This window comes from Citrobacter sp. Cu096, assembly GCF_030332285.1.
Taxonomy (GTDB): Bacteria; Pseudomonadota; Gammaproteobacteria; order Enterobacterales; family Enterobacteriaceae; genus Citrobacter; species Citrobacter meridianamericanus.
On sequence record NZ_JAOWID010000030.1, the window covers coordinates 1 to 57,671 of the forward strand.

The 57,671-nt window shown below is 53.6% G+C and carries 52 protein-coding genes (1 of these 52 running past the window's edge); 32 read left to right on the top strand and 20 right to left on the bottom strand.

Features of this window, described 5'->3' with window-relative positions; all coding sequences use genetic code 11:
• The first annotated feature begins 292 nt into the window (after positions 1-292).
• A complete protein-coding gene (locus OGX99_RS14360) occupies positions 293-1,591 on the top strand; it encodes an MFS transporter (RefSeq protein ID WP_210904466.1) in 1,299 nt (432 codons plus the stop codon).
• On the opposite strand, the gene OGX99_RS14365 is transcribed toward OGX99_RS14360, so the two are convergent.
• From OGX99_RS14365 to trxC, 5 genes are all read right to left on the bottom strand, one after another.
• A complete protein-coding gene (locus tag OGX99_RS14365; RefSeq protein WP_151224106.1) occupies positions 1,588-1,911 on the bottom strand; it encodes a YfiM family lipoprotein in 324 nt (107 codons plus the stop codon). The genes OGX99_RS14360 and OGX99_RS14365 overlap by 4 nt on opposite strands.
• Positions 1,912-1,955: 44 nt before the next feature.
• Positions 1,956-3,311 (bottom strand): CDP-diacylglycerol--serine O-phosphatidyltransferase, encoded by a 1,356-nt coding sequence (gene pssA / locus OGX99_RS14370; protein ID WP_003835350.1) that lies wholly within the window; start codon positions 3,309-3,311, stop codon positions 1,956-1,958.
• 114 nt (positions 3,312-3,425) lie between these two features.
• Entirely contained in the window at positions 3,426-6,086 is a 2,661-nt protein-coding gene (locus OGX99_RS14380; RefSeq protein ID WP_286538849.1) for a bifunctional acetate--CoA ligase family protein/GNAT family N-acetyltransferase, read from the bottom strand.
• Positions 6,087-6,122: 36 nt separating this feature from the next.
• Positions 6,123-6,821 (bottom strand): tRNA-uridine aminocarboxypropyltransferase, encoded by a 699-nt coding sequence (gene tapT / locus OGX99_RS14385; protein WP_151217695.1) that lies wholly within the window; start codon positions 6,819-6,821, stop codon positions 6,123-6,125.
• 69 nt (positions 6,822-6,890) lie between these two features.
• Positions 6,891-7,310, bottom strand: coding sequence for a thioredoxin TrxC (gene trxC / locus OGX99_RS14390; RefSeq protein ID WP_003037559.1), 420 nt, complete (start codon positions 7,308-7,310; stop codon positions 6,891-6,893).
• A 207-nt stretch (positions 7,311-7,517) separates the two neighbouring features.
• Between trxC and OGX99_RS14395 the strand changes: the two genes are divergently transcribed.
• Complete coding sequence (locus OGX99_RS14395; protein ID WP_151217694.1) at positions 7,518-8,597, top strand: tRNA/rRNA methyltransferase; 1,080 nt, start codon at positions 7,518-7,520, stop codon at positions 8,595-8,597.
• 33 nt (positions 8,598-8,630) lie between these two features.
• Here OGX99_RS14395 and ung read toward each other — a convergent pair whose 3' ends face one another.
• Positions 8,631-9,320: a uracil-DNA glycosylase gene (gene ung / locus OGX99_RS14400; protein WP_151224102.1), complete on the bottom strand. Its 690-nt coding sequence runs from the start codon at positions 9,318-9,320 to the stop codon at positions 8,631-8,633.
• A gap of 317 nt (positions 9,321-9,637) precedes the next feature.
• On the opposite strand from ung, the gene grcA reads away from it, so the two are divergent.
• Positions 9,638-10,021 (top strand): autonomous glycyl radical cofactor GrcA, encoded by a 384-nt coding sequence (gene grcA / locus OGX99_RS14405; protein WP_003037563.1) that lies wholly within the window; start codon positions 9,638-9,640, stop codon positions 10,019-10,021.
• 79 nt (positions 10,022-10,100) lie between these two features.
• Here the strand turns inward: grcA and eamB are convergent, their stop codons facing one another.
• The gene (eamB, locus tag OGX99_RS14410) at positions 10,101-10,688 is read right to left on the bottom strand and encodes a cysteine/O-acetylserine transporter (RefSeq protein ID WP_151217692.1); all 588 of its coding nucleotides are present in this window, start codon (positions 10,686-10,688) and stop codon (positions 10,101-10,103) included.
• Between the two features lie 102 nt (positions 10,689-10,790).
• On the opposite strand from eamB, the gene OGX99_RS14415 reads away from it, so the two are divergent.
• Positions 10,791-11,687, top strand: a complete 897-nt coding sequence (locus tag OGX99_RS14415; protein ID WP_286543993.1) for a LysR family transcriptional regulator — start codon at positions 10,791-10,793, stop codon at positions 11,685-11,687.
• 16 nt (positions 11,688-11,703) lie between these two features.
• Here OGX99_RS14415 and srmB read toward each other — a convergent pair whose 3' ends face one another.
• Complete coding sequence (srmB, locus tag OGX99_RS14420; RefSeq protein ID WP_187253575.1) at positions 11,704-13,032, bottom strand: ATP-dependent RNA helicase SrmB; 1,329 nt, start codon at positions 13,030-13,032, stop codon at positions 11,704-11,706.
• A gap of 130 nt (positions 13,033-13,162) precedes the next feature.
• Between srmB and trmN the strand changes: the two genes are divergently transcribed.
• Positions 13,163-13,900 (top strand): tRNA(1)(Val) (adenine(37)-N(6))-methyltransferase TrmN, encoded by a 738-nt coding sequence (gene trmN, locus OGX99_RS14425; protein ID WP_210904469.1) that lies wholly within the window; start codon positions 13,163-13,165, stop codon positions 13,898-13,900.
• Here the strand turns inward: trmN and nadB are convergent.
• Positions 13,885-15,507, bottom strand: a complete 1,623-nt coding sequence (gene nadB / locus OGX99_RS14430; RefSeq protein ID WP_151217690.1) for an L-aspartate oxidase — start codon at positions 15,505-15,507, stop codon at positions 13,885-13,887. The two genes, trmN and nadB, sit on opposite strands and share 16 nt — an antisense overlap.
• Positions 15,508-15,769: 262 nt before the next feature.
• On the opposite strand from nadB, the gene rseD reads away from it, so the two are divergent.
• The 12 genes from rseD (at position 15,770) to acpS (ending at position 25,339) form a co-directional block, all read left to right on the top strand.
• Positions 15,770-15,934 (top strand): rpoE leader peptide RseD, encoded by a 165-nt coding sequence (gene rseD, locus OGX99_RS14435; protein WP_151217689.1) that lies wholly within the window; start codon positions 15,770-15,772, stop codon positions 15,932-15,934.
• Positions 15,931-16,506 (top strand): RNA polymerase sigma factor RpoE, encoded by a 576-nt coding sequence (gene rpoE, locus OGX99_RS14440; protein ID WP_003037573.1) that lies wholly within the window; start codon positions 15,931-15,933, stop codon positions 16,504-16,506. Before rseD ends, rpoE begins: the two co-directional genes overlap by 4 nt.
• 31 nt (positions 16,507-16,537) lie before the next feature.
• The gene (gene rseA / locus OGX99_RS14445; protein WP_047501529.1) at positions 16,538-17,188 is read left to right on the top strand and encodes an anti-sigma-E factor RseA; all 651 of its coding nucleotides are present in this window, start codon (positions 16,538-16,540) and stop codon (positions 17,186-17,188) included.
• Positions 17,188-18,144, top strand: coding sequence for a sigma-E factor regulatory protein RseB (rseB, locus tag OGX99_RS14450; protein WP_151217688.1), 957 nt, complete (start codon positions 17,188-17,190; stop codon positions 18,142-18,144). The genes rseA and rseB overlap by 1 nt, the downstream gene beginning before the upstream one ends.
• Positions 18,141-18,605, top strand: a complete 465-nt coding sequence (gene rseC / locus OGX99_RS14455) for a SoxR-reducing system protein RseC (RefSeq protein WP_187253573.1) — start codon at positions 18,141-18,143, stop codon at positions 18,603-18,605. The genes rseB and rseC overlap by 4 nt, the downstream gene beginning before the upstream one ends.
• A 213-nt stretch (positions 18,606-18,818) precedes the next feature.
• Positions 18,819-20,618, top strand: coding sequence for a translation elongation factor 4 (gene lepA / locus OGX99_RS14460; protein WP_003037577.1), 1,800 nt, complete (start codon positions 18,819-18,821; stop codon positions 20,616-20,618).
• A 15-nt stretch (positions 20,619-20,633) separates the two neighbouring features.
• Positions 20,634-21,608, top strand: a complete 975-nt coding sequence (gene lepB, locus OGX99_RS14465) for a signal peptidase I (RefSeq protein ID WP_042306654.1) — start codon at positions 20,634-20,636, stop codon at positions 21,606-21,608.
• Positions 21,609-21,877: 269 nt separating this feature from the next.
• On the top strand, positions 21,878-22,558 hold the full coding sequence (gene rnc, locus OGX99_RS14470) for a ribonuclease III (protein ID WP_003037579.1): 681 nt from the start codon (positions 21,878-21,880) through the stop codon (positions 22,556-22,558).
• Positions 22,555-23,460: a GTPase Era gene (gene era / locus OGX99_RS14475; RefSeq protein WP_151217686.1), complete on the top strand. Its 906-nt coding sequence runs from the start codon at positions 22,555-22,557 to the stop codon at positions 23,458-23,460. The genes rnc and era overlap by 4 nt, the downstream gene beginning before the upstream one ends.
• A 27-nt stretch (positions 23,461-23,487) precedes the next feature.
• Positions 23,488-24,216 carry a DNA repair protein RecO gene (gene recO, locus OGX99_RS14480; RefSeq protein WP_286543999.1) on the top strand — a complete coding sequence of 243 codons (729 nt, stop codon included), beginning with the start codon at positions 23,488-23,490 and terminating at the stop codon, positions 24,214-24,216.
• A gap of 11 nt (positions 24,217-24,227) precedes the next feature.
• On the top strand, positions 24,228-24,959 hold the full coding sequence (gene pdxJ, locus OGX99_RS14485; RefSeq protein WP_151217685.1) for a pyridoxine 5'-phosphate synthase: 732 nt from the start codon (positions 24,228-24,230) through the stop codon (positions 24,957-24,959).
• Entirely contained in the window at positions 24,959-25,339 is a 381-nt protein-coding gene (gene acpS / locus OGX99_RS14490; RefSeq protein ID WP_003037588.1) for a holo-ACP synthase, read from the top strand. The genes pdxJ and acpS overlap by 1 nt, the downstream gene beginning before the upstream one ends.
• Here acpS and OGX99_RS14495 read toward each other — a convergent pair.
• On the bottom strand, positions 25,336-25,596 hold the full coding sequence (locus tag OGX99_RS14495) for a YfhL family 4Fe-4S dicluster ferredoxin (protein WP_096756130.1): 261 nt from the start codon (positions 25,594-25,596) through the stop codon (positions 25,336-25,338). The genes acpS and OGX99_RS14495 overlap by 4 nt on opposite strands.
• Positions 25,597-25,651: 55 nt before the next feature.
• On the bottom strand, positions 25,652-26,500 hold the full coding sequence (locus OGX99_RS14500; RefSeq protein ID WP_151217684.1) for a MurR/RpiR family transcriptional regulator: 849 nt from the start codon (positions 26,498-26,500) through the stop codon (positions 25,652-25,654).
• 117 nt (positions 26,501-26,617) lie between these two features.
• Between OGX99_RS14500 and murQ the strand changes: the two genes are divergently transcribed.
• From murQ to tadA, 4 genes are read left to right on the top strand one after another with little or no spacing between them, the layout of a single operon-like run.
• The gene (gene murQ, locus OGX99_RS14505) at positions 26,618-27,511 is read left to right on the top strand and encodes an N-acetylmuramic acid 6-phosphate etherase (RefSeq protein ID WP_151217683.1); all 894 of its coding nucleotides are present in this window, start codon (positions 26,618-26,620) and stop codon (positions 27,509-27,511) included.
• A gap of 9 nt (positions 27,512-27,520) precedes the next feature.
• The gene (locus OGX99_RS14510) at positions 27,521-28,885 is read left to right on the top strand and encodes a PTS transporter subunit EIIC (protein ID WP_210904471.1); all 1,365 of its coding nucleotides are present in this window, start codon (positions 27,521-27,523) and stop codon (positions 28,883-28,885) included.
• A gap of 3 nt (positions 28,886-28,888) precedes the next feature.
• Positions 28,889-29,524, top strand: a complete 636-nt coding sequence (gene yfhb, locus OGX99_RS14515) for a phosphatidylglycerophosphatase C (protein WP_187253571.1) — start codon at positions 28,889-28,891, stop codon at positions 29,522-29,524.
• 17 nt (positions 29,525-29,541) lie between these two features.
• On the top strand, positions 29,542-30,078 hold the full coding sequence (gene tadA, locus OGX99_RS14520; protein WP_072041501.1) for a tRNA adenosine(34) deaminase TadA: 537 nt from the start codon (positions 29,542-29,544) through the stop codon (positions 30,076-30,078).
• Positions 30,079-30,090: 12 nt separating this feature from the next.
• Here the strand turns inward: tadA and mltF are convergent, their stop codons facing one another.
• Positions 30,091-31,641: a membrane-bound lytic murein transglycosylase MltF gene (mltF, locus tag OGX99_RS14525; RefSeq protein ID WP_151217681.1), complete on the bottom strand. Its 1,551-nt coding sequence runs from the start codon at positions 31,639-31,641 to the stop codon at positions 30,091-30,093.
• A gap of 257 nt (positions 31,642-31,898) precedes the next feature.
• Between mltF and purL the strand changes: the two genes are divergently transcribed.
• From purL to glnB, 5 genes are all read left to right on the top strand, one after another.
• Positions 31,899-35,786: a phosphoribosylformylglycinamidine synthase gene (gene purL / locus OGX99_RS14530; RefSeq protein ID WP_286544004.1), complete on the top strand. Its 3,888-nt coding sequence runs from the start codon at positions 31,899-31,901 to the stop codon at positions 35,784-35,786.
• 588 nt (positions 35,787-36,374) lie between these two features.
• A complete protein-coding gene (gene qseE, locus OGX99_RS14535; protein ID WP_151224096.1) occupies positions 36,375-37,805 on the top strand; it encodes a two component system sensor histidine kinase QseE/GlrK in 1,431 nt (476 codons plus the stop codon).
• 22 nt (positions 37,806-37,827) lie between these two features.
• Entirely contained in the window at positions 37,828-38,571 is a 744-nt protein-coding gene (gene qseG, locus OGX99_RS14540; protein WP_286544007.1) for a two-component system QseEF-associated lipoprotein QseG, read from the top strand.
• A complete protein-coding gene (gene glrR, locus OGX99_RS14545; protein WP_304502307.1) occupies positions 38,571-39,905 on the top strand; it encodes a two-component system response regulator GlrR in 1,335 nt (444 codons plus the stop codon). The genes qseG and glrR overlap by 1 nt, the downstream gene beginning before the upstream one ends.
• Positions 39,906-39,965: 60 nt before the next feature.
• Positions 39,966-40,304, top strand: a complete 339-nt coding sequence (gene glnB, locus OGX99_RS14550; protein ID WP_002914032.1) for a nitrogen regulatory protein P-II — start codon at positions 39,966-39,968, stop codon at positions 40,302-40,304.
• 96 nt (positions 40,305-40,400) lie between these two features.
• Here glnB and hmpA read toward each other — a convergent pair whose 3' ends face one another.
• Positions 40,401-41,591: an NO-inducible flavohemoprotein gene (gene hmpA, locus OGX99_RS14555; RefSeq protein ID WP_187258590.1), complete on the bottom strand. Its 1,191-nt coding sequence runs from the start codon at positions 41,589-41,591 to the stop codon at positions 40,401-40,403.
• A gap of 326 nt (positions 41,592-41,917) precedes the next feature.
• Between hmpA and glyA the strand changes: the two genes are divergently transcribed.
• Entirely contained in the window at positions 41,918-43,171 is a 1,254-nt protein-coding gene (gene glyA, locus OGX99_RS14560) for a serine hydroxymethyltransferase (protein WP_187253566.1), read from the top strand.
• A gap of 67 nt (positions 43,172-43,238) precedes the next feature.
• Here the strand turns inward: glyA and hcaD are convergent, their stop codons facing one another.
• The 5 genes from hcaD to hcaE are packed head-to-tail and all read right to left on the bottom strand — an operon-like array spanning position 43,239 to position 47,456.
• Positions 43,239-44,441, bottom strand: a complete 1,203-nt coding sequence (hcaD, locus tag OGX99_RS14565) for a phenylpropionate dioxygenase ferredoxin reductase subunit (protein ID WP_286544016.1) — start codon at positions 44,439-44,441, stop codon at positions 43,239-43,241.
• A gap of 9 nt (positions 44,442-44,450) precedes the next feature.
• Positions 44,451-45,263: a 3-phenylpropionate-dihydrodiol/cinnamic acid-dihydrodiol dehydrogenase gene (gene hcaB / locus OGX99_RS14570; RefSeq protein WP_151217676.1), complete on the bottom strand. Its 813-nt coding sequence runs from the start codon at positions 45,261-45,263 to the stop codon at positions 44,451-44,453.
• Entirely contained in the window at positions 45,260-45,580 is a 321-nt protein-coding gene (hcaC, locus tag OGX99_RS14575) for a 3-phenylpropionate/cinnamic acid dioxygenase ferredoxin subunit (protein WP_151217675.1), read from the bottom strand. The genes hcaB and hcaC overlap by 4 nt, the downstream gene beginning before the upstream one ends.
• Positions 45,580-46,098 (bottom strand): 3-phenylpropionate/cinnamic acid dioxygenase subunit beta, encoded by a 519-nt coding sequence (gene hcaF / locus OGX99_RS14580; protein ID WP_151217674.1) that lies wholly within the window; start codon positions 46,096-46,098, stop codon positions 45,580-45,582. The genes hcaC and hcaF overlap by 1 nt, the downstream gene beginning before the upstream one ends.
• Positions 46,095-47,456: a 3-phenylpropionate/cinnamic acid dioxygenase subunit alpha gene (gene hcaE / locus OGX99_RS14585; RefSeq protein WP_286544021.1), complete on the bottom strand. Its 1,362-nt coding sequence runs from the start codon at positions 47,454-47,456 to the stop codon at positions 46,095-46,097. The genes hcaF and hcaE overlap by 4 nt, the downstream gene beginning before the upstream one ends.
• Positions 47,457-47,591: 135 nt before the next feature.
• Here hcaE and hcaR point away from each other — a divergent pair, with 135 nt between their 5' ends.
• Positions 47,592-48,485 carry a DNA-binding transcriptional regulator HcaR gene (gene hcaR, locus OGX99_RS14590; RefSeq protein WP_286544024.1) on the top strand — a complete coding sequence of 298 codons (894 nt, stop codon included), beginning with the start codon at positions 47,592-47,594 and terminating at the stop codon, positions 48,483-48,485.
• A 3-nt stretch (positions 48,486-48,488) separates the two neighbouring features.
• Here the strand turns inward: hcaR and OGX99_RS14595 are convergent, their stop codons facing one another.
• On the bottom strand, positions 48,489-49,682 hold the full coding sequence (locus OGX99_RS14595) for an ROK family transcriptional regulator (protein WP_286544026.1): 1,194 nt from the start codon (positions 49,680-49,682) through the stop codon (positions 48,489-48,491).
• 114 nt (positions 49,683-49,796) lie between these two features.
• On the opposite strand from OGX99_RS14595, the gene OGX99_RS14600 reads away from it, so the two are divergent.
• The 4 genes from OGX99_RS14600 to OGX99_RS14615 all read left to right on the top strand — a co-directional run bounded on the left by OGX99_RS14600 (position 49,797) and on the right by OGX99_RS14615 (position 56,654).
• A complete protein-coding gene (locus OGX99_RS14600; protein WP_151217671.1) occupies positions 49,797-53,063 on the top strand; it encodes a DUF5107 domain-containing protein in 3,267 nt (1,088 codons plus the stop codon).
• Between the two features lie 72 nt (positions 53,064-53,135).
• Entirely contained in the window at positions 53,136-54,575 is a 1,440-nt protein-coding gene (locus tag OGX99_RS14605) for a sugar porter family MFS transporter (protein WP_151217670.1), read from the top strand.
• Positions 54,575-55,417: an aldose 1-epimerase gene (locus OGX99_RS14610; RefSeq protein ID WP_187253561.1), complete on the top strand. Its 843-nt coding sequence runs from the start codon at positions 54,575-54,577 to the stop codon at positions 55,415-55,417. Before OGX99_RS14605 ends, OGX99_RS14610 begins: the two co-directional genes overlap by 1 nt.
• 88 nt (positions 55,418-55,505) lie before the next feature.
• A complete protein-coding gene (locus OGX99_RS14615) occupies positions 55,506-56,654 on the top strand; it encodes a 3-phenylpropionate MFS transporter (protein ID WP_151217668.1) in 1,149 nt (382 codons plus the stop codon).
• Here OGX99_RS14615 and csiE read toward each other — a convergent pair.
• A protein-coding gene (csiE, locus tag OGX99_RS14620; protein ID WP_151224090.1) for a stationary phase inducible protein CsiE crosses the window boundary here: on the bottom strand, positions 56,649-57,671 show its 3' portion. Its footprint extends 255 nt past the window's final position; the window shows 1,023 of its 1,278 coding nt (coding positions 256-1,278); its start codon lies beyond the right edge, outside the window — the gene reads right to left on this strand; its stop codon occupies positions 56,649-56,651. The genes OGX99_RS14615 and csiE overlap by 6 nt on opposite strands.

Sequence of the window (57,671 nt, forward strand, 5' to 3'; positions counted from 1 at the left end):
CATCAAATAAAGTGAAGAAGCCCATCCTGCCGGATGGGCTTTTTTGCGTCTGTGCGCAGTGAAATCCGCCGGCTGCGGCGTGCCTGCCTTATCCGGCCCACAAAAGTCCGCACTATATCTGATCGATAACTCGGATCTATTCCTCGAACATATCTGAATCCTTTCTCTGCTAATTAAAACCGTGATCTTTCTCGCACAATAAAGCATAACAAATGTATAACATTTGATTCACCAAAAAATACACAACCATCATTGATAAATTCATGCGATTGTTGGCAGGGGTACAATTTTAATGGCTGATAGCAGTGTAACTGATAACGGGGCGCTGACAGACGGCGATACCCGTCGCCGTATATGGGCGATTGTCGGAGCATCATCAGGGAATCTGGTCGAATGGTTTGATTTCTATATTTATTCTTTCTGCTCTCTCTACTTTGCTCATATCTTTTTTCCATCTGGAAACACCACAACGCAACTCTTACAAACCGCCGGCGTTTTTGCTGCAGGTTTTCTGATGCGACCGATTGGCGGTTGGCTGTTTGGCCGCATCGCAGATAAGCATGGGCGTAAAAAATCTATGCTACTGTCCGTTTGTATGATGTGTATGGGATCGTTGGTGATCGCTTGTCTTCCGGGATATGAAACCATCGGCACATGGGCTCCTGCGCTATTGCTGCTGGCAAGACTCTTTCAGGGGCTGTCTGTCGGGGGGGAATACGGAACCAGTGCAACTTATATGAGTGAAGTGGCCGTTGAAGGTAAGAAAGGTTTTTATGCTTCATTCCAGTATGTGACGTTAATTGGCGGGCAGTTACTGGCATTGCTGGTTGTGGTCATATTACAGCAAACGTTAGAAGATTCAGCCCTAAGAGCGTGGGGGTGGCGTATTCCCTTTGCGCTGGGAGCCGTGCTGGCTATTGTTGCGCTATGGTTGCGTCGCCAGTTGGATGAAACCTCGAAACAGGATGTTCGCGCGCTGAAAGAAGCGGGATCTCTGAAAGGTCTGTGGCGTAATCGTAAAGCGTTTATCATGGTGCTTGGCTTTACCGCTGCTGGCTCGCTGTGTTTTTACACGTTCACAACCTACATGCAAAAATATTTGGTTAACACCGCCGGCATGCATGCCAACGTAGCCAGTGGGATTATGACAGCCGCGCTGTGCGTGTTTATGCTGGTGCAACCGCTGTTTGGTGCTCTGTCAGATAAGATTGGCAGACGTACTTCAATGCTGTGCTTCGGCGCGTTGGCCGCGATTTTTACTGTTCCCATTCTGACAGCATTGCAAAGCGTGACGTCCCCGTACATGGCGTTTACTCTGGTGATGTGTGCCTTGTTGATCGTGAGCTTCTATACATCAATCAGCGGTATTCTGAAGGCTGAAATGTTCCCAGCGCAGGTGCGCGCTCTGGGGGTTGGGTTATCTTATGCGGTGGCTAATGCCCTGTTTGGTGGTTCAGCCGAATATGTTGCGTTATCCCTGAAGTCTGTCGGTATGGAAACGACATTCTTCTGGTACGTTACAGCGCTGGCAGTCGTCGCATTTTTGGTATCATTGATGCTGCATGGGAAGGGGAAAGGTCTGCGCCTCTAGTAATGTGCCAATTGCCAGACCGCATAGCCGGTAGACGCGCCAGCAACATCCCAGGCGAAGTCCTTCCAGCTCCAGCCACTCCCAGCGGGGCGGCTGTCCCACAGCTCTTTTGACGCGCCCAGGCTGACTGAAAACATCAGGCCGATAGCCGCACTGCGATCGCGGCCGTTGCCCTGATGTTGGGCATATTCGTTTCCGGCTGCGGCAAGCATGGCGGAGGCGATAAAGTGTTGAGCCTTGTCTTGCCCACTCCAGCGGTCGTTAGCCATGTGGCTGCAGCCAGAAATGACCAGGATACTGGTAAGAATCAACAGACGCACCGTGGCCTCCATAGGAAAAACCCCGTCACTGGACGGGGTCTTGGTTACAGAATACGGCTAATTAATCTGTCGATACGAATACGGCGTAGTCGACGGATGAGCTTACGTACTTTGACTGGATAGTCGGCAATGCTCTGCAGGTCGCGATAGTGCTTAACGACGGTGGTATGCGTGCGGATGAGCTCCAGCTCTTTATCGCGCTGGGGAGTCAGCTCTTGCTTAGGATCGTGGATAAGAATGGCGTTTTCCAGATCCAGACGCCAGGCGCGAGGGTTAAGGTTGTTGCCAGTCAGCAGCATCCATTTATCATCAACCCACATGCCTTTCAGATGATAAGTGTTGTCATCATCTTTCCATAAGCGCACGACCAGCTGGTCGGTATTCACGTAATACTGCAGTCTGCTCAGGAAACGGCGTAGGTTAATTTCATACAGATAAGGTAGCGCGCCGATGATCTTAAATGGCTCATCTTCGGGAATGAAAAAGTCGTTGGCGGTTTTATCACCGACAATAATTTCGACCTTTTTCCCTTCACGCAGCAGCTGAATGATATTGCGCACCAGTATAGCTGGCAGGTTGAAATAAGGGGTACAGATTGTCAGCTTGTGCTCCGCGCAGGGCATAAGGTGGAAAATGGTCTTATTTAACAGACTGGATTTTCCAAGGCCCACCAGAGGCGTAACCGAAAGCTGTTCATTATCCGCATCCCCCTGAAAATGGAATGACGCATCACGCAGTTCCTGACGGTACAGGCGGATGTCATTTTTAATTTCCGGGCTTTTAGGGCGATTGATATCATCAAGGCGATTAACGCCACGACCGTTCATCAGGTTCTGCGTAACCCAATCGAACATAATATCGGCCATTTGTGCGTTGCGAATCAACTGATAACGGTCATAGCGATATTTATCATGCTGATGCAGATAAACATCGTTCAGACTGGCCCCGCTGTACAGGACGCTATCATCGATGATAAAGCCTTTGAAATGCAGGACGCCAAGCGCTTCGCGGGTGTTAATCGGAACGCCGTAGACAGGGATATCAATACCCGGATTTTCCTGCGCCATTCGGCAATACCAGTCAGCGTTGGTATTCGATGCCGCGGCACCAATACGTCCACGCTGGGCTCGGTGCCAGTCGACAAGCACCCGTACATCCAGCTCTGGACGCTGCCGTTTTGCCGCATAGAGCGCGTCGAGAATGCCTTTGCCACCGTCATCCTGTTCCAGGTACAGCGCAATAATGCAGATCCGTCGCGTCGCGCTGGCTATTTTTTCCAGCAGAGTCTCCCTGAAATTAGCGGGAGCATAAAAGAAATCTACATCATCAACTGACTGAGAAATCTTGGGTAGTTGGGCAAGGTGTTGTTGATGTTTATTACGCTTAAATTTTGACAACATCACAGTGCATTTCTTCTCTGTTCATTGGAGGGTCCTCTGTGCTATGCAGACGACATAAGCGGGCAATGATACCACCAGTACCCATTAATGTGGTCAACATTTCCAGTACCTTACTCACGATTCCTCGAATTGGGCCAGATCAAGCGTTAGCCCAACAATTCCCTCTTCGAGTTGGACGTCAACGACAAACCCGAGTTTTCGGGCCAGGGCGACCATCCCACGATTGTTTGGCATCGTAATACCATTCAAACGTATAAGTCCGTGATCTCGGGTATATGAAATTAACTTTTCCATCAACCGACGACCCAGCCCGAGCCCTTTGAGATCTGAACGTACCAGCACGGCAAACTCGGCGTCAACGTTATCAGGATCCGAGATTGCCCTCGTTACGCCGAGGATCTCTTGCTGATTATCTTTACAGCGTACTGCAACGAAGGCCATTTCCCGATCGTAGTCGATCTGCGTCATATTGGCTAAATCTTCATGGGTAAATTCGTTGATCTCACTGAAATAGCGATAATAAAGATCTTCTTTGGTTACCTGAGATATGAACTGCTGCAGATGAGGTTCGTCCTCCGGTAAAATGGGACGGAACAGGCAGCGTTCCCCGTTTTTCAACTCCACCCATTCTTCAAGCTGATGGGGGTAGGGACGGACAGCCAGTCGGCTTTCGTTGTCCCCCGTAAAAGGGGCAATGTCCAGTGTGACATCCAGGGCGGTAAATTCACCGGCGGAGGCCAGCAGCGGATGAATATCCAGCCGCTGAATTTCCGGACAATCGACGATCAGGTTGGAGACCTGCACCAGAAGCTGGCTTAACCCGGCGATATCCAGCGGGCGTAGTGCGCTGCGAGCGCGGATCTTTTTATTTTTGATTCCCTGGATAACCAGATAACGTGCCAGATTCATGTTCAATGGCGGCAAGGCCACCACGGCTTGCTCTTCTGGTCGCCACTCAACTCCGCCTTCGCCCAGCATAATCAACGGGCCAAATACCGGGTCGTGTTCAACGACAACGCGTAGCTCCTGAGCGCCAGCGCGATTTGCCATACTTTGTACTAATAAACCGTGAATGCGTGCCTGCGGCCAGGCCATTTTCACCCGATCAAAAATCGCATTGGCTGCCTGCTGCACCTCTGTTGCTGTACGCAGGTAGAGCATTACCCCCTGAACTTCCGATTTATGCGGGATATCAGGAGAACGCAGCTTGAGCGCCACTGGGTAGCCGATTTGCTCCGCGATGTGTACGGCCTCTGCACTGTCGCTGGCGATCCATGTCGGCAGTGTGTGTAAGCCATAGGCCTGTAAAATTGGCTGCACTTCATGGGTATCCAGCGACGTTGCGCCTTCTGCAATCGCCTGTTGTAACAGATTATGCGCTTCGGCGGTGTTGGTGGTCAGATTGTCGGGCAGCGCAGGCGTTTCACGCAGTTGCTTCTGGTTGCGCCGGTACTCCACCATATGCATAAACGCCGTGATGGTGCCTTCTGGCGTGCGGTAGGTTGGTAATCCGGCTTCGCTAAACAGTCTGCGTGCTTCCTGTGAGGAAAACTCTCCGCACCAGTTGGTCAGCAACGAGACGAACTTGCCGCGCGGATGATGCTTTACTGCTTCGATCAACGCTTGCGCGCTTTCGGTTCCTGGGGCGGCTGCGCTGGGTGAGTGAATCACCATTAGCGCGTCGAAATCCTGGCTGGCAAGCAAAATATCCACTGTCTTAACATAGTGCTCGCTGCTGGCGTCGTCCCGCAGATCCAGCGGGTTGGCGATGTCAACGTGTTCAGGTAACGCATCGCGTAATTTCTGGCAGGTATCTTCACTCAATGTCGCCAGCTTGCCATTTTTTGACCACAGTTCATCTAATGCCAGTGCGGCAGGCGCGGCTCCATTGCTAATGATCATCAGCCTGTCGCCACGCAGCGGGCGCATGTGGCTCAGGGTTTCCACTGCTGAGAACAGCTCGTGAGTGTCTTGTACGCGTAATAAACCGGCGCGCTGAATAGCTGCATCCCACGCCGGATCCATCCCTGCGCTGGTATGCAGCAGGCGCTGAGCCGCCGGACTGCGACCACTTTTGATCACCAAAATGGGTTTGTTGCGCGACGCGCTACGTGCGGCGGAGACAAAGCGGCGGGCATCGCTTAAATGTTCGAGATACAGCAAGATCGCACTGGTTTTGCTGTCGCGGGCAAGGTAATCAAGCAACTCATCAACGTCGATATCCAGGCTGTCACCCAGCGCGATAAACCAGGAAAAACCCATGTCGCGCTGCTGTGCCCAGTCCAGAATGGTGTTAGAAATCGCCGCCGACTGGGAAATAAATGCCAGCTTACCGCGCTTGATGGGGACGGGGGAAAAGCTGGCGTTAAGCCCCTGCCAGGGCGCGAGAAGCCCCAGACTGTTGGGACCCAACAGACGTATGTTGTAGCGTGAAGCGCAGGCCAGCAGCTCCGCGTGTTGCGTCGTGGGAGCCGAGAGAATAATGCAGGTTTTACAGCCTTTCTCGCCAAGCGCTTCGAGCAACGTCAGGTTGCGGCTGGCATTGGTGCACAACACGGCGAGATCGGGGCTAAAAGGCAGGCTGCTGATATTGGGCCAGGCCAGTACGCCCAACACCGCTTTCCAGGCGGGAGTCACAGGTAAAACAGGTCCGTTGAAACCACCTGCAAGCAGATTACGCATCATCAGGTAACCCGCGCGATTAGGCTTCATTGACGCCCCAATCACCGCAATAGATTTCGGTCGCAGGAGTGCTTCCAGACCACGCTGACTCATATCGGCTTCCTTAATGACACCAGTGACCGAATGATTTTAAACGCTTTCTGGCGAGTCTGCTGTGACGCTTCCCTGATGTTGCGTTTTTCCTGCCAGGTAGCGTGTTTTAAAACGCGTGAAGTGCTCACCTAATCCTTCGGCTGCCTGCGTATCGCCTGCCAGATCCAGTAAAGCGATTGCCACTTCGGCAGTGCAATATTGCCCCTCGGCATGAACTTCGCGCAGATGGTAAGCGGAAAGGCGTGACAAATCGACGGAGATCACCGGCAGGTTATCAAGGTACGGGCTTTTGCGAAACATTTTGCGTGCCTCAGGCCAGGTGCCGTCGAGCATGATAAACAATGGGGGCTTACCGGCTGGTGGCGTGAAAATCACTTCACGCTCTTCACCCGCATAGGAGGCCGGGAATACAACCATCGGCTGGTAATCCGGATTTTTCACCAGTTCCAGCAGCGCCTGCGGTGGCTCGGTACGTGACCACTGAAAAGCCGTTGTTTCGGGGAGGATATCGGCAATTAAACGCCCGGTATTGCTGGGTTTCATCGGTTCAGTATCAAACATCACCAGGCAAAAACGGCTTTTCGCCTGAGCTGGTGTCAGCGTTTCACACAGGCACAGTTTCAGCGGTAGCAGGCAGCGCTGACAGCGACGGATGCGATTACCTCGGGCAAGAAAAGGGCGCGTGGCGCGCGCAAGACGCTCGGCACGTAACTGGAGAACGGCGTTATTGGTCATGGGGAAGCACGTTGAAAAATACTATTGTCTCAAAGGACAAAACGGGGCACAAGATGTGCCCCGCAGAGTTTATAATGATTCGTTAAGCCAGCTATCAAACGGGGCCTTAGGTACGGCACCATTAAGCATGTCGACGATTTCACCTTTTCTGAAGATCATGATGGTCGGAATGCTGCGGATACCGAAGCGGGCGCTGAGCTCACGTTCGGCTTCCGTATTCACTTTCACAAAACGTACTTTACCGCTACGCTCTTCCGCGACATCTTCAAAAATTGGGGCGAAGTTGCGGCATGGACCACACCAGGGGGCCCAAAAATCAACCACCACCGGGAGATCGTCTTTTAACAGTTTATCCAGTGTTTCACCGGTCGCATTGATCACCTCCCCATCAAACAGATCGTGACCACAGCGTCCGCATTTAGCCGCTTCCTGGACACGATCGTCGGGGATGCGGTTGATAGCCTGGCAGCTGGTACAAACGGTATTCATAACTAACCTCTGGATGAGTGGAGTGGACTTCCCGGCAGTAATGCCAGTATGTTTCTATTATGTTACATATTATCAGGGAGTCTGTTCTAAACAACAATGCGTTTTATTCAATGAGTACAATAGTCCTTAGCTTTTAAATGAAATAATGGCTAACGACGTGCACATCGGGTAATCTGCGCGCTTCGCGCAGAGCAGGTGGAGAAAAACATGAGCGACGAACTGAAGAACAAAAACGGCAAGGTCAAAGTGATGTACGTCCGCAGTGACGATGACTCGGACAAACGCACCCAAAATCCACGTACTGGTAAAGGCGGCGGTCGCCCCGGTACTTCCCGAGCCGAAGGCGGTCGTCGCCCTGCCCGTGATGACAGAAAGGGTCCGAACAGCGAACGAGGCCGTGAACGTGGCCGTGACCGCGATGTAGAACGCGACCGCAGACGTGAAGATTCACCATGGCGTACCGTGTCCCGCGCACCGAGTGATGATGCACCGGAAAAAGCCGATCACGGCGGTATCAGCGGCAAAAGCTTTATCGATCCGGAAGTATTACGTCGCCAGCGCGCGGAAGAAACGCGCGTTTACGGTGAGAATGCCTGCCAGGCTCTGTTCCAGAGTCGTCCGGACGCTATCGTCCGCGCCTGGTTTGTTCAGAGCGTAACCCCGCGTTTTAAAGAAGCATTACGCTGGATGGCGGCAAACCGCAAAGCCTACCACGTGGTTGACGAAGCCGAACTGGCGAAAGCTTCCGGCACTGAACACCATGGTGGCGTCTGTTTCCTGATCAAAAAACGTAACGGTACTACCGTTAAGCAGTGGGTGAGTCAGGCGGGGGCGCAGGATTGCGTACTGGCGCTGGAAGACATCGCCAACCCGCATAACCTGGGCGGCATGATGCGTAGCTGTGCGCACTTTGGTGTGAAAGGCGTGGTGGTGCAGGATGCGGCGCTGCTGGAATCGGGTGCGGCTATCCGTACTGCTGAAGGTGGAGCAGAGCACGTTCAGCCGATTACCGGTGACAGTATTGTCGATGTGCTGGACGATTTCCGTAACGCAGGTTACACGGTAGTGATGACCTCAAGCGTGAAAGGCAAACCGCTGTTTACGACCACGCTGCCGGAAAAAATGGTGCTGGTATTAGGGCGTGAGCGTGAAGCTCTGCCAGAAGCGGCATGTTCAGCCGACGACCTGTGCGTGGCGATTGACGGTACCGGCAAGGTAGAAACACTCAACGTTTCTGTCGCGACCGGCGTACTGCTCGCGGAATGGTGGCGTCAGAACAAAGCCTGATAATAAAAATGCCAGCGAATCGCTGGCATTTTTTTACTCGCTTTCTGCGGGTAATACCGGCATCCAGTCAATCGGTTTTTCACCTCGTTGTTCCAGCCATTTATTAGCCAGTACAAAGTGATTGCAACCAAAGAACCCGCGATGCGCAGAGAGCGGTGATGGGTGTGGCGCTTTCAACACATGGTGACGCTGCGCATCTATAATCGCGCCTTTCTTCTGTGCGTGAGAACCCCAGAGCAGGAAAACCACGCCTTCCCGATGTTGATTAATCAGGCTAATCACTTTATCGGTAAATGTTTCCCACCCGAGACTGGCATGCGAATGAGCCTGGCCGGCGCGGACGGTAAGCACGGTGTTGAGTAACAGTACGCCCTGGCGTGCCCAGCTTTCCAGATATCCGTGCGTGGGGCGGGTGAAGCCGGGAATTGTTGCTTCCAGCTCTTTGTACATGTTCAGCAACGAAGGCGGAGTGGCAATCCCCGGACGAACAGAGAACGCGAGACCGTGTGCCTGGCCTGGACCGTGGTAGGGGTCTTGTCCCAAAATGACGACTTTAACGTCGCCAAGTTCGGTAAAGCGAAATGCGTTAAATACATCTTTTTGCGGAGGGTAAATAGTCATACCCGACTGACGCTCGCCCGCTACTGTATGCAGCGTGTTAACAAAATAAGGCTGCTGTTTTTCTTCAGCCAGCACATCGTGCCAGGTTAATTCGGTGGCCATCTCGCTCTCCTGCGAATTTTCAATCCCTCTAGCTTAACTGCTTCTTTCGGCGTCGCAAAATTCTGTACGTTTCTCAAGGGGCTACCCCTTAAGGATAGTTGAAAATTTATGTAAAAAGTTTAGTGCCGAATATGGCGTAAGTTGATGTAAAACAATAAAATCCACCTATCACCACTTTTGATGTGTGGTTTTTGTTGATTTAAATCAAAGATTCAAGGGTGGGTGAGGGGTATATATACACTCAAGCAACAATGGTTTTACCAATTGGCCGGATGACGGCCAACCGAGATCAAATAATTTTGCCGGGGAGGCATCAAATGATTACAGGTATCCAGATTACTAAAGCTGCAAACGACGACCTGCTGAACTCTTTCTGGCTGCTGGACAGCGAAAAAGGCGAAGCACGCTGCATCGTTGCGAAAGCAGGTTTCAATGCCGATGAAGTCGTTGCCGTCAGCAAACTGGGTGAAATCGAATACCGTGAAGTACCGGTAGACGTACAGCCGGAAGTCCGTGTGGAAGGTGGTCAGCATCTGAACGTAAACGTTCTGCGTCGTGAAACGCTGGAAGATGCGGTTAAGCATCCGGAAAAATATCCGCAGCTGACCATTCGTGTTTCAGGTTATGCAGTGCGTTTCAACTCTCTGACTCCAGAGCAGCAGCGCGACGTTATTGCCCGTACCTTTACTGAGAGCCTGTAAGGTTCACGGGGAATAACCCCGTCCAGCAGAGAATCTATAAGCGGAAGATGCCAGTGCGTCTTCCGCTTTTTTATATCCGTTAGTAAAAAATCCTCACCGCACAATACACCAACAGTAATGCCAAAATGATATTCAGCTGCCGACCGTAACGGCGAAAGATGCGCTGAAAAAGATGGCCCGCCAGCGCCCAACAGGCATTCCCGAAGGTGCCGATAAGCGCCAGAAGAAGACTCACTCCAATCAACCACTGCGCGTCCTGCGTATACGGCAATACAAATGTGGATAACGCGGTAATGCCGTACAGAATAATTTTGACGTTAACAAACTGCAGGCCAAAACTCGCCCAGAAGCTAATGGGTTCTGACTGTAAACCATCGTTTGTCGCCGGGCTGGTGGCAATCTTCAGCGCCAGCCACAGAATATAAGCGGCTCCGGCCCAACTGAGCCAATGGATGATGGCCGGGTCTATATTCGCCAGCGAAAACGAAATCCCGGCGCACATCAGCATGACGATTAAAAAACCAAGACTCATTCCGGCCAGAACGCGCGTACTCTGACGAAAACCGTGTGACGTTGCGGCACTGAGCGCAAGGATGTTGTTTGGCCCGGGAGTTAACGCGGTAATCAATGTATAGGTCCAGAATGCACTTAAAAGGGTGGGGGTCACTTGTTATCTCCTCTGTTTTGGTAGACAGTACCCGAGATAAAACATTTAAAAAAATGAATGTTTTTGCATTCTGAGTTCGATATTTTCGATGGGTTGGTGCGGATGGATTTACGTCGGTTTATTACGCTAAAAACAGTGGTAGAAGAAGGTTCATTCCTGCGGGCTTCACAAAAGCTTTGCTGTACGCAGTCAACGGTTACCTTTCATATTCAACAGCTTGAGCAAGAACTCTCGGTGCAGCTGTTTGAAAAAATTGGTCGCCGGATGTGTCTTACCAGCGAAGGAAAACGGCTGATGCCGCATATACATGACCTGACGCGTGTGATGGCCTCAATTCGTCAGTCCGTACAACAGGATGCGCAGCCGAGCGGCGATCTGCGCGTCGCCACCGGTGAAACGTTGCTGGCATATAAAATGCCGCAGGTTTTACAGCGATTTAAACAACGCGCGCCCCATGTGCGGCTGTCCTTACAGTCGCTCAACTGTTATGTCATTCGCGATGCGCTACTCAGTGATGAGGTCGACCTGGGCGTATTTTATCGTGTAGGTAATGACGATGCCCTTGAGATGATGCCGCTTGGCGATCAGTCTCTGGTGTTAGTGGCTTCGCCGTTGCTTCAGCAGATTGATTTTACTCGACATAACCAGCACATTCCCTGCAGCTTTATCATTAATGAGCCGCAATGTATTTTCAGACAACGCTTCGAGGGGTTACTGCGTAAGCGTCAGATTACGCTGGAAAATACCATTGAGTTATGGAGTATTGAGAGCATCAAGCAGTGCGTATCGGCAAATCTTGGGGTCAGCTTTTTGCCGCATTTTGCCGTCGAGAAGGAACTACATTCAGGGGAATTGATTGAATTACCGTTTAGTAAACAGCCCGAGTTAATTACGGCATTGTGCGGCTATCATGCCGGGAAAGCCGTTAGTCCGGCGATGCGGGTGTTTATTGAGTGTATTGAAGAGAGCTTTGCGACGCATGAAAAAAAGCCGGGCTAAATGGCCCGGCATTCGGTTACTCTTTGTCGGATTGCTGGGGAACAGCTCCGCTCGGCTTACGACGTTTGCCGATATTTTTGGCGTCGCGGTGACGTTTCTTCACGCGCGGTTTCTCTTTTTCTTTGGCTTTTTGCTCGGCGCGCTTCGCCAGTACTTTCTTGGATGGCTTGCCGTTAGATTTCTCACTTGGCGCGCGCGTGGTTGGACGCAATTCGTCGATGACGCGTGCTTTCAGTGGCTCGTCAATATAGCGGCTCGCTTTGCCAAGCAGCAGGTGATCATGCGCTTCAACCAAAGAGATTGCAGTACCTTTACGGCCTGCACGACCGGTACGGCCAATGCGGTGCAGATAAGCATCGCCACTGCGCGGCATGTCGAAGTTAAACACATGGCTGACGTCAGGAATATCGATCCCACGAGCGGCAACGTCGGTGGCAACCAGCACATTCACACGACCATCAGTCAGGCGTTTGATCGCTTCATTGCGTTTGTTCTGCACCATCTCGCCTTCGAGGTAGCAGTTATTGATGCCCGCCTGGCGCAGCCAGCCTGCCAGCTCGTGCACACGCTCGCGTTTACGTACAAAGACAATCGAGCGGGTCGCTTCTGGCTGTTTTAACAGATGGATCAGCAGGGCAGTTTTGTGCTCGATGTCATCGGCACGGTAGTAAAACTGATGGATCTTCTTGCGTTCGCGGGTGGACGGATCCGCCGAAACTTCGACAGGATCTTCCAGCAGGCGCTCGGCAAAGTCTTTGATCGCATCGCCTTCCAGCGTGGCGGAAAACAGCATCGTTTGCTTGCGCCAACGGGTTTCACCCGCGATATGCTCAATGTCCTGGGCAAAGCCCATATCCAGCATACGGTCTGCTTCATCGAGGATCAGCGTCTCAACCGCATGGCAGTCGAAGTTCTCTTCTTTAATATATTGCAGCAGACGACCGGTGGTAGCGACCACGATGTCCTGGTTTTCGCTAAAGACTTCCATGTGGTTCATGTAAGCCACGCCCCCAGTAATAGTCGCGATATCCAGATGTGTATTCTTCGCCAGTTCACGGGCATGTTCAGCAACCTGCATCGCCAGTTCACGCGTTGGCGTCAGAATTAAAATGCGTGGCGGACCCGATTTTTTGCGCGGGAAGTCGAGCAGGTGCTGCAACGCTGGCAGCAAATATGCCGCCGTTTTACCGGTGCCTGTCGGCGCAGAACCGAGTACATCACGGCCATCGAGCGCAGGCGGTATGGCGGCAGCCTGAATGGCGGTCGGGCGAGTGAAACCTTTTTCCTGGAGGGCATCCAGAAGGCTTTCATCGAGTTCAAGTTCGGAAAAAGTCGTTACAGTCATGTTCTACCTCTGAGTGGGGCGCTGATTATAGACGTTACGGCTGCAATCTTCATCTGTTTGTATGGATATACCTTCTCAGGTATTGTTTTTATCCTATGTTATCGTTTTTTTTCCAGGAAGGTTGTTCTTCATGCCCCAGTCTACATCCGTACTTAGACGTAATGGATTTACTTTTAAGCAGTTTTTTGTGGCACACGATCGTTGTGCAATGAAAGTCGGAACGGACGGCATTTTATTGGGGGCCTGGGCGCCCGTTGCTGGTGTTAAACGAATCCTGGACATTGGTACCGGGAGCGGTCTGTTGGCGCTGATGCTGGCCCAACGTACTGATGAAAACGTCATCATTGACGCCGTAGAGCTCGACGTTGACGCCGCGCAGCAGGCGCAGGAGAACATCGCGCAATCTCCGTGGATGCATCGTATGAACGTGCATACGGAAGATGCCCAACAGTGGATACCGCGCCAGACCGTGCGTTTTGATTTGATCATCAGCAATCCTCCCTATTATGAACAGGGCGTGGAATGTGCTACGCCGCAGCGCGAGCAAGCACGCTACACCACCACGCTCGATCATCAAGCATTGCTTACGCTGGCGGCGGACAGCATTACGGAAGACGGTTTTTTTTGCGTGGTGCTACCGGAGGAGATTGGTAACGCATTTACTCAGCTGGCACTTGGCATGGGCTGGCACCTGCGATTGCGCACGGATGTAGCAGAAACCGAGGCCCGTCTACCGCATCGGGTATTGCTGGCATTCTCCCCGCAGGCCGGGGAGTGCTTTAGCGACAGACTGGTGATCCGTGGGCCAGACCAACGTTACTCTGAAGGTTACACGGCACTGACCCAGGCGTTCTATCTGTTTATGTGATGACTGAGCGGCGAGAGAATTGACGGGCCTGCCTCTGGAAGCTGTTCTGGATAATCCAGCGTGTAGTGCAGGCCCCGACTCTCTTTGCGCATCATCGCGCAGCGGACAATCAGCTCAGCAACTTGCACCAGATTGCGCAATTCCAGTAAGTTGTTCGACACACGGAAATGCGCATAATACTCGTCGATTTCCTGTTGCAGCATGGTGATACGGCGCAGGGCGCGTTCCAGACGTTTAGTGGTGCGCACAATACCGACGTAATCCCACATAAACAGCCGTAGCTCATGCCAGTTATGCTGAATGACAACCAGCTCATCCGGATTTTCTACCCGGCTTTCATCCCAGCCTGGGAGCGTGCTGACGCCGCGCGCATAAGGCATACGCCTGTCGATATCTTCCGCAGCGGACCAGCCGTAAACCAGGCACTCCAGTAATGAGTTCGACGCCATTCGGTTAGCACCATGCAGGCCGGTGTAACTCACTTCGCCAATTGCATATAGCCCGTCGACATCCGTACGACCAAAGTCATCCACCATCACCCCGCCGCAGGTATAGTGCGCGGCAGGAACAATGGGGACCGGCTCTTTGGTCAGATCAATACCCAGTCCCAGCAATTTTTCGTAAATCATTGGAAAATGCTGACGAACAAATTCTTCGGGCTTATGGCTGATGTCGAGGAACATACAGTCAGCGCCAAGGCGCTTCATTTCGTGGTCAATGGCGCGGGCGACAATATCTCTGGGAGCCAGTTCGCCACGCTCGTCAAAATCGGGCATAAAGCGTGAACCGTCCGGGCGCTTCAGGTGTGCGCCTTCGCCACGTAGCGCCTCGGTCAGCAGAAAATTGCGTGCCTGCGGGTGATACAGCGCCGTCGGGTGAAACTGGTTAAACTCCAGATTGGCGACACGGCATCCTGCACGCCAGGCCATCGCAATGCCGTCGCCCGAAGAAATATCCGGATTTGTGGTGTATTGATACACTTTTGATGCGCCACCGGTAGCCAACACTACTGACTTCGCATGGCAGGTCTCAACGGCTTCCTTATTACGGTTCCAGATCCAGGCTCCGACAACCCGACGCGTTCCCGGCAGACCGATTTTATCAGAGACAATCAGGTCGACGGCATTGCTGCGTTCGAGAACCCGGATGTTGGGATGATTTTGCGCCTGGCTGACGAGGGTGGTTTCAACTTCTTTGCCGGTGGCATCCGCCGCATGCAGAATGCGTCGATGGCTATGACCGCCTTCACGGGTCAGATGGTAACTCTCTTCACCGTTGGGCTGAACCTGCGTATCAAATAAGACACCCTGATCGATAAGCCACTGAACGCAGCTACGGGCATTACTGGCGACAAATTCCACCGCATGGCGATCGCACAGGCCGGCTCCGGCAATCAGCGTATCTTCAACGTGGGAGTCGATGCTGTCGGTTTCATCAAACACCGCGGCAATACCGCCCTGGGCGTAAAACGTTGAACCTTCGCTGACCGGACCTTTGCTCAGAACAATGACCTGATGTTTTTCCGCTAGCCGCAGCGCCAGCGAAAGTCCAGCAGCTCCGCTGCCAATGATCAGCACGTCACAGGATAATTCAGGAGTCGTATTCATGTTTTTTGTTTAATTTACTAAACAGTGTGTGGTCACCATAGCACCACATTGGGCGATACTGCACGTTTTATTTTTATATGTGTTGCAATGACTAAACATGATAGAAAAGCGTGACGAGGGTGAAATGAGCAAAAATATTTTGTGAAGCAGGCCGTTAGCATCAGATTATGTGATGAAATAAAGTGCCCGTTGGGTTACTCTGCTGGCGGTGAAATGGGCATTTCTTACAGATAGTGCGTTGATTGGGTTATGTAGACTTATAATGAGATATAAGACCTGTCTACAACATGACAAACAAAAAACAATGCGTAACGGAACTTTACGAAACTTGAGCACTCTAAGCATTTGCTTGCTCATAGTGAAGCTGATGGAGTGGCGTTTCGAAAGCGCGTGGAAATTTGGTTTGGGGAGACTTTACCTCGGATGAGCGAGCAGTTAACGGACCAGGTCCTGGTAGAACGGGTCCAAAAGGGAGACCAGAAAGCCTTTAACCTACTGGTAGTGCGCTATCAGCATAAGGTGGCGAGTCTGGTTTCTCGCTATGTACCGTCGGGTGATGTACCCGATGTCGTACAAGAAGCATTTATCAAGGCCTATCGTGCGCTGGACTCGTTCCGGGGGGATAGTGCTTTTTATACCTGGCTGTATCGTATTGCGGTCAATACAGCGAAGAATTACCTGGTCGCTCAGGGGCGTCGTCCACCTTCCAGTGATATAGATGCGATTGAAGCAGAAAATTACGAAAGTGGCGGTGCGCTGAAAGAAATTTCGAACCCTGAGAACTTAATGTTGTCAGAAGAACTGAGACAGATAGTTTTCCGGACTATTGAGTCCCTCCCGGAAGATTTACGCATGGCAATAACCTTGCGGGAGCTGGATGGCCTGAGCTATGAAGAGATAGCCGCTATCATGGATTGTCCGGTGGGTACGGTGCGTTCACGTATCTTCCGAGCGAGGGAAGCTATTGATAATAAAGTTCAACCGCTTATCAGGCGTTGACGATAGCGGGATACTGGAAAAGGTATTAGGCATGCAGAAAGAAAAACTTTCCGCTTTAATGGATGGCGAAACGCTGGATACTGAGTTGCTCAAAGAGCTGGCTCACGACCCGGAAATGCAAAAAACCTGGGAGAGTTATCACCTGATTCGCGATTCCATGCGAGGTGATACCGCCGACGTTCTCCATTTCGATATTTCCGCCCGCGTAATGGCCGCCATCCAGGATGAGCCAGTACGTCAGACGGTGCCATTGATTCCTGAGGCCCAGCCAGCACCGCACCAGTGGCAGAAAATGCCGTTCTGGAAGAAAATGCGTCCGTGGGCCGCGCAGCTTACTCAAATGGGTGTTGCCGCGTGTGTATCACTTGCAGTTATTGTTGGCGTCCAGCACTATAATGGGCAATCTGAAACGTCCCAGCAGCCCGAAACACCGGTATTTAATACATTACCGATGATGGGTAAAGCCAGTCCGGTAAGCCTGGGTGTACCTTCTGACGCGACGGCCAGCGGCGGTCAGCAACAGCAGGTACAGGAGCAGCGTCGTCGTATTAATGCCATGTTGCAGGATTACGAACTGCAACGTCGACTGCACTCTGAACAGCTTCAGTTTGAGCAGGCCCAAACACAGCAAGCCGCTGTACAGGTGCCAGGAATTCAAACTTTAGGAACGCAATCGCAGTAATGAAGCAACTTTGGTTTGCCATGTCACTTGTGGCTGGTAGCCTGTTCTTCTCTGTCAACGCCTCGGCCAATCCTGCGTCCGGGGCGTTGTTGCAGCAGATGAATCTGGCCAGCCAGTCGCTAACCTATGAGCTGTCATTTGTCAGCATCAATAAACAGGGTGTTGAATCCCTACGTTATCGCCATGCTCGCCTGGATAACCGTCCGCTAGCACAACTGTTGCAAATGGATGGGCCGCGCCGGGAAGTGGTGCAACGTGGCAATGAAATCAGCTATTTTGAGCCAGGTCTTGAACCGTTCACGTTGAATGGCGACTATATCGTTGACTCTCTGCCATCCCTGATTTATACCGACTTCAAACGTCTTGCTCCCTACTATGATTTTATCTCAGTAGGCCGCACCCGCATTGCCGACAGGCTCTGTGAAGTGATCCGCGTGGTAGCCCGAGACGGTACGCGTTACAGCTATATCGTCTGGATGGACACGGAGACCAAGCTGCCGATGCGTGTTGATCTTCTTGACCGTGATGGCGAAACGCTGGAACAGTTCCGCGTCATCGCCTTTACCGTAAACAACGGCGTCAGCGACAGCATGCAGACGCTGGCAAAGGCCAATCTGCCGCCGTTGCTGTCAGTTCCTGCGGGAGAGAAAACCAACTTTAACTGGAGTCCGTCGTGGTTGCCGCAAGGCTTCAGCGAAGTTTCCAGCAGTCGACGCCCGTTGCCGACGATGGATAACATGCCGATCGAATCGCGGCTTTATTCTGATGGCCTGTTTAGTTTTTCTGTGAACGTAAACCGTGCGACGCAAAACAGCGCCGAGCAGCTGCTGCGTACCGGGCGTAGGACGGTCAGCACCAGCGTGCGTGACAACGCGGAAATTACGATTGTGGGCGAGCTCCCACCACAAACGGCGAAGCGTATCGCGGACAATATCAAGTTCAGGGCAGCACAATGATTAAAGAGTGGGCGACAGTCGTCTCCTGGCAAGATGGCCTGGCGACGGTTAGCTGTGACGTTAAAGCATCATGTAGCAGCTGCGCTTCCCGGGCTGGATGTGGGAGTCGCGTGCTGAACAAACTTGGGCCACAGACCACACATACCATTGTGGTGCCGAGTGACGAACCCTTAACACCCGGACAAAAAGTTGAACTGGGCATTGCCGAGGGTAGCCTGTTGGGATCAGCGATGCTGGTCTATATGTCACCGTTAGCGGGACTTTTTCTTTTCGCGGCGTTGTTCCAGGTGCTGTTTGGTTCCGACCTTGCGGCGTTAAGCGGTGCGGTACTGGGTGGCGTGGGCGGATTCCTGATAGCCCGTGGATTCTCTCGTAAGCTTGCTGAGCGTGAAGCTTGGCAGCCGGTCATTCTGAACGTTGCTCTCCCGCCCGATCTCATTCGCATTGAAACCCAGCAGTGATACCTTTGCCGGAGGGGAGGTAACGCCATCCGGCAAAAGTTTCACCGACTTTGCGTAGTTGTTTCCAGTTCCCACTATCCTTGCTCTATGAACATTTCCTCGCCTCAGCGTTGTAGTGTAGAATGCGGCGTTTCACTTAAACAGACGTTAAGCTCAGAACAGCGACTTCTCAGAGCCTGCTCAGGCGGGCGTAAGGCACAATAATTACACTATATGAAGAACATACGTAACTTTTCAATCATAGCTCACATCGACCACGGTAAATCGACGCTGTCTGACCGTATTATCCAGATCTGCGGTGGCCTGTCTGACCGTGAAATGGAAGCGCAGGTTCTCGACTCGATGGATCTTGAGCGTGAGCGCGGTATTACTATCAAAGCGCAGAGCGTGACGCTCGATTTCAAAGCATCTGATGGTGAAACCTATCAGCTTAACTTTATCGACACCCCGGGCCACGTTGACTTCTCGTATGAAGTTTCCCGTTCGCTTGCCGCCTGTGAAGGCGCACTGCTGGTGGTTGACGCCGGACAGGGTGTCGAAGCGCAGACCCTGGCTAACTGCTATACCGCCATGGAAATGGATCTGGAAGTGGTGCCGGTTCTGAACAAAATCGACCTGCCAGCCGCCGATCCTGAGCGCGTAGCAGAAGAGATTGAAGACATCGTCGGCATCGACGCGACTGATGCGGTTCGCTGCTCGGCGAAAACCGGCGTGGGCGTGACCGACGTGCTGGAACGTCTGGTGCGCGACATTCCGCCGCCGGAAGGCGATCCGGAAGGTCCGCTGCAGGCGTTGATTATCGACTCCTGGTTCGATAACTACCTGGGCGTGGTTTCGCTGGTGCGTATTAAAAACGGCACCATGCGTAAAGGCGACAAAATTAAAGTGATGAGCACCGGTCAGGTCTACAATGCCGACCGTCTGGGGATCTTCACACCAAAACAGGTTGATCGTACCGAGCTGAAATGCGGCGAGGTAGGTTGGTTGGTGTGTGCAATCAAAGACATCCTCGGCGCACCGGTTGGCGATACCCTGACGCAGGCACGTAACCCGGCAGACAAACCGTTGCCAGGCTTTAAAAAAGTGAAGCCGCAGGTGTACGCTGGTCTGTTCCCGGTGAGCTCTGACGACTACGAAAACTTCCGTGACGCCCTCGGCAAGCTGAGCCTCAACGACGCCTCCCTGTTTTATGAACCGGAAAGCTCGACCGCGCTGGGCTTCGGCTTCCGTTGTGGCTTCCTTGGTCTGCTGCACATGGAGATCATTCAGGAACGTCTGGAGCGTGAATACGATCTGGATCTGATCACCACCGCGCCGACCGTAGTTTACGAAGTTGAAACTACGGCGAAAGAGACTATCTACGTCGATAGCCCGTCCAAGCTGCCGCCGCTGAACAACATCTACGAACTGCGTGAGCCGATCGCTGAGTGTCACATGCTGCTGCCGCAGGCTTACCTTGGCAACGTGATCACCCTGTGTATCGAGAAGCGCGGCGTTCAGACCAACATGGTTTACCACGGTAACCAGGTGGCGCTGACCTATGAAATCCCGATGGCGGAAGTGGTACTCGACTTTTTCGACCGTCTGAAGTCGACTTCTCGCGGCTATGCGTCGCTGGACTATAACTTTAAACGATTCCAGGCGTCTGACATGGTGCGCGTTGATGTCCTCATCAACAACGAACGTGTCGATGCGCTGGCGCTAATCACCCACCGCGACAATTCCCAGAGCCGTGGCCGCGAACTGGTTGAGAAGATGAAAGATCTGATCCCTCGCCAGCAGTTTGATATCGCGATTCAGGCAGCCATTGGTACGCACATCATTGCGCGTTCAACGGTTAAGCAGCTGCGTAAAAACGTTCTGGCGAAATGCTACGGTGGCGATATCAGTCGTAAGAAAAAGCTGCTGCAAAAACAGAAAGAGGGTAAAAAGCGCATGAAGCAGATCGGTAACGTCGAACTGCCGCAGGAAGCCTTCCTCGCCATTCTGCATGTCGGTAAAGACAGCAAATAACCTTAAGGAGTTGGCATGGCGAACATGTTTGCCCTGATTCTGGTGATTGCCACACTGGTGACGGGCATTTTGTGGTGCGTAGATAAATTCATCTTCGCACCAAAGCGCCGGGAGCGTCAGGCAGCAGCGCAAGCTGCTGCAGGTGATTCACTGGATAAAGCAACGCTAAAAAAAGTAGCCCCTAAACCGGGCTGGCTGGAAACTGGAGCATCCGTTTTCCCGGTACTGGCGATTGTGCTGGTGGTACGTTCATTTATTTATGAGCCGTTCCAGATCCCGTCAGGTTCGATGATGCCGACGCTGCTTATCGGGGACTTTATCCTGGTGGAGAAATTCGCCTATGGGATTAAAGATCCTATTTACCAGAAAACGTTGATCGAAACTGGCCATCCGAAACGCGGTGATATCGTGGTGTTTAAATACCCGGAAGATCCGCGTCTGGACTACATCAAACGCGCTGTCGGTTTACCGGGAGACAAAGTGACCTACGATCCGGTGGCGAAAGAGGTCACGATTCAGCCAGGATGCAGTTCTGGTCAGGCGTGTGAAAACGCGCTGCCGGTGACGTATTCGGATGTTCAGCCAAGTGATTTCGTGCAGACCTTTGCCCGTCGTAACGGTGGGGAAGCGACCAGCGGCTTCTTTGAAGTTCCTCTGAATGAAACGAAAGAAAACGGTATTCGCCTCTCCGAGCGTAAAGAAACGCTGGGTGAGGTAACGCACCGCATTCTGACCGTGCCAATCGCGCAGGATCAGGTGGGAATGTATTACCGCCAGCCTGGCCAGCAACTGGCAACCTGGATCGTCCCTCCGGGACACTACTTCATGATGGGTGATAACCGTGACAACAGCGCGGACAGCCGTTACTGGGGATTTGTGCCGGAAGCGAACCTGGTGGGTAAAGCGACCGCTATCTGGATGAGTTTCGACAAGCAAGAAGGCGAATGGCCGACCGGTGTACGTTTAAGCCGTATTGGTGGTATTCACTAATCGCTGATAATCGTTCACGTTGTCGTCATTATGGCGGCAGCGTGAATTATTTCTCGGATAAATTCCCGCAGACTAACGACATCCCTTGTCGTTGTGTATAGAATATTCCCCCGAAGTTTTAGGTTGGCACCGACAGGTTGCCACGGCACACGAAACAGCGTTGGTTTGTATATAAATGCATTTAGCTAAAGCCAAATGGCTAAGCGAAGTGCGTATATCAGGTCTGTTTCGTGTGCTGAATTGTTGACGCATTCATTTATTGGTATCGCATGAACCCCATCGTAATTAATCGGCTTCAACGGAAGCTGGGCTACACTTTTAATCATCAGGAGCTGTTGCAGCAGGCATTGACTCACCGTAGCGCCAGCAGCAAACATAACGAGCGTTTAGAATTTTTAGGCGACTCTATTTTGAGCTTTGTTATCGCTAATGCGCTTTATCACCGTTTCCCGCGAGTGGACGAAGGTGATATGAGCCGCATGCGCGCAACGCTGGTTCGCGGCAATACGCTTGCTGAATTAGCCCGTGAGTTTGACCTCGGTGAATGTTTACGTTTGGGGCCTGGTGAGCTGAAAAGCGGCGGCTTCCGCCGTGAATCGATCCTGGCTGATACCGTTGAAGCTTTAATTGGCGGCGTCTTCCTCGACAGCGACATTCAAACCGTTGAGCAACTGATCCTGAACTGGTATCAGACTCGTCTGGATGAAATTAGCCCAGGCGATAAACAAAAAGATCCGAAAACGCGCCTGCAGGAATATTTGCAGGGTCGCCACCTGCCGCTGCCGTCTTATCTGGTGGTGCAGGTTCGTGGTGAAGCACACGATCAAGAATTTACTATCCACTGCCAGGTCAGCGGCCTGAGTGAACCGGTGGTTGGCACAGGTTCTAGCCGTCGTAAGGCTGAGCAGGCTGCCGCCGAACAGGCGTTGAAAAAACTGGAGCTGGAATGAGCATCGATACAACTTACTGCGGATTTATTGCCATCGTCGGTCGTCCGAACGTCGGCAAATCCACCCTGTTAAATAACCTGCTTGGGCAGAAGATTTCCATTACCTCACGTAAGGCTCAGACAACACGTCACCGTATTGTTGGCATCCATACTGAAGGCGCGTATCAGGCGATTTATGTTGATACCCCGGGCCTGCATATGGAAGAAAAACGGGCGATCAACCGCCTGATGAACAAAGCGGCGAGCAGCTCGATTGGTGATGTTGAACTGGTTATTTTCGTTGTGGAAGGCACCCGCTGGACGCCGGACGACGAAATGGTGCTTAACAAGCTGCGCGACGGTAAAGCCCCGGTTATTCTGGCTGTGAACAAAGTAGACAATGTTCAGGAAAAAGCCGATCTGCTGCCGCACCTGCAGTTCCTGGCAAGCCAGATGAATTTCCTCGATATCGTCCCGATCTCTGCCGAGACGGGTTTGAATGTGGATACCGTTGCGGACATCGTACGTAAGCATCTGCCGGAAGCTATTCATCACTTCCCGGAAGATTACATCACTGACCGTTCTCAGCGTTTTATGGCTTCTGAAATCATCCGTGAAAAGCTGATGCGTTTTCTGGGGGCTGAACTGCCGTATTCTGTCACCGTGGAGATTGAGCGTTTTATCTCTAACGAGCGCGGTGGCTACGATATTAACGGTCTGATCCTCGTTGAACGTGAAGGACAGAAGAAGATGGTTATTGGCAACAAAGGAGCCAAAATTAAAACCATCGGCATCGAAGCGCGTAAAGACATGCAGGAGATGTTCGAAGCGCCCGTTCACCTCGAACTGTGGGTGAAAGTGAAATCTGGCTGGGCCGATGACGAACGCGCGTTGCGTAGCCTCGGTTACGGCGACGACGTCTAAACCCATCTTCTGAAACACGGCGAGTATATGGAAGGATGGCAACGAGCCTTTGTCTTACATAGTCGCCCCTGGAGCGAAACCAGTCTCGTGCTGGACGTCTTCACGGAAGAGTCGGGTCGCGTGCGCCTGGTGGCTAAAGGCGCACGTTCCAAACGCTCCAATCTTAAAGGCGCACTCCAGCCTTTTACCCCGTTGTTGCTTCGCTTTGGTGGACGTGGAGAGGTCAAAACCCTACGTAGTGCTGAAGCCGTTTCTCTGGCACTCCCTCTTAGCGGTATCACGCTGTACAGCGGCTTGTATATCAACGAACTTATCTCCCACGTCCTTGAGTACGAGACCCGCTTTTCTGAACTCTTTTTCGATTATCTGAACTGTATTCAGGCGCTGGCTGGCGCCACAGGTTCGCCAGAACCCGCGCTGCGTCGTTTTGAGCTGGCTTTACTTGGACATTTGGGATACGGCGTCGATTTTACCCACTGTGCGGGCAGCGGCGAGCCGGTAGACGACACCATGACCTATCGTTACCGGGAAGAAAAAGGGTTTATTGCCAGCGTTGTTATTGATCACAACACTTTTACGGGACGCCATCTCAAAGCGCTTGAGTCGCGTGAATTTCCCGATGTCGATACGTTACGCGCCGCGAAACGCTTTACCCGCATGGCGTTAAAGCCGTATCTTGGTGGTAAGCCGTTAAAAAGCCGGGAACTGTTCCGGCAATTTATGCCAAAACGAGCAGTAAAAACAAATAATGATTAACGAGGATTGTCATGGCTGAATTACTGTTAGGCGTCAATATTGACCACATTGCCACATTACGTAATGCACGCGGTACCGCATATCCGGATCCGGTTCAGGCGGCATTTATCGTTGAACAGGCGGGCGCGGATGGTATTACCGTACACCTGCGTGAAGACCGTCGTCATATCACCGACCGTGACGTACGTATTTTGCGCCAGACGCTGGATACGCGCATGAATCTGGAAATGGCGGTCACCGAAGAGATGCTGGAGATTGCCGTTGAGACTAAGCCGCATTTTTGCTGCCTGGTGCCGGAAAAACGTCAGGAAGTGACTACTGAAGGTGGTCTGGACGTCGCCGGCCAGCGAGATAAGATGCGTGATGCCTGCAAACGCCTGGCGGACGCAGGCATTCTGGTTTCGCTGTTTATCGATGCCGATGAAGAGCAGATTAAGGCTGCTGCTGAAGTCGGCGCGCCGTATATCGAAATTCACACAGGCTGTTACGCCGATGCGAAAACCGACGCTGAACAGGCCAGCGAACTGGCGCGTATCGCCAAAGCGGCAACCTTTGCCGCCAGCCTTGGCCTGAAGGTAAATGCAGGTCACGGCCTGACATACCATAACGTTAAAGCCATCGCGCGAATCCCGGAAATGCACGAGCTGAACATTGGACATGCCATTATCGGACGCGCGGTGATGAGCGGTCTGAAAGATGCAGTTGTCGAAATGAAACGTCTGATGCTGGAAGCGCGTGGCTAATGGCGATTCTGGGATTAGGCACGGATATCGTGGAGATTGCCCGCATTGAGGCGGTGATCTCCCGTTCCGGCGACCGTCTGGCAAGACGTGTGCTCAGTGACAACGAATGGGCTATCTGGGAGACGCATCAGCAGCCGGTGCGTTTTTTGGCGAAGCGTTTTGCGGTCAAAGAGGCGGCAGCAAAAGCCTTTGGGACGGGTATCCGCAACGGTCTGGCATTTAATCAGTTTGAAGTCTTTAACGATGAACTCGGTAAGCCGCGTTTGCGGTTATGGGGAGAGGCGTTAAAACTGGCGGAAAAACTCGGTGTCGCACATATGCATGTGACGCTGGCTGATGAGCGTCACTACGCCTGCGCTACGGTGATTATTGAGAGTTAAAGTTTGTCTGCGTGATGCATCAGGACAAACTTATCCCACAGCTGCTCTTCCGTTTCGATATGTGCCGGATCTTTCAAAATAGTATTGGGGATCGGGCACACCTTCTGGCAGGTTGGCGTGTCGTAATGGCCTACGCATTCCGTACATTTGTCACTGTTAATCTCGTAAATGCTGTCACCCATCGAAATTGCCTCATTCGGGCATTCGGGCTCGCACATATCGCAATTGATACACTTTTTAGTGATTAACAGGGCCATCAGGAAACTCTCAAAACATCACAAATCGGGCGGGCATTATACGCGCATTCTTTGCTCAGACCAGTTTTTTTACCAGTGCTTCGCTGTGGCGAATGCGTTCCGGAGCGTGCTCAAGATCCTGCTGTACCAGTGCCATAAACAATAAATCAGTCAGCATCATTTGCGCATGCGTAGAGGAAATCGCTGCGCTGCGCGTAGCCTGCTCCTCAGCAATCGTATACAAACAATGAGTTGCCCGTTGCTGCAGGGCGTTCGGTGTAAATCCGGTGACGGCGAGAATTTTGGCTCCGGTGCGCAATGTTTCGTCCGCAGCCAGGTTGAGCTCACGGCGTTCGCCGGTATACGAAATGGCCAGCAGCAGATCGTTGGGCGAAAGCGCCTGCACTGCCGCCAACAGGGCGTGCATATCGCGTTCAACCACCGCGTTAAAACCAATTTTCAGCAGCTTCCAGGCAAAATTCTGTGCCACCAGACCCGATGCGCCAATCCCGGTCACGATAATGCGCCGGGCTGAGCGCAGCATCATGACGCTCTCCATCAGTTTCTCTTCGCTGTTGACGTCCAGCGTCGCATGCATCGCCGCCACGTTCTCCTGAATCAACTTTTCTCCCACCAGACGCATAGGGTCGTCACCGCGAATCTGATTATGCACCGGAATGGAGTGGGGGTTAGGGTTGCTGGCCAGCGCTTCGCTAATCGCTAGTTTGAGTGCAGGAAATCCTTTAAAACCCATCTTTTGCGCGAACTTCACCACGCTGGACTGGCTGACGCCCGCCTCCGCGGCCAACTGCTGCGAACTGAGATGCCGCGCACTATCCGGCTGGGCAAGGAGATAATCCGCAAGTTTTTTATCGCTCTGCGCGAGGTCTGGGTAACGCTGACGAATGCGAATTAAACAGTTCATGCTGTCTCCTGGCGAAAACGTGATGGCGATTACAAAACAAAATTTCATTCGCCTTGATGAATATAATATTCCATTATGGCAGATTATTATGAATTAAAAATTCCTAAGGACCAAAAAATGAATCTCGGTGCATTAGTTTCAGAAACCCGCAATCCACAGACCATGGACCTGGATGCGCTCTCCACGCTGGAGTTGGTTCATCGTTTTAATCAACAGGATACGCTGGTAGCCGAAGCAGTAAAAGCAACTCTGCCTCAAGTTGCGTGCGCGGTCGATGCGGCAGCTAACGCGCTAAAAGCAGGTGGCCGCATTATTTACATGGGGGCGGGTACCAGCGGGCGTCTTGGGGTGCTGGATGCATCTGAATGCCCACCGACTTTCGGCGTTCCGCACGGTCTGGTGGTTGGGTTGATTGCCGGGGGGCCGGGCGCGCTGCTGAAGGCGGTTGAGGGTGCGGAAGATAACCCACAGCTAGGTGAAGACGATCTGCGCGCGATCAATCTCACCGCACAGGATATGGTCGTTGGTCTGGCGGCTTCAGGTCGTACGCCGTATGTGATTGGCGGACTGAAATATGCGCGTACGGTAGGTTGTACGACGGCGGCTATTTCCTGCAATCCGGATTCACCAATTGCACATGAAGCGGATATCGCTATTTCCCCGGTGGTGGGTCCGGAGGCGCTGACGGGGTCAACGCGACTGAAATCCGGTACCGCGCAAAAGCTGGTGCTCAATATGATCTCCACCGGAGCGATGGTGAAGTTCGGTAAGGTTTATCAGAACCTGATGGTGGATATGCAGGCAACCAACGTCAAACTGGTCGATCGTGCGTGCCGTATGGTGGTTGAAGCCACGGGCATTGCGCGTGAACAGGCGCAAGCGTTGCTAAAGCAGACTGATTTTGACGTTAAGCCGGCTATTTTAATGGCGCTCACCGGCCTGGACGCCGCTGCCGCTCGCGAAAAGCTTGCCGCTCACCAGGGTTTTTTACGCGCGGCGTTAGAACACTAAGAGGTGTATATGGATAAGACGGCGGTGCTGGCCAGCGATATTCTGCTGGGCGTTGGCGGAGAGAAAAATATTCTGCGTCTGGAAAACTGTATGACCCGCGTCAGGGTTGAAGTTCAGGATGACGGGCTGCTCGATATCCCTCGTCTCAGGCAACTGCCCGGCGTCAGCGGCTACGTGAAGCAGGGCGCGCAGCACCAGATCATTGTCGGCCCCGGTAAAGCGGCCAAGGTGGTGGATGCTATGCGCTCTCTGATTGCTGATGGCGGCGAAGGCAGAGATACGAATGATATCGAGCGCACGAAGTCAGAGGCCAAAGCGAAGTACAAAGCGCCCATGAGCGATGCGCTGCGTAAGTTGGCGAACGTCTTTATCCCTCTTATTCCAGCTTTTATCGCTTCTGGTTTGATCACCGGCATTATTAACATTCTTAAGCGACCGGATATCGTCGGGGATTTTGCGACCCACTATCCAAATATGCTTGGGCTGATGGGAATATTTGGCAGCGCCGTGTTTGCCATCATGAATATTCTGGTCGGGGTGAATACCGCCAAAGTATTCGGCGGTTCTCTGGCGATGGGCGGGGTGATGGCGGGGATCCTCTCCAGTCCGCAACTGGCACAAATCACGCTGTTTGGCGAAGCGTTGCAGCCGGGACGCGGCGGGGTGATCGCGGTACTGCTGGTGGTTGCGTTGATGTGCTGGATAGAACGCAAATTCCGTGAGCTGTTGCCAGAATCGCTGGAGCTGATCCTAAACCCACTGCTGACCACCATTATCACCGGGGCCATCGCGATTGTTGCGCTGCAACCACTTGGCGGCTGGATTTCTGAATCTATTGCTCATGGCGCATCCTGGGCTATTGATCGCGGCGGTTTTCTGGTGGGGGCCGTACTGGCTGGGACTTTCCTGCCGTTGGTGCTCACCGGACTTCATCAGGGATTGGTGCCGATCCACGTTGAACTGGTACAGGCGCATGGTTATAACGCGCTCTTTCCTATCCTGGCGATGGCTGGCGTCGGGCAAATTGGAGCTTCCATTGCCGTGCTGATGAAAACCCGTAACGCACGGCTTAAAAAAGTGATCAAAGGCGCGCTGCCGGTTGGACTGCTGGGCGTTGGCGAGCCGCTGATTTTTGGCGTCACGCTGCCGTTAGGTAGACCGTTTATCGGTGCCTGCCTTGGCGGTGCGGTAGGCGGAGCGCTGATTAGCTACTGGAAGGTGGCGACGGTTATCACCTTTGGTATCTCAGGATTACCGCTGGCACTGACGATTGTTGCCGGAAAAGTGATGTTCTATCTGTTAGGCTATCTGGTAGCAGTTATTGCCGGGTTCCTGTTTACCTGGCTATTGGGGTTCAACGATCCAGAGGACTAAGGTTTGACCAATCACCCGCGCCGCGTTGTTTTTTTTGATTTGGATGGCACGTTACACCAGCAGGATATGTTCGGTAGTTTCATACGTTATCTGCTACGTCGTCAGCCGCTGAACGCGCTGCTGGTGCTGCCTCTGCTACCGGTGATTGCGCTGGCATTGCTGATTCAAGGGCGTGCCGCCCGCTGGCCAATGAGTCTGCTGTTGTGGGGATGCACTTTTGGTCGCAGCGAGGCGCGTCTGAAAGCGCATCAGTCCGACTTTGTACGCTGGTTTCGCAGTAATGTGACGGCGTTTCCGCTCGTTCAGCAGCGCCTGACAACCTACCTGTTAAGCTCTGATGCTGACATCTGGCTTATCACCGGCTCTCCGCAGTCACTGGTCGAGCAGGTTTACTTCGACACGCCGTGGCTACCGCGTGTCAATTTGATTGCCAGCAAAATGGCGCGGGGATACGGCGGGTGGGTGCTGACGCTGCGCTGCCTCGGCCATGAGAAAGTGACTCAACTGGAGCGGCAGATTGGCGCACCGCTGTCTCTTTACAGCGGCTACAGCGACAGTAAGCAGGACAATCCGTTGCTCTCTTTTTGCCAGCATCGCTGGCGCGTCACGCCGCGCGGAGAGCTGCAACAACTCGAATAGAGTAAACGATAGCGTCTGTGTATAATGCGCCCGCTTTTATTGGTGGAGTAACCCCTTTGTCTGAAGTTGAATTTAGCCACGAATACTGGATGCGTCATGCTTTAACGCTGGCTAAGCGCGCCTGGGATGAGCGTGAAGTTCCGGTGGGTGCAGTATTGGTGCATAACAACCGCGTGATTGGCGAAGGCTGGAACCGTCCGATCGGCCACCATGATCCGACTGCTCACGCTGAAATTATGGCGCTGCGTCAGGGGGGCCTGGTACTGCAAAACTACCGTCTGTTAGATGCCACGCTGTACGTCACTCTGGAGCCGTGCGTGATGTGCGCAGGCGCGATGGTCCATAGTCGTATCGGCCGGGTGGTTTTTGGCGCACGCGATGCGAAAACGGGCGCTGCCGGGTCATTAATGGATGTGCTGCATCACCCAGGAATGAATCATCGGGTTGAAGTGACCGAAGGCGTGTTACGGGATGAATGCGCCACGCTGCTCAGTGATTTCTTCCGCATGCGTAGGCAGGAGATCAAAGCGTTGAAAAAATCCGCCAATCAGTAAATACCAATCAGGCTACTTATCCTCTTTCTTTTGTGCTGAAAACAGCAGCGAAGGGGAGTGCGACAGGTAGTTTGACGATGTCTGAGTCAGAAAGGCTGAAAGCGGAAATTTATCTTTACCCACCAGCTCAGCCGGTGACACCGCCGGATAATCCTGAGCCAGTTGCATTTTTTCCTGCGCCTGTTTTTCTTTCTCCTGCAGATACCCCACCAGGCTAATCTGGTATTTACGGATATTTTCCACATAAGCGTAGGCTTCGTGACCACGCGCATAGCCATAGGTCAACTTGCTGTAATACGGCTTTTGGCTGAGTAGTGGCAGTCGCTGTTTTACGTCGGACCAGCTGTTCGGATTGCCTTTTGTTTTCACCGTCAGCGCCCGGGCATCCAGCATGTGCGCATAACCCATGTTGTAGGCCGCGAGCGCAAACCAGATACGTTCCCCTTCGGGAACGGTATCCGGCACTTTACTCATCATATCCTGCAAATACCGCGCGCCGCCGCTGATGCTCTGTTCTGCATCGGTACGGTCAGTTAGCCCGAGACTCTGGGCGGTATTTTTGGTCAGCATCATCAGCCCGCGTACCCCAGTCGGGGATGTGGCCTGCGCATCCCAGTGCGACTCCTGATAGGATATTGCGGCGAGCAGTCGCCAGTCTATCTCCTGCGCATACTTCTCAAAGAGCGGCTTGAGGTCCGGCAATACGCTGTCTACAGCACGCAAAAAGGTGCGGGTATCAACATAGTCAAAATCATCGCCATGCCCAAGATACTTCTCTTCCAGCCGCGCCAGAGAACCATCTTCATTCATGGTATTAAAGAAATCCAACAGCGCGGCAGACAGCGTGTTGTCATTGTCCAGACGACTAAACCAGGTCACCGGTTGTTCGTCGGAAACGTCCAGCGCCACGGCCAGCTCAGGATGAACGCGCTGGTATAAACTGATGGCGACGGAATCGGCAATGGTGTAATCCAGCTTTCCGGCGATAACATCATCAAGCAGTTCAGTGGTCCCTTTTTTGTCATCGACCTTCCAGCTCAGCTCGGGGAATTTTTTCTCTTTTAGCTGTTGGAGATCGTTAACCACCACATGTCCTGGGGCGATAGTCAGTTGGCTTTCGTTCACGGTGGCGAGCGTGCGCGGGCGGTATTGTCCAACCCGATACACCAACTGTTGTGAAACTGAATAGTAGGTCGGTCCTGGCTGGTAATTTTTTACCCGCTCGCTGTTATAGACCAGACCTGCGGCTAACAGATCGGCATTACCGTTATCCAGGTCGTCGAAAAGCTGGCTAATGTTCTGGCGCACTGTGACGTTTAACTTCACGCCCAGGTAGTTGGCGAACGCCTGGGCCAGTTCATAATCCAGACCGAATTTTTTGCCGTTGAGGGTTGCGTAAGTTAACGGCGAGTCGAGGGTACTGACGCGCAGCTCTCCCCGCGACTGAATGGCGGCGATACGATTTTCGGCTTTACCGAACCAGGGGATAGATGGCCAAAGGGCCGCTGCCAACAACAGCGTTAATATGCCGATGAACAGATAATTAATCTTTAATTTTTTCAATTAGTTAATTCTCTGAACCGTACGTTTTCTCTGCCTGCTGTGGTGCTGATTAAGAAGTGAAGTCGTCATTAATGAGCGGCATTTTGCTTAAACTTGCGCCAGTTGGCAACTTATTCAGAAACCAGACCGCATTTGATGATAAGAAATGGTCGTGATTTTATTTCGACGCAAACGGTTTCGTCGGCGCACCAGATTCTTTATAATGACGCCCGTTTCCCCCACTTGGGCACACCGAAAGCTTAGAAGACGAGAGACTTATGATGGAAATTCTGCGTGGTTCACCTGCACTGTCTGCATTCCGTATTAACAAACTGCTGGCACGTTTTCAGGCTGCCAACCTCCAGGTCCACAATATTTACGCCGAGTACGTCCATTTTGCCGATCTGAATGCACCGCTGAATGAGGACGAGCACGCACAACTAGCACGTCTGCTGAAATATGGTCCTGCTCTTCACAGCCACGCCCCTGAAGGCAAACTGCTGCTGGTTACGCCTCGCCCTGGCACCATCTCCCCGTGGTCTTCTAAAGCGACTGATATTGCCCACAACTGCGGCCTGCAGCAGATTAGCCGCCTGGAACGTGGCATTGCCTGGTATGTTGAGGCCTCTACGTTGACCGCTGAGCAGTGGCAGATGGTTGCCGATGAACTGCACGACCGCATGATGGAAACGGTTTTCCCAGCACTGAACGATGCCGAAAAGCTGTTTGTACATCATCAGCCAGCACCGGTCTTAAGCGTTGATCTGCTGGGTGAGGGACGCCAGGCACTGATCGACGCTAACCTGCGTCTGGGCCTGGCGCTGGCGGAAGACGAAATCGACTATCTGCAGGATGCGTTCACCAAACTGGGACGCAACCCGAACGACATTGAACTGTACATGTTTGCGCAGGCAAACTCCGAGCACTGCCGCCACAAGATTTTTAACGCCGACTGGATTATCGATGGTAAACAGCAGCCGAAGTCGCTGTTCAAGATGATCAAAAATACCTTCGAAACTACGCCGGACCACGTGCTGTCTGCCTATAAGGACAACGCTGCGGTAATGGAAGGTTCTGAAGTGGGTCGTTACTTTGCCGACCACAAAACCGGCCGCTACGATTTCCATCAGGAGCCAGCCCACATCCTGATGAAGGTAGAAACCCACAACCATCCGACGGCTATCTCTCCGTGGCCGGGTGCGGCAACCGGCTCCGGCGGCGAAATCCGCGACGAGGGGGCTACCGGTCGTGGTGCAAAACCGAAAGCAGGGCTGGTGGGTTTCTCCGTTTCCAACCTGCGTATTCCAGGCTTTGAACAACCATGGGAAGAAGATTTTGGTAAGCCGGACCGTATTGTTACCGCGCTCGATATCATGACCGAAGGGCCACTGGGCGGCGCGGCGTTTAATAATGAATTTGGTCGCCCGGCGCTGACGGGGTATTTCCGCACCTATGAAGAAAAGGTTAACAGTCACAACGGCGAAGAACTGCGCGGTTACCATAAACCGATCATGCTGGCAGGCGGGATCGGTAACATCCGTGCCGATCATGTACAGAAAGGCGAGATCGTCGTTGGCGCTAAGCTGATCGTCCTCGGCGGGCCGGCAATGAACATCGGTCTTGGCGGGGGTGCGGCCTCTTCTATGGCTTCCGGCCAGTCTGATGCGGACCTCGACTTTGCCTCCGTACAGCGTGACAACCCGGAAATGGAACGTCGTTGCCAGGAAGTTATCGACCGCTGCTGGCAGATGGGCGATGCCAACCCGATCCTGTTTATCCATGACGTTGGCGCTGGCGGCCTGTCAAACGCCATGCCTGAGCTGGTAAGCGATGGTGGTCGCGGCGGTAAGTTCCAGCTGCGCGATATCCTCAGCGACGAACCGGGCATGAGCCCGCTGGAAATCTGGTGTAACGAATCCCAGGAGCGTTATGTGCTGGCGGTTGCCGCTGACCAGCTACCGCTGTTTGACGAACTGTGTAAGCGCGAGCGCGCGCCGTATGCGGTGATCGGTGAAGCCACCGAAGAACAGCATCTGACACTGAGCGATAGCCACTTCGACAATCAGCCGATCGACATGCCGCTCGATGTGCTGTTGGGCAAAACGCCGAAAATGACCCGCGATGTGCAGACGCTGAAAGCCAAAGGCGATGCCCTGAATCGTGGCGAAATCTCGATTGCAGATGCGGTTAACCGTGTGCTGCATCTGCCGACTGTTGCTGAAAAAACGTTCCTTGTGACCATCGGCGACCGTACCGTTACCGGCATGGTCGCGCGTGACCAGATGGTGGGGCCATGGCAGATCCCGGTCGCCAACTGCGCGGTCACTACCGCAAGCCTTGATAGCTACTACGGTGAAGCGATGTCTCTTGGCGAGCGCGCGCCAGTCGCATTGCTCGACTTCTCTGCCTCTGCGCGTCTGGCTGTAGGTGAGGCGCTGACCAACATTGCGGCAACGCAGATTGGCGATATCAAACGCATTAAACTGTCGGCTAACTGGATGGCTGCTGCGGGTCACCCTGGCGAAGACGCCGGACTGTACGAAGCGGTAAAAGCCGTTGGGGAAGAATTATGTCCGGCGCTTGGCCTGACCATTCCGGTGGGCAAAGACTCTATGTCGATGAAAACCCGCTGGCAGGAAGGCAACGAACAGCGTGAAATGACCTCGCCGCTGTCGCTGGTGATCACCGCCTTTGCCCGCGTGGAAGACGTGCGCCACACGATTACCCCGCAGCTTTTTACTGAAGACAATGCCCTGTTGCTGATTGACCTTGGTCTTGGTCACAACGCGCTGGGTGCAACAGCGTTGGCGCAGGTTTACCGTCAACTGGGCGATAAGCCTGCTGATGTGCGTAACGTTGAGCAACTGAAAGGCTTCTACGACGCCATTCAGGCGCTGGTGGCACAGCGTAAGCTGCTGGCCTACCACGACCGTTCAGACGGCGGGCTGCTGGTTACGCTGGCGGAAATGGCCTTCACCGGTCACTGCGGTATTGAAGCTGATATCCACTCTCTGGGTGACGATCGTCTGGCTGCGCTGTTTAACGAAGAGCTTGGCGCGGTGATTCAGGTTCGCGCAGCTGATCGTGAAGCGGTTGAGGCGTTGCTGGCTCAACATGGCCTGGCCGATTGCGTGCACTATCTGGGGAAAGCCGTGCAGGGCGACCGCTTCGTGGTTGAAGCTGACGGTCATGCGGTGTTCAGCGAAAGCCGCACCACGATGCGTATGTGGTGGGCGGAAACCACCTGGCAGATGCAGCGTCTGCGCGACAACCCGGAGTGTGCCGATCAGGAACACGACGCTAAAACCAACGATGCCGACCCTGGGCTTAACGTTAAACTGTCATTTGATATCAATGAAGACGTTGCTGCTCCGTACATCGCCACTGGCGCGCGTCCGAAAGTGGCCGTGCTGCGCGAGCAGGGCGTTAACTCCCATGTCGAAATGGCGGCAGCTTTCCACCGTGCGGGCTTTGACTCTATTGATGTACACATGAGCGATCTGCTGGGGGGACGCATCGGCCTGGGGAATTTCCAGGCGCTGGTAGCCTGCGGCGGCTTCTCTTACGGCGATGTGCTCGGCGCAGGGGAAGGTTGGGCGAAGTCAATTCTGTTCAACAACCGCGTGCGTGATGAGTTCGAAACCTTCTTCCATCGCCCGCAAACGCTGGCGCTCGGGGTGTGTAACGGTTGCCAGATGATGTCTAACCTGCGTGAGCTGATCCCGGGAAGCGACCTGTGGCCGCGCTTTGTACGCAATCACTCCGATCGTTTTGAAGCCCGCTTCAGTTTGGTTGAAGTGACGCAAAGCCCGTCTTTACTGCTTGCCGATATGGTGGGTTCGATGATGCCGATTGCCGTTTCTCACGGCGAAGGTCGTGTGGAAGTGCGTGACGGTGCGCATCTGGCTCAGCTCGAGAGCAAAGGTCTGGTGGCCCTGCGCTATGTTGATAATTTCGGTAAGGTGACCGAGACCTACCCGGCTAACCCGAACGGTTCGCCGAACGGTATTACCGCTGTTACCACGGAAAATGGTCGCGTTACCATTATGATGCCGCACCCGGAACGCGTGTTCCGTACCGTGAGTAACTCCTGGCACCCGGAAAACTGGGGTGAGGACAGCCCGTGGATGCGCATTTTCCGTAACGCGCGTAAACAGTTGGGTTAATTAGCCTGTAATCATTAAGCCCCTCTTCGTGAGGGGCTTTTTTTATGGCGCAGACCAATTAAGGCGTTCACGCCGTCATCCGGCAATACCTCAGCGCTTATGGCACAGAATTAATGTGTCTCGAAATCCCGACATTGGCGGGGTTGGAGTGTCGCCAAAAAGAGACATTTAATTATATGATTTACAATGAATTTGTTTTTAAGTGCTACAGGTGTTGCTGATTGGCGACGGTATGGGTAAAAAACGGACAATATCATTTTTCAGATAAATAATGATATTTTCTATATATATCATTGTGTTAATAAAATGTTTTGAATATTGGCACAGATGCTGCATAATATTAATCAGTGGCTCATTCACCTTCTTATGTCAGCCCCTTCGGGACGTGCTACATAAACTTCGAATGACGCACAACAAGGTGCCTGCCGTCCAACATCTGATATTAGCGTAGCTATATCAACCTTCGGGCGAAACGTCGAGTTAGGCACCGCCTTATTCCACAACAAAGCCGGGTTAATCCCGGCTTTGTTGTATCTGGCGTTTCCCTCAGTTAGCATCAACCTATTCCTGTCCATTGAGAGTAACGCCTTGAAGCGCTGGTCAGTTTTTCCCCGATCTTTACGTCAACTGGTGACGTTGGCATTTTTGCTTATCCTGTTGCCGTTGTTAGTTTTGGCCTGGCAGGCGTGGCAAAGCCTGAATGCCCTGAGCGCGCAGGCGGCTCTGACGAACCGAACGACGCTGATTGACGCCAGACGCAGTGAAGCGATGACCAATGCTGCCCTTGAGATGGAGCGTAGCTACCGCCAATACTGTGTACTTGATGACCCAACGTTAGCTAAGGTTTACCAGAGTCAACGTAAACGCTACAGCGACATGCTGGATGCGCATGCAGGCGTGTTGCCGGATAACCGGCTCTATCAGGCGTTACGCCAGGACATCAACGATCTCGCGCAGTTGCAGTGTCGTAACAGTGGTCCTGACAGCGTGGCGGCCGCGCGGCTGGAAGCGTTCGCCAATGCCAATACTGAGATGGTACAAGCGACGCGGACTGTCGTCTTTTCTCGTGGACAGCAACTACAGCAGGAGATAGCCGAGCGAGGTCAGTTCTTCGGCTGGCAGGCGCTGGTGCTGTTTCTCGTTAGCCTGGCAATGGTGCTGCTGTTTACCCGCATGATTATCGGTCCGGTGAAGGGTATCGAACGGATGATCAACCGTCTGGGAGAAGGGCGCTCGCTGGGTGATAGCGTGTTATTTACCGGGCCCCGTGAGCTGCGATCCGTGGGGCAGCGTATTATCTGGCTGAGCGAACGTCTTTCCTGGCTTGAGTCGCAGCGGCATCAGTTTTTACGCCATCTTTCTCATGAGCTGAAAACACCGCTGGCGAGTATGCGCGAAGGTACCGAATTGCTGGCCGATCAGGTAGTGGGCCCGTTAACACCGGAGCAAAAAGAGGTGGTCGGTATTCTCGATGACAGCAGCCGCAATCTGCAAAAACTGATTGAGCAGCTTCTCGATTACAACCGCAAGCTGGCGGATGACGAGGTTGAGCTTGAAAGTGTAGAAATCGCCCCGCTGGTGGAAAACGTGGTTTCTGCGCATAGCCTGCCCGCCCGCGCCAAAATGATCCATACTGATGTTGCGCTTGCGGTGAACGCCTGCCTGGCAGAGCCGATGCTATTAATGAGCGTGCTGGACAATCTTTATTCCAATGCGGTGCACTACGGCGCTGAATCCGGTAACATTTGGATCCGCAGCAGTTTGCATGGCTCAACGGTATATATTGATGTAATGAATACCGGCACACCGATCCCAGAAGCAGAACAGACCATGATCTTCGAGCCTTTTTTCCAGGGGAGCCATCAGCGAAAAGGGGCGGTAAAAGGAAGCGGGTTGGGGCTGAGCATTGCCAGAGATTGCATCCGCCGTATGCGGGGCAAACTGTATCTGGTTGATGACCATGCGCAAAACGTTTGTTTTCGCATAGAACTGCCGCTAGCTGCTGCGAAAAATCACTAAAATAAACCTAAGTCTGGTGAGTATGCCTTACGTTGTTGTCAGAATGCTTAAACGACATTTTTTCCGTCGCGTTATCCTCGCAAGCCTGCCGTGTCTGGTGCTGGTTGGCTGCGTTCCGAACGCGGTGAATCATATCATCGGCGATCCCTCGCAGGAGAAAATTCCACCTCATCAACTTGCTGACTACCTTGCAACCGAGTGTGCGGATATCTGGTCGCTAACGGGTCAGTCCACGGATACCAACCCGCTGTATTGGCTGCGGGCGATGGATTGCGCCGATCGCATGATGCCTGTGCAGGCGCGCAGTGAGGCCAGTGCTCAACTCACGGATACCTGGCAGGGCGCTTTCAAACGCGGGATCCTGCTTGATAACGCCCGTATTACCCCGCCTGAACGGCAGGAGGCAGTTACGCGTCTCGATGCGTTAAGTCCACAAATTCCGACTCAGGTTCGACCGCTTTATCAGGCCTGGTTTCGTAACCAACTGTTGCAATTACAGCTTGTTGAAGAACGCATGCGTTACAGTAAGCTCCAGCAGGCGTCAGACAGCGAGCTCGATACGCTGCGTCAGCAGCAACAGCATTTGCAGTCCCAGCTCGATCTTACGACCCGCAAGCTGGAGAATCTGACCGATATTGAGCGCCAGCTTTCCACGCGCAAACCCGCCGGTAACTACAATCCTGATGCGCCGCACGGGAACGATAAACTCACTACACCTGATAACGAGGACGGTGCCACGCCGCCTGCCGATGAGGTAACGCCATGATAAGCCGTAAGCCCGCGCATTTGCTGCTGGTGGATGATGATCCGGGGCTGTTGAAATTACTCGGTATGCGACTGACCAGCGAAGGTTACAGCGTCGTGACTGCGGAAAGCGGGCAGGAAGGGCTACGGGTACTGAATCGCGAAAAAGTGGATCTGGTCATTAGCGATCTGCGCATGGATGAAATGGACGGCATGCAGCTGTTTACGGAAATCCAGAAAGTACAGCCGGGAATGCCGGTTATTATCCTCACCGCTCACGGCTCCATTCCTGACGCCGTAGCGGCGACGCAGCAAGGGGTCTTCAGTTTTCTCACCAAACCGGTCGATAAAGACGCGTTATACCACGCAATTGACGGGGCGCTGGAACAGTCTGCGCCTGCTACTGATGATAGCTGGCGTGAGTCCATTGTCACCCGCAGTCCGCTGATGCTGCGTTTGTTGGAACAGGCGCGAATGGTGGCACAGTCGGACGTTAGTGTACTCATCAACGGCCAAAGTGGGACCGGGAAAGAAGTTTTTGCTCAGGCGATTCACAACGCCAGCCCGCGTAGCCACAAACCCTTTATTGCCATTAATTGCGGCGCGTTGCCGGAACAATTGCTGGAGTCTGAACTGTTTGGCCATGCGCGCGGCGCTTTTACCGGCGCGGTGAGTAATCGTGAAGGGCTGTTTCAGGCTGCGGAAGGTGGGACGCTGTTTCTCGATGAGATTGGCGATATGCCGGCACCGTTGCAGGTTAAATTACTGCGCGTGTTGCAGGAACGAAAAGTCAGACCGCTGGGAAGTAACCGCGATATCGACATTGATGTGAGGATAGTTTCCGCGACGCACCGCGATTTACCCAAAGCCATGGCGCGGGGAGAATTTCGCGAGGATTTGTACTATCGCCTCAACGTGGTGAGTCTGAAGATCCCGGCACTGGCCGAACGTACGGAAGATATTCCGCTGCTGGCAAACCATCTGCTACGCCAGTCTGCTGAACGACATAAACCGTTCGTGCGCGCCTTTTCAACCGATGCCATGAAGCGGTTAATGACCGCCAGTTGGCCGGGCAACGTGCGTCAGTTGGTCAACGTGATTGAACAGTGCGTCGCGTTGACCTCTTCCCCGGTGATCAGCGATGCGCTGGTGGAGCAGGCACTGGAAGGGGAGAACACCGCGCTGCCGACCTTTGTTGAGGCGCGTAATCAGTTTGAACTCAATTACCTGCGTAAGCTGCTGCAAATTACCAAGGGTAATGTGACCCATGCGGCGCGAATGGCTGGGCGCAACCGCACTGAGTTCTACAAGTTGCTTTCTCGCCATGAGTTAGATGCAAACGATTTCAAAGAATAGTTTTCCGGATTATGTTACGTTTATCCGATCAAAAGACAGGCGACCTTTTCAAGGAATAGCATGAAAAAGATTGATGCGATTATTAAACCCTTCAAGCTGGACGACGTCCGCGAAGCGCTGGCCGAAGTTGGCATTACCGGTATGACTGTAACAGAGGTCAAAGGCTTTGGCCGTCAGAAAGGCCATACCGAGCTGTACCGCGGCGCGGAATATATGGTGGATTTTCTGCCGAAAGTAAAAATTGAAATTGTGGTTACCGACGACATCGTAGATACCTGCGTCGACACCATTATTCGTACCGCCCAGACCGGCAAAATCGGTGACGGTAAGATTTTTGTCTTTGACGTGGCTCGCGTTATTCGTATTCGTACCGGTGAAGAAGACGACGCGGCAATCTAAGCCGCGCCGTGCTTGCCGAATGGCGGTGTAAACACCTTCTCAGGCCTACAATATCTCGTAGGCCTGAGAAGCGCAGCGCCATCAGGCATAACGTAATTACAGAACTTTATGTGGGCCGAAACATTCGTAATGAATGTTCTCGTTTTTTACGCCCAGACCAACCAGCTGCTTTGCGGCAAACTGCATAAAGCCAACCGGACCGCACAGATAAAACTGCATCGCCGGGTCGCTGATTGCGCCTTCCAGTTTATTCAGATCCATCAGACCTATACTATCAAACGCACCTTTCGCGCGATCAGCTTCGGTTGGCTCGCGATACCAGGTGTGTGCGCTAAAGCGCGGCAGCGTTTTGCCGAGTTCATTCACTTCATCGGCGAAGGCATGGACATCACCGTTTTCAGCCGCATGGAACCAGTTAACCTGCGCCGCATGGTTTGCTTTCACCAGCGTATCCAGCATCGCCAGCATTGGGGTCTGACCTACGCCTGCGGAAATCAGAGACACAGGGGTATTAGTCGCGACATCCATAAAGAAATCGCCCGCAGGTGCGGCTAAGTGAACAACGTCGCCAACATTCGCATGATTGTGCAGCCAGGTGGAAACCTGACCACCGTCTTCACGCTTAACGGCAATCCGATAGCCTTTGCCATCAGGTTTACGGGTCAGTGAGTACTGACGAATTTCCTGATGCGGGAAACCTTCCGGCTTCAGCCAGACGCCCAGGTATTGCCCCGGATGATATTCAGCTACCGCGCCACCGTCGACAGGCTCAAACTCAAAGCTGGTGATAAGCGCGCTTCGCGGCGTTTTTGCCACGATACGGAAAGGTCGAGTACCTTCCCAGCCGCCATTTTTATTGGCATTTTCGCTATAGATTTGCGCTTCACGGTTGATGAAAACGTTCGCCAGTACACCATACGCTTTACCCCACGCATCCAGGACTTCCTGGCCTGGGCTGAACATTTCGTCCAGCGTTGCCAGCAAATGACCACCCACGATGTTGTACTGCTCTGGTTTAATCTGGAAGCTGGTATGCTTCTGCGCGATTTTCTCAACCGCTGGCAACAGCGCCGCCAGGTTTTCGATATTGCTGGCATACGCGGCAATCGCGTTAAACAGCGCTTCGCGCTGATCGCCATTACGCTGGTTACTCATGTTGAAAATTTCTTTCAGCTCTGGGTTATGCGTAAACATGCGATCGTAGAAATGGGCGGTCAGCTTCGGACCTGTTTCAACCAGCAGGGGAATGGTGGCTTTAACTGTAGCGATGGTTTGTGCGTCAAGCATACGGTCTTCCTTTATCTGAGACTTTAATGATGTATGTCAAATGCATCTTATAAAAAATACCCCTGCATTGTAAATGGTTCTTTGTAACTTTGCGTTGTAAAGGTTACATCGTGAAAAATCTGCATCACAAACCTGAAAAGAAATCCGTTGAAATTCAGCAGACCTTTGTTCTCCAAAGCCTTGCGTACCGTGAAGGTAATCGTTTGCGTAAAATCCTTTGTCAAGACCTGTTATCGAAGAATGATTCGGTTATACTGTTCGCCGTTGTCCTACGGACCGCCTTTTAAGGCCGAAAATTTTATTGTTAGCTGAGTCAGGAGATGCGGATGTTAAAGCGTGAAATGAACATTGCCGATTATGATGCCGAACTGTGGCAGGCTATGGAGCAGGAAAAAGTACGTCAGGAAGAGCACATCGAACTGATCGCCTCCGAAAACTATACCAGCCCGCGTGTTATGCAGGCGCAGGGTTCTCAGCTGACCAATAAATACGCTGAAGGTTATCCGGGCAAGCGCTACTACGGCGGTTGTGAGTACGTTGATATCGTTGAACAACTGGCTATCGATCGTGCAAAAGAGCTGTTTGGCGCTGACTACGCTAACGTGCAGCCGCACTCCGGTTCTCAGGCTAACTTCGCTGTTTACACCGCTCTGCTGCAACCGGGCGATACCGTTCTGGGTATGAACCTGGCACAAGGCGGCCACCTGACTCACGGCTCCCCGGTTAACTTCTCCGGCAAACTGTACAACATCATTCCTTACGGTATTGATGATTCCGGCAAAATTGACTACGAAGATATGGCGAAGCAGGCCAAAGAACACAAACCGAAGATGATCATCGGTGGTTTCTCTGCTTACTCTGGCGTGGTTGACTGGGCCAAAATGCGTGAAATCGCTGACAGCATCGGCGCATACCTGTTCGTTGACATGGCGCACGTTGCGGGTCTGATTGCCGCAGGCGTTTACCCGAACCCGGTTCCACACGCACACGTTGTCACCACCACCACCCACAAAACTCTGGCGGGTCCGCGCGGCGGCCTGATCCTGGCGAAAGGCGGTGATGAAGAGCTGTACAAAAAACTGAACTCTGCGGTGTTCCCAAGTGCGCAGGGTGGCCCGCTGATGCACGTGATCGCGGCGAAAGCCGTGGCGCTGAAAGAAGCAATGGAGCCTGAGTTCAAGGTTTACCAGCAGCAGGTTGCTAAAAACGCCAAAGCGATGGTGGAAGTGTTCCTGAACCGTGGTTACAAAGTGGTTTCTGGCGGTACTGAAAACCACCTGTTCCTGCTGGACCTGGTTGATAAAAACCTGACCGGTAAAGAAGCTGACGCTGCGCTGGGCCGTGCCAACATCACCGTCAACAAAAACAGCGTGCCGAACGATCCGAAGAGCCCGTTTGTGACTTCCGGTATCCGTATCGGTTCTCCGGCAATCACTCGCCGCGGCTTCAAAGAAGCGGAAGCGAAAGAACTGGCTGGCTGGATGTGTGACGTGCTGGACAATATCAATGACGAAGCCGTAATTGAGCGCGTCAAAGGTAAAGTTCTGGACATCTGCGCACGCTTCCCGGTTTACGCGTAAGCGTCAATAGTTAGCTGTGAAAAAGGCCGCGAATGCGGCCTTTTTTATGTTCGATATCAGGCAGCAGTCATAACGATTTCAGCGCCACGCCTTCATCACACAACGCTTCCTCGCTCAAGGCTCGCTCTGACTGAATAAGCTTACGCAGTACACGCACTTCGCGCCCGTTGTTGAGCGCGGCTGCGCCAATTATCGCTCCATCGCGCAACTGGAGCCAGATTGCTTTCCCCCTTTCAGGGTTGCCACGACATAGCCATGTTTGCCCCTGCATTTCGCCAATAAACTGCAAATTATCGCGATATTGGTCGGTCCAGAACCAGCCTGGTGTCTTGTGGGGCAACGGCTGGTTGAGCATTGCGGCGGCGGCAATCTGTGCCTGATTATTGGCATTTTCCCAGCTTTCCACACGGACTAACGAACCATCGGGCAAGCGCATTATCGCCACATCACCGGCGGCGAAAATGTCCGGATCGGAGGTGGTGCAGGCGCTATCAACGATAATGCCGTTAGCCGTTTCCAGACCGGCGTCGCGGGCCAGCGCATCATTCGCCACGATACCGATGCCGTATACCACGGCATCGGCCAGCAGCGTCTCGCCGTTTTGCAGCGTCAGCGAGAGAAACTCCCCCGCTTCGGCGTGTTCAATGGTGCTGTTGAGTAACACCCGCACGCCCGCCTGCTGGTGGCGGGCAAGCAGGTAGTCGCGCACCGGAGCAGGGGCGTTGCGGCCCATTACCGACGACGCCATCTCGACCACTGTCACCGTGCAGCCGCGTTGTGTGGCACTCGCCGCCAGTTCCAGGCCAATCGTGCCCGCACCGACGATCACAATTGCCTTACCCGGCTGTAGCACGTCGCGCAGGCGTTCGGCGTCTCCAGCATGGCGCAGCGTAAAGCAACGCTCGCCCAGCTTATTGAGCAGTGGCAAAGGCCTGGCAGCGGCGCCGGTGGCCAGCAGCAACTGCGACCAGCGGTAGGTTTGACCATCGGCCAGCGTTAGCGTACGCGAGGCGCGATCAATCTGGCGTAACGTAACGCCGAGATGCAGTTGCACGTTGTGTTCCTGCCACCAACTGGCGGGGAGTACCGGCTGAAGCTGCGGGGCATCGTCCAGCAGCATGGCTTTGGAGAGCGGCGGGCGTTCATAGGGTAGATGCGCTTCGTCAGAAAAGAGGTGTAACGGCCCGTTAAACCCCTGCTGGCGTAGCGCGGCGGCGGCCATTGCCCCCGCCTGACCGCCGCCGATGATGGCTATAATCTGTTCACTCATAACGACTCCCTACAGATCCAGCCCGGCGGCAACGTGACGAATACCTCGAATCCCCAGTCCGGCATCAGCGTTGATCATCACGCCGCTTAAGGTGCGGTTGTTGCGACGCGACGCCAGCATCACGTACGGTCCGGTAAAGTCGGCAGGGTCGGGGAAGAACTGGAGCGGCAGAATCGCGGCGATTTTCTCCGGCGTCAGCGACTGCATAATCGAGGTATCGCTTTGCCCCAGCGCCTGTGGGCCGCGCAGATCGGTGGCCATACCGCACGGACCGACACCGTTAACACGTACCTTTGGTGCCAGCTCGTAGGCCAACTGGCGAATCAGCCCGGTAGCTGCATGCTTACTGGCGGTATACAAAGGACCGCCGCCGCCCGGGTACCACGCGGCGTTGGACAGGGTAAAGATAATGCTGCCTTCGCTGGCGATAAGCGCTGGGGCGCAGGCTTTTGCACCAAGCAGATAGCCGAGCACATTGACGTTAAATAACTCGTGAAAGCCGCTCTCCAGCGCCTCAGCAGAGGTGTTCACCAGCGTTGCGTTATGATCCCAGATGCCCGCATTGCCAATAAAACAGTCCAGCTTGCCAAACGCGGTGAGGATTTGATCGACCGCACGCTGATAGTCGGCGTAGCAGGTGACGTTGCCCTCTATCGCCAACACGTGTTCACCAAAACGCTGGCGCAGGCTGGCAACTTTGGCTGGCGACAGTTCGAGCGTGGCGACCTTCGCGCCTTCTTCAATAAAGCGCTCGACCAGCGCCAGGCCGAGGCCGGAGCCACCGCCGGTAATAAAAACCACGTTATCGCGTAAATCGCTCATCGGGCGTCCTCTGGAATATCAACAAATACATCGCTGCCTTCCACGTAAACCGCGTAAGTGGTCAGCGGATCGGTGGCAGGTAAGCACAACGCCTTGCCGGTTTTCAGGCAGAAGCTGGCCGCATGCAGCGGGCATTCCACCGTGGCATCGTCTTCCAGATAACCTTCGGACATCGAGGCATTACCGTGGCTACAGCGATCGTTAATGGCATAAAACTCGCCGCCAACATTGAACAGGGCGATGACGGGCGAGGTTTCCAGCCGGAGGGCTTCACCATCCGGCAGCTCCGTGGCGGAGCAGGCAAATACACGGCTCATCAGAACAGTACACTCAGGTTATGGGAGGTGATAACCGCTTGATCCAGCACGATCTCACGCGCCAGTAAGCGCCACTCATCGCCGGGCAAACGACGCACTTTGTCCATGCGCGTACCGACGTAAAACGTCTCGTCCCGCTCTTTTTGCGCGCGATACAGCAGATAGTTGAGGCGCACGGCGAACACGTCCGGTTGGTCGGTTTCGCTGATTTGTAAGTTGTCAATCAGATGACGGGTGCGGGAAGGTGGCTCCTCCGCCCAGGCCATGCCGGTTTCCAGCCGTGCGATGCGGCGCTCAAGCTGGTCTTTGTTATCGTTGAAAATCCAGGTGGTCGGCGGCTGCACGCCTTTGCGGCGGTCGCGGGTCTGGGCATTGACCGTGGTACGCATGGTGTAGCGAATGTCGTCATCGAGCAGCGCCAGCCAGTCGCGAAACTGCCAGTCGTCCAGCAGACGTGCTTCTTCATACAGAAACTGGCTGATGCGATGATGCAGCTCAAGAGAAACTAACGCGCTCATTTCATCACCTCCTGCTGGTAAGCGGCGGTTTTGTCGTGCACATCCTGCCAGCTTTCGCTGCTGAGCAGATCGGCCCAGCGCTGATACATGCCGCGCGCGGCGGTTTCCGAAAAGATGTAGTTGGTGATCCCCGGAATACCGTCTTCGCGGCGCTTTTCCTGGCCTAAGCCCATTTCGAGGCACAGGTTAGTGTTGCGTGCCCGGTGACCCTTCAGCAGTTTTTGAATCTCGCACCAGTTTTCCGAGTCGTCCTGTTCAAGGAATCCGGCCGGACCAAAGGCGCGGGTGGCGCTGTTTTCAAATGCGGCTTTCACCTCGTCGGAGGCGGCTTTATCAGTAATACAGAACGCCCACACTTCAACCCGATCCGGTCCGCGTGGGTGCCAGACGCGCAGCGTGGCGGTACCGTTCAGCCAGGAAAGCGTGGGGAAAATGTTGTTGTGACCGGCCAGGCGCAGGGCGCGAACCTTGCCCAAGCGTTGTTCGGCTTCCGTGTAGGTGTCACGGTAGTAACTGGAGACTTCGCCGTCTACCCACACGTTGGCATCGGGATTCTCAGTAAAGAAAAATCCGCTGCCGTGCCCGTCCTGGCCGAACTGTAGCGCATCTTTGGCGGTTTCCCACACCGGGCGGGCAGTCTGACCATCGCCGAGGCGCTTATCGCTACCGTCGTCTTTCGCCCCCAGCACCTGTACCGCAGAGGCATGGCTGAACAGCGCGTGATACTGGTCGCTGGCGAACTGTTCGGCGGGGAATTTCCAGTTGCAGTCGATAGTCCACTTCTGGACGCCACCGACGATTTCGGTGCCGCCTTCACGGCGGTCGAGCACGCCATCGAGATACCAGGCGATATCGCCGAGATAATCGCGAAGCGTTGGTGCGGTGGTATCCCAGTTGCCGAAAATCAGCCCTTTATAGCTCTCGACGCCAGGGACTTCGTTCAGTCCCCAATGCGATTTGCATAAACCTTGCGGATAAGCGCGTGGTTCCAGTGGGACGTCGATCAGCTCGCCGTTAATGCCGTACGACCAGCCGTGATACGGACAGGTAAAGGCACGAGTATTGCCGCAGTCGGCATAGCTGACGCGCATCGCGCGGTGGCGGCACTGGTTGAGAAACGCTTTGATGCTGCCGTCTTTCTGGCGGACTACCACGACTGCATCTTCGCCCATGTAAGTGTTAAAAAAATCACCGGGTTTGGGAATTTGGCTTTCGTGGGCGAGAAACAGCCAGCAGCGACCGAAGATGCGTTCCAGCTCCAGTTGGTAAATTTCAGGGTCGGTATAAATCCGTGGGGTTACGCGACCGTTTTTCGTGTCGATCAGTTGGTAGATGTCTAAATTTGAGGGTGTGGTCATATTTTTTAATCCTGAAAGCTAAGATGTATTGACCTTCATTTTTTGTGCCATAAGGATGTTGCTGGTTAGTTATCAATCTGTGAAATAGTAAATTTCTACCAGTTGAGACATTTTTTCGATAACAAGGAGAAGGGCATGGAACTGAGGCACTTACGCTATTTTGTGGCGGTGGCGCAGGCGCTGAATTTCACCCGAGCGGCAGAAAAATTGCATACCTCCCAGCCGTCGTTAAGCAGTCAGATCCGCGATCTGGAAACCTGCGTGGGCGTTCCGTTACTGGTGCGCGATAAGCGAAAAGTTGCGCTAACGGCGGCGGGAGAGTGCTTTTTACAGGATGCGCTGACGATCCTCGAGCAGGCGGAAAACGCCAAAGTTCGCGCCCGTAAAACGGTACAGGAAGATAACCATTTTGCTATTGGTTTTGTCCCTTCTGCAGAGGTGAATTTACTGCCGAAGGTGCTGCCTTTATTTCGTTTAAAGCAGCCGGATACGCATATTGAACTGGTGAGTTTGATAACCACTGAGCAGGAGGAGAAGATCCTGCGCGGCGAGCTGGATGTGGGCTTAATGCGCCACCCGGTTTACAGCCCGGAGTTGGACTATCTGGAGCTCATTCATGAGCCGTTGGTGGTGGTGTTACCGGTGAATCATCCGTTAGCCAATGAGCCAGCGATCTCCGCAGAGCAGCTGCACGGGGTGAATTTTGTCAGCACCGATCCTGCGTATTCCGGCGCGTTAGCGATGATTGTCAAAAACTGGTTTCAGCAGCAGAAAAGCCAGCCCAATATTGTGCAAGTAGCGACCAATATTCTGGTGACGATGAACCTGGTCGGTATGGGGCTGGGGGTGACTTTGATACCCGGTTATATGAATAATTTTAATACCGGGCAGGTGGTTTTTCGCCCTATTGTTGGCGATGCCCCAACCATTGCTTTGCTGATGGCGTGGAAAAAAGGATCGCTCAAACCGGCACTGACCGATTTTATCGCCACGGTACATGAACGTTTGGCCGTGAGTCTGAAGGTATAATGGTTACAACTCGTTGAGCTGCGACTCGACATACAGATAGCCAATTCCCATGAGTTGCTGGGCGCGATTGAGCTGGCCGAAGCTTATCTGAGTCGCTCTGGCGCGCGGGTTATCACCGTGATCAAATGGGTTAAACCCAGTTTGCTGCACCAGCGTATTAAGCCAGCTATCGCCGAAAGCGCAGCTACGTCCGTACAACCATATTTGGTTAATATTCAGTATATTCAGAAAGTTATATAAACTTAGCCCAATGGCGCTGGCGGCATGCTCGGCCCAGGCCTGAATACGAACATCACCGTTCTGCCAGGCAGTAATAAGCTGGTCGGTGGTGAGCGTTTCCGGATCGTAAAGGGACGTCGGCTGCGATTTCATCCATACGCGGGCCTGTTTTTTCAACGCGCTCAATGACGCTACCGTTTCCAGGCAACCATAGCGACCGCAGTCACAGGCAATTCCATCGGGATGAATGATGGTGTGTCCAATCTGACCGCTGCCATACAGACTACCGCGCCAGATATTGTCGTTTATCACAAACGATGAGCCGATACCGTAATCAACGTTAATCACGCAAAAATCACCGTTAGCCGCTGGGTTTTGCCATTTTTCGGCCAGAGCCAGCATCACGCAGTCATTGTCCAGGCGGACCTGAACGCCGAGCATCTCTTCCAGCAGATATTTTATTTCCACCGGTGTTTTCCACGGTGCCTGGGGCATGGTTTTTGATGCGCCGGTGATCGGATCAACCTGGCCGTGAACGCCGAGCGCCAGATTAATCGTGACTTCGGGAAATTGTCGACGGTATTCCCGCCAGTGTGCAGCCAGGGCCGACAGCAGCGCTTTGGGCGTTTCCGGCTTGATGACCTCATGACGCCAGGCGCCGATGGCAACCAGCCGTGCGTCTGCCAGTTGACTGGTGATGCTGGTAGGGGTGACGTTGATACATAGCGTCCATGGGCCTTTTTCTGGCAAATGATAACTGCCGCTGCTCAAACCGCGCTGGCTTAAGGTTTCTCGCGAGTGGCTGATTCTCCCTTCATCCATCAGCTCTTCGAGGATATTGCTGACCGCCGGGATCGACAGACTGGTGAGCTGCGCCAGCTGTGATTTGCTGAGCTGCTTTTCCCGCCAAAGGTGCGATAAAAAGATCTGCTTATTCGCCTGACGAACCCTGGCGTTGTTGAACCCCGAACGTTGCATTCACTTAACTCCCTTAACTATATTGCGTGAGCATTGCGCATTTTACCGCCACTTAACTGCCGCAGAATAGCATCAAGTTGAATTTTTACTTTTGTTTATTGAGTGGAGAGCGGCATGTACGGTTCAGTTAAAGTCTGGCAAGAAACGATCACCCTCCCAACGTGGACGGCGGGTGAAGAAGACGCTAACCCCATGTTTCTGGAGAAAAGGGTTTATCAGGGATCTTCTGGCGCGGTGTATCCGTATGGCGTGATTGATACGCTGACCGGCAAACGTGAAATGCGCGACTACAAGGCGGTGTGGATGGAGAATGACTTCATTCGCGTCATGCTGTTGCCGGAGTTAGGCGGGCGTATTCATAGAGCGTATGACAAAGTACAGCAGCGCGATTTTGTCTACTACAACGAAGTGGTGAAGCCCGCTCTGGTTGGTTTGCTTGGACCGTGGATCTCTGGTGGCATTGAATTTAACTGGCCGCAGCATCATCGCCCAACCACTTTTATGCCGGTCGATTTTACGCAGCAGCAGGGTGAGCATGGCGAATATACTGTATGGATGGGTGAAGTAGAACCTATGCGCGGTTTACAGGTGATGACCGGATTTACGCTGTATCCGGATCGCGCTCTGATCGAGATAACCGGGAAGGTGTTTAATGGTAACGCCACGCCGCGCCATTTTTTATGGTGGGCGAATCCAGCGGTGAAGGGCGGTGACGATCATCAGAGCGTGTTTCCGCCGGATGTGACCGCAGTATTTGACCACGGTAAGCGCGATGTTTCTGCATTTCCCATTGCCACCGGCACATACTACAAAGTGGACTACTCGGCTGGCGTGGATATCTCGCGCTACAAAAACGTTCCTGTACCGACCTCCTACATGGCTGAAAAATCAGATTATGATTTTGTTGGTGCATGGCATCACGGTGAGCGAGGCGGGCTGCTGCATGTGGCCGATCATCACGTTTCGCCAGGGAAAAAACAGTGGACCTGGGGCTATGGCGACTTTGGCGTTGCCTGGGATCGTAACCTTACCGATGACAACGGTCCGTATATTGAACTGATGACCGGGGTCTTTACCGACAACCAGCCGGATTTCACCTGGCTTGCGCCGTATGAAGAGAAAGTCTTCGTACAAAACTTCCTGCCCTACAGCGAACTGGGCATGGTGCAAAACGCCAGCACGCAACTGGCACTGCGCCTGGTACGTGAGAGTAATCAGCTATCTGTGGGGGTTTATGCGATTGCGCCGCTGTGCGACGTGCAGGTTACGCTTTCTGCCGATGGGCGACCGTTCTATGAGCACACGCTGACCCTGGAGCCTGGACAAAGTTGGCTGGCTGATGTGTCTGACAATAACCATGCGCGGGTAACGATGACTGTCACTGGTGCCGATGGTACTTCGCTTTTGCAGTACAAAGAGCACATCGCGCAAGAGTTACCACTACCTTCAGCGGCCGTCGCGCCAGCACGACCAGAAGCGCTGTCTAATACCGATGAACTCTATTTCATTGGTCAGCATCTGGAGCAGTACAACCACGCCAGCCGCTATGCCGAAGATTATTATCGTCGCGCGCTGGAGGTTGACCCGCTGGATTATCGCAATAATGTTGCCCTCGGAACGCTGGCGTTAAACCGCGCGGACTGGGGGTTGGCAGAACATTGTGCGGGCAAAGCGCTGGAGCGAGCGCATAAGCTCAATAAGAATCCACGGGATGGTGAGGCCAGTATGTTGCTGGCCGCCGCACAGGAACGTCAGGGCGATGATGACAGCGCCTGGGATAACTATTTTAAGGCAAGCTGGAGCGGTAACTGTCGGGATGCGGCATTCTGGTCGTTAGCGCGTCTGGCGATGAAGCGTCAGGACTACGCCGGTGCACTGGAAAAGGTCGAGCAGAGCTTACGCTTTAACGGCAGTAACAACCTGGCGATGGGGCTAAAAGCGCTGGTGTTGTCCAGGCTTAATCGTCGTGAACAAGCGCTGGACTATATCCGCCAACAGTTGGTGGATTATCCGCTCAGTTATACCCTGCACTATGCGCGCTGGGCTATCTGCCAGGATGAGGCGACGGCGCAAGCACTGATTTCGATTACCGGGTGTCGCGGGACCAATGCGTGTGAACTAGCGGGCTGGCTGACCTCTTTCGGACAAAAGGATGCTGCCCGTGGTGTGCTGGAACTGCTCGACAGCCAGGAAACGCTGCCGATGCTGTGGCGCGCCTCACTGAGCGACGACCCGCAACCTTTCATTGAGCGAGCCCGCGCGTGCCTGCAAAACCGCGTCCGTTTCCCTAATACGCTGGATGAAGTGCAGATGCTGCAGAGCCTCGAACAGAGCGCATTTGCTCGCTATTTACTCGGTTGTTTCTGGTACAGCAAACGACGTTATGCCGAGGCCGTTGACTGCTGGAAATTTACGCTTGCGCAGGAAGCCGATTTTGCCCCGGTGCATCGTTTACTGGGTATCTACGCCTGGAACAAACTGCACGATGCGCAGCAGGCGAAACAGTATCTGTCGCAGGCTGTGGCGCTGGATCCGCAAAATGCCCGCTTCCTGTTTGAACTCGACTATCTCAATAAGCTGATGGCACAACCGGTTGAACAGCGCCTGCAGCGACTGGAAGCTAGCAAAGAGATTGTCTTCCAGCGTGATGATCTGACGGTGGAACTGCTCAGCCTATGGAATGGATTGGGGCGCTATGACGATGCTGCCGCAGTATTACGCGAGCGGGTGTTCCATCCGTGGGAAGGCGGTGAAGGCAAAGCCACCGGGCAATATCTGCTTAATCAATTGCATCGCGCGCTGGCTGCCGTGCAGTCCGGCGACCCGCAAACGGCTATTATGCAGCTGCAACAGGCGCTGCACTATCCGCAAAACCTCGGCGAGGGACGTTTACCCGGACAAACGGATAATGACATCTGGTATTTGCTGGGGCATTGCGCGCAGCAACAAGGCCATTTTGACGAGTCTCAGCGCTACTTCTCCCGTGCGACGCGTGGCGGTAGCTCGTTGGATGCAGGACGTTACTACAACGACCAGCCAGTGGACTATCTCTTCTGGCAAGGAATGGCGCAGAGAAAACTTGGCGAAGATGCAGAGGCGGATGTTCTGTTCAACAGCTTCCTGCAATGGGTTGAGTTGAATCGCGAGAACGTGCCGGATGTCGATTTCTTTGCTGTATCGCTACCCGATCTGGTGGTGCTGGATACCTCTGCACAAGCAAAACACCAGCAACACTGCCTGTTTATCAATGCGCTTGGGCATCTGGGGTTGGGAAATAGCGCAGCCTGTCAGCGTGATCTTGATGAACTCCTGCAACTTAATCCGGCGCATGACAAGGCATTACTGCTGCGTCACGCCATTAACGTAAGGCTTTTCCAGTAATACCTGAAATGGGTGGGGGCGACCTCACCCGAAACCTTCTGTCCCCTGCGTTTCCCTGAAAGAGGAATCATAATGAATAACGCGCAGACACATTTAAAGATTGGTTACGTCTGGACTATCTGCCTGGTTGCGGCCTGCGGTGGTTTACTGTTTGGCTATGACTGGGTGGTAATCGGCGGGGCAAAACCTTTCTATGAAGCGTATTTCTCGATTACCGATCCGGCGCAATCCGGTTGGGCGATGAGTTCCGCGCTGGTCGGTTGTGTATTTGGTGCACTGATTTCCGGCTGGTGCGCCGATAAGTTTGGTCGAAAGATGCCGCTGATTCTCTCGGCGATCCTGTTTAGCGCTTCCGCATGGGGAACCGCCGTCGCCAGTCATTTCGACATGTTTATTGTCTATCGTATCGTGGGTGGTGTTGGGATTGGTCTGGCGTCTGCGCTAAGCCCGCTGTATATCGCCGAGGTTAGCCCGGCGGAAAAGCGAGGTCGCTTTGTTGCCGTTAACCAGCTCACCATTGTGATTGGCGTACTGGCGGCGCAGCTTATCAACCTGATGATAGCCGAACCTGTCGCCACAGGCGCCACGCAGCAGGCGATTGTGGAAAGCTGGAACGGTCAGACGGGCTGGCGCTGGATGTTTGGTGCGGAATTGGTGCCCGCAGTAATTTTCCTGGTACTAATGTTCTTTGTGCCTGAATCACCGCGTTGGTTGGTGAAAGCAGGCAAAGTCGATCGTGCTCGTGCCATGCTGCAGCGCATTGGTTCGGCGGAATATGCCGGGCAAACGCTGAAAGAGATTGAACATACATTGCAAAAAGATAACCACAAAGTCGCGTGGTCAACGCTGTTACAACCACAAATTAAACCGATCGTGATTATCGGTATGGTGTTGGCGGTGTTCCAGCAGTGGTGTGGGATCAACGTTATTTTCAACTATGCGCAGGAGATCTTCGCCTCCGCCGGATTCGACATCAACGGTACGTTAAAATCGATCGTGGCGACGGGGATCATCAATCTGGTCTTTACTCTTGCCGCCCTGCCGTTAGTGGACAAAATTGGCCGTCGTAAACTGATGTTGTTCGGCGCGTCAGGATTGACGGTTATCTACGTACTCATTGCCGGGGCATACGGGTTGGGCATTATGGGCTGGCCGGTTCTGGTTCTGGTTCTGGCGGCGATCGCGATTTATGCCCTGACGCTGGCCCCGGTGACCTGGGTGCTGCTGTCGGAGATTTTTCCCAATCGCGTACGCGGGCTGGCAATGTCGCTCGGTACACTGGCGCTGTGGATTGCCTGCTTCCTGCTAACCTATACCTTCCCGCTGCTCAATGCGAGTCTTGGCGCGTCGGGAAGCTTCCTGCTGTACGGTGTGATTTGCGCGATGGGCTTCATCTATGTTCTGCGTAATGTACCGGAAACCAAAGGCGTGACGCTGGAAGCGCTGGAGGAGCAACTGGCGGCGCAGCATACAAAAGTTGGCGCATCAGCTCAACCGCGAAACGCCCGCTGATGGATGGTCTGCTGACGCTACAAAACGCACATCTGCGGATGTGCGTCGATCCGCAAGGCGGTTCGCTATTGAGTCTGGTGTCGTTACAACATCAACAGGCCGTTTTACGCGAAGGCCAGGGCCAGCAACCGGGGGATTGCGGCTTGTTTCCGATGCTGCCTGTCGCAAATCGGGTAGCGGGCAATCGTTTTAAGCTACGTGGTGAAGAGGTGGTTTTACCTCAGCATGACGCAGATGATACTTTCTTCCTGCACGGTGACGGCTGGTTGCAACGCTGGCAGATTATTACCGCTACCCAAAGCGGCTGTTTGCTGCAGTTGCGCAGTTGGCATCCCTGTGGCTACGATTATACGGCGCAGCTTTGCTATCAACTGGAAACCTCAAGCCTGCATGCCTCGTTGACGCTTACCCATTGCGGTGAGCAGCCCATGATCTATGGCTGCGGGTTTCATCCATTTTTCGCCTTTGATAAGCACAGTACGGCGCAGTTCACCGCCAGCGGCTACTGGCCGGAGGGGGAACAGCATCTGCCGCTGGAATGGCAAAGTGTCCTTCCGCCAGCAGCGGATTTCATGCGCGCGCAATACGGTGAGGATCGCTGGCTGAACGTCGGTTATTCTGGCTGGAGCGGACGGGCTGTTATTCAGCGGAACGTGATGAAAATCACGATTTTAGCGCAAACTCCGTGGTTGATGCTGTTCAGAATGTCGGGTGAGCCGTTTCTGTGCCTGGAGCCGCAGACGCATCCGGTGAATGCCCACCACATGCAGGGGCAGCCGGGGTTGCAGGTTTTAGCGCAGGGAGAACGCTGCCATTTTACGATGCAAATTTGCGTCGAATAGGGCCAATATCATGTTATCTGCGTGTTAATGCACTCTTGCGCCAGCCAGCGTTTGTCGCCAGACTATCGCCACCAAACGGGAGGGATTCATGGCTTTGCATTCCACGCGCTGGCTGGCGCTCGGTTATTTTACTTACTTCTTTAGCTACGGTATTTTTCTGCCTTTCTGGAGCGTCTGGCTCGAAGGGCTGGGACTGACGCCGGAAACGATTGGTTTACTGTTGGGGACTGGGTTGATTGCCCGTTTTCTCGGCAGTTTACTGATTGCGCCGCGCGTAAGCGATCCCTCTCGTCTGATCTCAGCTTTACGTATTTTGGCCCTGTTGACGCTGGTGTTTGCGCTGGCCTTCTGGGCGGGAACCAACGTGGCGTGGCTGATGGTGGTGATGGTCGGCTTTAACCTGTTTTTCTCGCCGCTGGTGCCGCTGACCGACGCACTGGCCAACACCTGGCAAAAACAGATAACCATGGATTACGGTCGGGTACGGTTGTGGGGATCCGTGGCCTTTGTGATCGGCTCTGCGTTGACCGGTAAGCTGGTGAGCCTGTTTGACTATCGGATTATCCTGGTCCTGCTGTCGCTTGGCATCGCCTCGATGCTGCTGGGCATGATGATTCGCCCGACCGTGCAGCCCGCAGGTGAAACCCGTCAGCAGGAGAGTGCGGGATGGCCCGCCTGGCGCGCGCTGATAACCCAAAGCTGGCGTTTTCTGGCCTGCGTGAGTCTGCTGCAAGGCGCGCATGCGGCTTATTACGGTTTCAGCGCCATTTACTGGCAGTCTGCCGGGTATTCCGCTTCGGCGGTGGGCTATTTATGGTCATTAGGTGTGGTGGCGGAAGTGATTATTTTTGCGCTCAGCCATAAGTTGTTCCGCCGCTTTAGCGCCCGCGATCTGCTGCTGCTTTCCGCCGTTTGCGGCGTGATTCGTTGGGGGCTGATGGGCTGGAGCACAGAGCTCCCGTGGCTGATTGTGGTGCAGATCCTGCACTGTGGCACCTTTACAGTCTGTCACCTGGCGGCAATGCGCTATATCGCGGCGCGACAGGGCAGCGAAGTGATTCGTTTACAGGCGGTCTATTCCGCGGTGGCGATGGGCGGCAGTATCGCCATCATGACCGTCTTCGCCGGTTACCTGTACCAGAACCTGGGCAGCGGCGTATTCTGGGTGATGGCGCTGGTGGCGCTACCGGCTATCGTGCTGCGCCCGAAAGTGGTGGCGCAGCCTGCGACGTTATGATTCGAGGATTTTGCGGATCTGCTGCTGCTGGTGAGACGTCAGCGCCAGATCCGCATGAATCAACGGCGGTGAAAACAGCGGCAGCGGCGTAGTGTATGGTGTGACGATCAGCGTTACACCGCGCGGCGCGCCCTCTTTTTGAAAGTCCTGCATTGGCATATGTTTTACGTTGAGCGGCAGCAGCGTTAGTTCGCGCAGCTGTTGTTCTATATGCATTTCGAGTTGTTCGTTACTACCGGTCAGCAGGATAATCTGCTTCTCGTGCAAATCCTTCTCCTGCATCAGCCACGCACCGAAAATAACCGCCACCAGCCCGATCTCTTCTTCTGAAAACTGCACGTCGTATTCCGCTTCGAAGCCGTGTATCGCCTCGCGGGTGGTACGTACCAGTCGGGGATAAAGTCGGCTGAACTCCTCCGGCAGTGTGTTATCAATGCCAATGGCAAACACGCTACGGTTAAGCGCCTGGGCAAGATGAATATAAAGCTGGTCATTCAGTCCTTGCTCATCGCTGAAGCGGACGTTGCCATACTCGCGAAAACGCAGCACCAGCCGAGCAATAGCAAGACGCAGGCGACGATCCTGCTGGTGATTATCGCGGATAGGGTCGGGGATGCGGATCATTGAGAATAACAACGCCATAAACAACGATTCGCCCAGCGGCGCACTTTGCATGACGTGGCGCTGCCAGTGGCGGCCAATTTCCTCGGCGAGCGGATACTCAGCGCAGGATTGCGCCCACCGTTGCTGGAGCGGATTAAACTCCGGGGTGATCCCTGCGTGATGTTGCAGCAGGCAATACTGTAAATACAAGCGCAGGAACTGAATATCACGGCACTCAAAGGGTTTTTGCAAGCGCCGGGAACAGAGGTTAATAAGCGCATGCAGGTTGGTGTCGTCATACAGCGTCCGCGCAATACCTCGTTGTTTCAGCTCCATTTTTAATGCGGGCGTGAAATGCTGGGCGATAAAAGTCGGGCAAATTCGCAAACCACGGCGCAGCCACTGCAACAGACA

Bases quoted from the DNA above. Each gene is read 5' to 3' on its own strand.
- OGX99_RS14360 (WP_210904466.1), top strand. From the start codon at position 293: ATGGCTGATAGCAGTGTAACTGATAACGGGGCGCTGACAGACGGCGAT.
- pssA (WP_003835350.1), bottom strand. From the start codon at position 3,311: ATGTTGTCAAAATTTAAGCGTAATAAACATCAACAACACCTTGCCCAA.
- OGX99_RS14380 (WP_286538849.1), bottom strand. From the start codon at position 6,086: ATGAGTCAGCGTGGTCTGGAAGCACTCCTGCGACCGAAATCTATTGCG.
- tapT (WP_151217695.1), bottom strand. From the start codon at position 6,821: ATGACCAATAACGCCGTTCTCCAGTTACGTGCCGAGCGTCTTGCGCGC.
- trxC (WP_003037559.1), bottom strand. From the start codon at position 7,310: ATGAATACCGTTTGTACCAGCTGCCAGGCTATCAACCGCATCCCCGAC.
- OGX99_RS14395 (WP_151217694.1), top strand. From the start codon at position 7,518: ATGAGCGACGAACTGAAGAACAAAAACGGCAAGGTCAAAGTGATGTAC.
- ung (WP_151224102.1), bottom strand. From the start codon at position 9,320: ATGGCCACCGAATTAACCTGGCACGATGTGCTGGCTGAAGAAAAACAG.
- grcA (WP_003037563.1), top strand. From the start codon at position 9,638: ATGATTACAGGTATCCAGATTACTAAAGCTGCAAACGACGACCTGCTG.
- OGX99_RS14415 (WP_286543993.1), top strand. From the start codon at position 10,791: ATGGATTTACGTCGGTTTATTACGCTAAAAACAGTGGTAGAAGAAGGT.
- srmB (WP_187253575.1), bottom strand. From the start codon at position 13,032: ATGACTGTAACGACTTTTTCCGAACTTGAACTCGATGAAAGCCTTCTG.
- trmN (WP_210904469.1), top strand. From the start codon at position 13,163: ATGCCCCAGTCTACATCCGTACTTAGACGTAATGGATTTACTTTTAAG.
- nadB (WP_151217690.1), bottom strand. From the start codon at position 15,507: ATGAATACGACTCCTGAATTATCCTGTGACGTGCTGATCATTGGCAGC.
- rseD (WP_151217689.1), top strand. From the start codon at position 15,770: ATGAGATATAAGACCTGTCTACAACATGACAAACAAAAAACAATGCGT.
- rpoE (WP_003037573.1), top strand. From the start codon at position 15,931: ATGAGCGAGCAGTTAACGGACCAGGTCCTGGTAGAACGGGTCCAAAAG.
- rseA (WP_047501529.1), top strand. From the start codon at position 16,538: ATGCAGAAAGAAAAACTTTCCGCTTTAATGGATGGCGAAACGCTGGAT.
- rseB (WP_151217688.1), top strand. From the start codon at position 17,188: ATGAAGCAACTTTGGTTTGCCATGTCACTTGTGGCTGGTAGCCTGTTC.
- rseC (WP_187253573.1), top strand. From the start codon at position 18,141: ATGATTAAAGAGTGGGCGACAGTCGTCTCCTGGCAAGATGGCCTGGCG.
- lepA (WP_003037577.1), top strand. From the start codon at position 18,819: ATGAAGAACATACGTAACTTTTCAATCATAGCTCACATCGACCACGGT.
- lepB (WP_042306654.1), top strand. From the start codon at position 20,634: ATGGCGAACATGTTTGCCCTGATTCTGGTGATTGCCACACTGGTGACG.
- rnc (WP_003037579.1), top strand. From the start codon at position 21,878: ATGAACCCCATCGTAATTAATCGGCTTCAACGGAAGCTGGGCTACACT.
- era (WP_151217686.1), top strand. From the start codon at position 22,555: ATGAGCATCGATACAACTTACTGCGGATTTATTGCCATCGTCGGTCGT.
- recO (WP_286543999.1), top strand. From the start codon at position 23,488: ATGGAAGGATGGCAACGAGCCTTTGTCTTACATAGTCGCCCCTGGAGC.
- pdxJ (WP_151217685.1), top strand. From the start codon at position 24,228: ATGGCTGAATTACTGTTAGGCGTCAATATTGACCACATTGCCACATTA.
- acpS (WP_003037588.1), top strand. From the start codon at position 24,959: ATGGCGATTCTGGGATTAGGCACGGATATCGTGGAGATTGCCCGCATT.
- OGX99_RS14495 (WP_096756130.1), bottom strand. From the start codon at position 25,596: ATGGCCCTGTTAATCACTAAAAAGTGTATCAATTGCGATATGTGCGAG.
- OGX99_RS14500 (WP_151217684.1), bottom strand. From the start codon at position 26,500: ATGAACTGTTTAATTCGCATTCGTCAGCGTTACCCAGACCTCGCGCAG.
- murQ (WP_151217683.1), top strand. From the start codon at position 26,618: ATGAATCTCGGTGCATTAGTTTCAGAAACCCGCAATCCACAGACCATG.
- OGX99_RS14510 (WP_210904471.1), top strand. From the start codon at position 27,521: ATGGATAAGACGGCGGTGCTGGCCAGCGATATTCTGCTGGGCGTTGGC.
- purL (WP_286544004.1), top strand. From the start codon at position 31,899: ATGATGGAAATTCTGCGTGGTTCACCTGCACTGTCTGCATTCCGTATT.
- qseG (WP_286544007.1), top strand. From the start codon at position 37,828: ATGCCTTACGTTGTTGTCAGAATGCTTAAACGACATTTTTTCCGTCGC.
- glnB (WP_002914032.1), top strand. From the start codon at position 39,966: ATGAAAAAGATTGATGCGATTATTAAACCCTTCAAGCTGGACGACGTC.
- hmpA (WP_187258590.1), bottom strand. From the start codon at position 41,591: ATGCTTGACGCACAAACCATCGCTACAGTTAAAGCCACCATTCCCCTG.
- glyA (WP_187253566.1), top strand. From the start codon at position 41,918: ATGTTAAAGCGTGAAATGAACATTGCCGATTATGATGCCGAACTGTGG.
- hcaD (WP_286544016.1), bottom strand. From the start codon at position 44,441: ATGAGTGAACAGATTATAGCCATCATCGGCGGCGGTCAGGCGGGGGCA.
- hcaB (WP_151217676.1), bottom strand. From the start codon at position 45,263: ATGAGCGATTTACGCGATAACGTGGTTTTTATTACCGGCGGTGGCTCC.
- hcaC (WP_151217675.1), bottom strand. From the start codon at position 45,580: ATGAGCCGTGTATTTGCCTGCTCCGCCACGGAGCTGCCGGATGGTGAA.
- hcaF (WP_151217674.1), bottom strand. From the start codon at position 46,098: ATGAGCGCGTTAGTTTCTCTTGAGCTGCATCATCGCATCAGCCAGTTT.
- hcaE (WP_286544021.1), bottom strand. From the start codon at position 47,456: ATGACCACACCCTCAAATTTAGACATCTACCAACTGATCGACACGAAA.
- hcaR (WP_286544024.1), top strand. From the start codon at position 47,592: ATGGAACTGAGGCACTTACGCTATTTTGTGGCGGTGGCGCAGGCGCTG.
- OGX99_RS14595 (WP_286544026.1), bottom strand. From the start codon at position 49,682: ATGCAACGTTCGGGGTTCAACAACGCCAGGGTTCGTCAGGCGAATAAG.
- OGX99_RS14600 (WP_151217671.1), top strand. From the start codon at position 49,797: ATGTACGGTTCAGTTAAAGTCTGGCAAGAAACGATCACCCTCCCAACG.
- OGX99_RS14605 (WP_151217670.1), top strand. From the start codon at position 53,136: ATGAATAACGCGCAGACACATTTAAAGATTGGTTACGTCTGGACTATC.
- OGX99_RS14610 (WP_187253561.1), top strand. From the start codon at position 54,575: ATGGATGGTCTGCTGACGCTACAAAACGCACATCTGCGGATGTGCGTC.
- OGX99_RS14615 (WP_151217668.1), top strand. From the start codon at position 55,506: ATGGCTTTGCATTCCACGCGCTGGCTGGCGCTCGGTTATTTTACTTAC.